The following is a 57,671-nucleotide window of genomic DNA, read 5'->3' on the forward strand; positions in this document are numbered from 1 at the left end:
AATTTGCTTTCTGGAATATATTTGTTCGCAAATAAATAATACGTAACTCCCATTATATAAGCAGTTAAATATAAATAATCTGAAATTATGAATTTTCTAATTTCTAATTTTCCAAATGTAAATTTTCTATTTGATTGATTCATTTTAATGCTTAGAGTTTTTTTAATTCTCTATTTCTTTAAGATATTCTTTCCAATTTTGTTTATCAATAATATAGGAATATTGATAACTTGATTCAAAGATTCTTACTTTATCTTTAAATTCTAAAGTATCAACATAAAAGAGATCAAGTGTGTCTTTTTGATTTAAAAAATGAATAGAATAAGTACTTATTGGGCAGCAGCAATAACCTGTTTTTTCAGCCTTCATAAAAATATTTTCGAAATCTTCTAACTGTTGTCTTTTTTTGATTTTAAATTCTTTAGTTGGAATAAGAGATTCAAGACTTCCAGATCTATTATGTGTTATAGTCGAATCGTAAACTTTAATAACTATTTCAGAGCTATTAGATAATGTAGTATTAAATGAAAAATTGTCAAAAATATTCTCGACTACATATTGAGTTTTATTGCTACAACTGAATATAAAGATCGAAATAAGAATAAAAAGGAAGCTCTTTCTCATTGGTTACTTATTATAGAATTATGAATTCCTTGTTGACTGGACTAAAGTCCAGCTCTACAAAATTTTCCGAACCTTTGGTTCTTTATTATTGTTTTTGGAATTCCTTCGTTCTCTATTTTCAGTATCTAGATCCAAGGATTTTAAAAAATCTTTGAAGGATTTTTTTACTGGCAATTATTCAAATAAAGCTCTTTTCCATTAACCTGGCCCAAATCCGAAATTTGTTTCCATACTTTGCAAGCATTTTCTTTATCTCCTAATCCAACATATGAGGCTGCCTTATTGTAAAGTGCATCGATATTTCTAGGGTCTGCTTCGAATGATTTTCCAAGGAAATCAGCAGCGCTTAAAAACTTCTTTTCTTGAAATAATTGAATTGCTTTCTTGAAATAATTTGAACCTTCTGCCATTTTAGGAAGTGTTATTCCGTACTTATTATCAAATCTATTTACATCATTTGTAAAGAAAAGTATATTAGTTGCTCTACCAATTTTTTTTACTTCAAAAGCAAACGGTAATTCAACAGATTCATATGCCATAAAATCTTTTAAATCCCAGTCTTCAAAAGAATTATTGAAATAGTTGCTTATTCTTTTTAGTTGTATTGAGTCCTTTCTTGTAGAATTAGTGATTTCTGTTTTTACTTTTTTCTCTTTTGGAAAAATGATAATCCTTCCACTTAAACGAAGATTGTAATAAGAACTATGCTCATTAAAATCCTCATTCAGCAGTTTCATAAAAGACTCTTTGATTTTAGGAGTAAAGTTTGATGAAGCTACTATATGAGTTTGATTTTTGTATTTTTCTTTATAGTAAGCAATCATGGTTTCTTCCCTTACAAGATATAATCTTTTTAATTTTTCATCAGGAGTATCATTAATTTTTTCGCATAAAGTTAGCGAGTCAGCAGTAAAACGTTCTACTATATATCCTGAATATTGAGATGTTTGAATTACATTGTCTATTAGTTTATAATCCAGAAGGCATTTTGATAAATTTTCTTTGTAATCAAGTTGACTGAATAAACTCATATTCATGCAAAACTTATTTGTACCAATAACAAATCTTGTATTAATTGAATCTATTGGAAATCCAGTGTAAAGCCTGCTTCCATCTTTCATTTCAGTTTTAAAATTTATCCAATTCCCTTCTATGTTAGATATGGTAGTTTGAGCTAGGTTTATATTAAAAAAAAGGAGAGATGTAAAAAGAAGTATGTATTTCATGAATAAGGAATAATGTATTTAAAAGAAAGATGCTATAAATTAATTAGATCTGCGATTAAGTTATTTCTTAGTCATAACAAACTTCTCAGAACTCACTTTTCCTTGCAAGTTCCCTGAAATCTCAGCTGTCAAAGTATTATCAGCGCCTTTTGTATAAGTAATTTTTTGAGGATAATCGTGTTTTGGATTTTCGAAAACCAACTGTTTATCAGATTCAGCAGTTGAAGGAAACGCAACAGGTTTATCATCATTTTGACCTTTTACAGTGGCAAAATAAGTTAGAGTTTCGCCTTTTTGAGCCAAAACAATGTTTTCTAAATGCAAAGTGTCTTTTCCTTTTATGAAGTATGATGCGGCGCTAAAAGTACTGTCGTTTAGTTTTATCCAGTTTTCAGTCAGAACGCCGTCCGGAGATTTGTTTTCCCAGTTTCCGATAAGCCAATCTGCAATTTTGATTTTATCTTTTTCAACAGATTCCTTTTTTTGACAAGAAACAACAGCTGCTAAAAGCACTAAAAGAGTAATTTTTTGAAACATATATTTTGATTTTTTGGTGTTAGATTGAAAGGCTAATTTATGAAAAATAGGATTATGAATTGTAAGATGTAAATTGTAAAATGTGAGATGGAAAAATAAACGTAATTCTTAAACTTTTTACATCTAACCTTTAACTTTTCACTTCGCAAAGAATCGAATAAACCAATTCTTTAGTTGGTTTTTGATCTTTTAGTTTGGCTCTTACATCATCAAAAGTTACTTTAAAATCGCAACCTAGTTTATAATCGCCACAACCATAAGCAGTATTCCCTTTCATGATTGTTCCTTTTTTACATTTCGGACAAGTTAATGCTTCAGAATCGGTTGTTGCAGCAGGTTTTGCTTTTGCCTTTGGAGCCGTTTTCTTGGTCTCTAATTTAAGTTTGTAATTTTCTTCAAAACGAATCAAACCTTCAACAGTTTCTCCATCAGTTTTAAAACCTTTTATATTTACTGTCGATCCTTTTTGAACCAATCTTAAATATTGGCTTTCGGTTATTTTTTTCTCTGCAAAAGTATAAGGCAATAAAAAATCACAACCAGCTTTGTAATTACCACATCCGTAAGCCGATTTTCCTTTTATCAAGGTTGCTTTTTGACATTTCGGACAAGTTTCTGCCAAAATTCCTGCCGCTTTCTTTTTGTCGACTTTTACAACTTCTTTTTGCGTTGCGGTTGCGTGCGAAATATTAGCGTGTCTGGTTTCGCTTCGTACTTCGGTAACCAAAGCTTCGACCATTCGCTTCATGTTTTTAATAAAAGCTCCGGCAGTATAAGTTCCTTTTTCGATATCTTTCAATTGTTTCTCCCAAGAACCCGTAAGTTCAGCCGATTTAATCAATTCATTCTGAATCGTATCTATAAGCTGAATTCCTGTAGGCGTTGGTAAAACTTGCTTTTTATTTCGAACAATATATTGACGCTTAAAAAGAGTTTCGATAATATTCGCTCGCGTTGACGGACGACCAATACCGTTTTCTTTCATCAATTCTCGTAAATCTTCGTCATCGACTTGTTTACCCGCGGTTTCCATCGCACGAAGTAAAGTTGCCTCCGTAAACTGATTGGGTGGTTTGGTTTCTTTTTCTAAAAATGAAGGTTCATGCGGACCTTTTTCTCCCACTACAAAATTGGGTAATAAATCGGCCTCTTTTTCTTTGGCATTCGGATCTTCAAACACAACACGAAAACCTTTTTTTAAGATCACTTTTCCAGTTGTTTTGAACATTACATCAGCTGCTTTTCCAATTACAGTTGTATTGGCAACCAAACAATCGTCATAAAAAACGGCAATAAAACGTCTTGTAATAATGTCATATACTTGTTGCTGATTGTATTGCAAATTACTTTCTATTCCGGTTGGAATAATCGCGTGGTGATCCGTAACTTTTTTATCGTTGAAAACCTTAGGCGATTTTTTTATTTTTTTTCCTAAAAGAGGTTGCGTTAATTCGGCATATTTGGAAAGCTTTTGCAGAATTCCAGGTACTTTTGGGTAAATGTCATTTGGTAAGAAAGTTGTATCAACTCTGGGATATGTCACTACTTTTTGTTCGTACAAAGTTTGTACAATTTTAAGTGTTTCATCTGCCGAAAATCCAAATTTGGTATTGCAATAAACCTGTAAACCTGTTAAATCAAATAGTTTAGGCGCATATTCGTTTCCGTTCTTTTTATCGACAGAAACAATTTCGAACTCGCTTTCTTTGACTTTATTGGCGAGAAGTTCTCCATCTTCTTTTTTCAGAAAACGACCTTCTTCATAGCTGAAAAGAGTTTCTCTGTATAAAGTTTGTAATTCCCAATAAGGCTGCGGTTTAAAGTTTTCGATTTCTTTCCAGCGATCAACAACCATTGCCAATGTTGGCGTTTGCACGCGCCCAATAGACAAAACTTGTTTGTAACCGCCATGTTTTACGGTATACAAACGTGTGGCATTCATACCTAATAACCAGTCGCCAATGGCTCTTGAAAATCCGGCGTAGAATAAATTATCGTAGTTTTCAGAAGGTTTTAAGTTTTCGAAACCTTCTTTTATCGCTTCAGTTGTTAAGGACGAAATCCATAAACGTTGTACTTCACCTTTGTAATGCGCTTCGTTCATAACCCAACGCTGAATCAATTCTCCTTCTTGCCCGGCATCCCCGCAGTTTATGACTACTTCGGCTTTGTCGAATAAGCTTTTTACAATTTTAAATTGCTTTTGGATTCCTGAGTTCTCAACTACTTTGGTTTCGAATTTCTCCGGAAGCATGGGTAAGTTGTTCAAATCCCAGCTTTTCCAGTGTGGTTTATAATCGTTAGGTTCTTTTAAAGTACATAAATGACCAAAAGTATAGGTCACAGCGTAACCATTGCCTTCGTAATATCCATCGTGTTTGGTATTGGCACCCAAAACGGATGCGATTTCACGTGCTACACTTGGTTTCTCAGCAATACATACCTTCATTTTTCTCCTTCTAATTTAAAGGCGAAATTAAGGATTTTTTATAAGAAAGGAGCAAAGGTTCTTAGGAACAAAGGAACAAAGGTTCTTTTTTATCTCGCAATCCCAAAGCTTCAGTAGCAAAGTTTTTTTGTTTCACACAGATTTTTAAAAGATTACAGCAGATATAAGTAAAAGTTAACATGAAATCTGCTCAATCTGCCAAATCTGCGAGAAAAAAAATTAGCGTCTTTGCTTGTAATTTTCGTTGCTAGGGTAAAAAAAACTTTGCGATATTAAACCTTTTTTCTTCTATTCGTCAAATACTTTCGAACTGGAGTATCATAAAAATTCATGGTTAAATAAGCGATTCCAACAAGAAGAATTGTTCCAATAATTACAATAAAAGTCAATTGAGTAGTATCTGGTTTATATTTAGTGTAATAATTGGCGAATATCCACATTACGGCATAATGCGTCATGTATAATGGATAAGAAATTTGTCCAAAAAAAACACATATTTTTTTGAATCCTGGTGCCAAAGTTGCTCCAGCTCCTAATACAATTAATAGCGGAAAATAGAGTAGAACAACGATAGGTTCTGTTAACCAATTCCAGTCAGAAAAAGGCATGACAAACGTTGCAAGAAGTAATATCGATAATCCAATAAAACCAAGTTTTGATTTGATAATCCAATTCGAACGATAAATTATCATTCCTGCCAAAAACGAATACGAAATACGTGCACAGCCATCCCAAAAAGTTTCTCCGCTCCATCCGCCCATTAAGGAACCTCCTGCGCGGTGACTGACAAAACAAATTCCGATAGCAGCAAAAACGGTTAATAAAAAGAGCGAACGACGACTTAGTTTATAAAGGAAAAGGGCATAAAAAATATTCGCAATATATTCCCAAAACAAAGACCAACCGGGCGCATTCAAACCAAATATATTGAAATATCGATCTGCCATTACCGGAAACGGAATCAGAAAAACCGAAGCCAAGAATATCAATATCACTTTACCAATTTGATAACTTTCAGGATTACCGCCAAAAGGGTCAAAAAGAAAAGCCAACAAACCTAATACAGAGCCAAAAACAACCAAAGGATGCAACCTGATCAATCTTAATTTGAAAAAATCAGTAATTTTCATTTTTCCAATTCGGTCATGATAAGCATAAGCAATCACAAATCCGGAAAGGCAAAAGAAAAAGTCAACCGCCAGAAAACCATGCGAGATGAAATTTTCTTTTGGAGGATGAACTATTTCCATAAAATGAAAAATTACAATAGCCACGGCGGCTATTCCTCTTAATCCGTCTAGGATTTCAAAATGTTGTTTTGGTTTTAGGGTTTCGGTTTGGGGTTTTGTCATGGTTTATTTAATAGTGTCGCATTTCAATAGTGCTACGGCTTATACTTGTCAATATTGTTAATTAATAAAATAATATTTCAAATTTACAAAAGACTTTGATTTAATACGTTTTTAAGATTGCTATTATCTCTATTTATCTAAATTGAATATTTCCGGAAAAAATTGATAATAAAGAAATGTCAAAATCCATAAAAGAAAAAATAAAACCGAAAGGAATTCGAAGATTTTAAATGTTTTTTCTCTTCTTGTTTTTTCTTTCTTTTGGAAACCAAAATTTGGTGATGAAAAATCAGAATTTAGCTGATGGTTTGTTGTTAAATTTGTCTTTGATTGAATAGTATTCAGACTATTCAAATACTGAGGTTGCGTATTTTGATTCACAAAATTTATAAATTCACGCTTATTTTCATTGTGAAACAACTTTACTTCTTCAATTTTTCTATCTGAATTGATATAATTTATAGCCTCTTTTATCTTTTTTGAAAACTCATAATATTTATTTTCAAGAATATGAATTTGCTTTTTAGAATCCTCGATTTTTTTGCTATTTTCATGATGTAATCTTGAATTTTGCTCAATACTTTCTTTAAGATTTTTAATCGTTGTTTTTTTGTTTTCTTCAAGCTCAGTTATTTCTTTTTCGAAATCATTCAATAATAATTGTAGTCGTTTCTTTTTTTCTTCTCTCAGTATTTGAATTTCATTGTCAAAACCTTCTTCATTGGTTGTTTTATACAAACCTTTGCTGTAAGTAAAATTGGCAACTTCTTCATTATTGGTAAAGAAAATCGTGTCAAAACTGTTTAATAATTCTAATGATTTTTTAAAATTATGCTGCAATTTACTTGTATCCAAAGCAGAGTAAACAACTAAATTAGAATTTGATAAATTGAAGTTCGAAGGTTCATCAAAACCTTTCAGATTAAAACTAAGTTTGTCGAAATCCTGTGGAATATCTGCAGAAAAATTATCCGAATGATTGACCATTATCGTTTTATCATCAACGTTTTTACTAACTAATATCTTGTGAAATTCGTTTAGTTTAGTAATCGTAAGATTTTCTTCGGCAATTTCAGTTGTAAAAAGAATACTGGCGCCAATAAAAGTACCGCCACGATCCGAATTTTGTTCTTTTGCAAAAGAATATTTTGAATAAGCAATTGAATTTAATCCACTTGCTACTTCTTTACGAACAGCATATATTGTACTGTTTTCGACTAGTTTAATTGCATTTGTGTTTAAGTCAAATGTTTTGATTGATTTTGCTACATTTTGATTTCCTACTTTAAAAAAAGATTGTCTAAAACCGTATGGATTTCCAAATGTCCCAAATGCTAACAAATATATATTTTGTGCCATATTGTTTAAAAGCTAAATTTTAATCGTTCCCAGAATGTTCCTTCATAATCTAAGGGATAACCTACCACGCTCTCGTAAAGCCAATTAGATAATACTTCAGCAGGATCTAAATTCAAAAGCGTTATTCTTTCTCCGTCTCCATTGTTTTCAATGTTGCCAATTGTGAAATACGTTTTATTTAATTCATACGAGTTTATTCTGTTGTTTGTTCGGGGTAAACGTTCGTTAATGAAATTTTCTAATTCTTCTTCATTAGAAACATCTGTTCTGCCGGATTTATCCCATTTAGAAACTACTAAAATCACATTTATAGATTTCAGATTCTTACCTTTTCTTTCCAGTTCATCCAGAAATTCGTTTATTAAAGTATCTTCTAAATGTGCCATATCAAAACTAGTCACAATTATAAAAGTCAACGGAATATTAGCATTCAAATAAGCTTCGATACTACTATGATACGTTCCGCCTCGGCTAATATCTTTATGATTTTCGCCCGAAGTTTCCAGAAAAGTCAGGTTAATAGGAGGGACTTTTTTAGATTTATTATTAGGTTCAAATATCAAATCTAATCTGGTTACCTGATCACGTGTTGTTCTGTTTGGTAAAATACCCTGTCTGATATTTTCAAAAAAATCAGTCAGTAAAACTTGTGCTTCTTTTGAATTTGGAGTTCCTAATTTTGGACGTAAAACCCCGGCTTGCGAACTTAAATAATAAAGAATCGAGGAAAGAATAACAGATTTACCGGATTCTCCAACACCAAAAAAGAAAACAAAATTACTGTCTTTGTTTTTTATGTCATTCGTACCGGCATTAGCCAAAGGAACAAAAGTAGATTTCGGCTCATTTTTTGTTTCAAAAGAAATAGGTTTTAATTTGTCATCATCAAAAGACAAAGGCTTTAAAGTGTTGTTTTCGTTAGTCATTTTAAGTAATTTTAGTTTTTTGCAATTAATACTTTGCCACTTCTTTTGTTTCCGTTAAATACACTTGAATGACTGTTACTTCCATTATTTGGTGTAACCAGTAATACAATAATGACGATAACAAAATCTAATAAAACGCATCCCATTAATACAACAAATTGATACATTCCGAAGTTTTTAATCGCGTGGTCAAAAGCAAATCCGATTTTTCCAACATCCTGTGTTTTTGAAATTTCGGGTGTGAATTTAAATTTATCATCGCCCAAAACGGTATGAGCACGATTCCCCAACTTATTATATTCCGTTAATGATTCGTCGATTAATCCCTGAGAGATATCATCTTTTTCTTTTTTAGAAAGCAGTAATAAATCCTGAATCTTCTTGTTCCATTTTAAAACAGCATTATTAATATCTGTTTTTAAAGCTTTTTCTTCAGGAGAAAGATCTGAAATCATGTTGTCAATTTGGCGTCCCATTCTTTCGGCCAAATCATCGTAATCGTTACGAACAGGAGTAAGAAAATCAACTTTTTGTCCCGTTAATTGTTCTATATCTCTTATCAACGATTGCGCTCTGGTTCCCATTCCTTTATTTCCGGGATCTTTTATCTGTTCCATCATTTGTTTTTTCTTAATTTCAATATTTTGGGCAGTTGCTCCATTATATTTATAACTTAACTTCGATTGAACATCAGATTCCAGATTATTAAAACGTTCGTTTATATCCCTTAATTCGGTTGTATAAATATCAGTTCGCATAAATCTTGTATACAAAGCATTAAAATTTGCCATAAAACAAAATGATGCGATAAAAATATAAATGCCCACGAGGCTTGACGTAGAACGACCTTCTATTTTTGCAACTCTTAGCATCCATACTAAAAACAATAATAAAAGGGATAAAACCAAAGCAATTATAAACGATGCAGGACCAAAAATTTGGTCTAGTCCAAGCCAGGTTTGGTAAAAACTTACGCTAATTAATAATATGGCAAGTACTGCCAAAAAGAGATCTGTTGCCTGAATTGATTTTTTACTCATTGTAGTTAATTTTAGAATTAATTATTTGGTCTTAATTAGATTTTTTTAAGGTTTAAAAAGTTTTTCTTCAACCTGATATTCTTTAGAGACAAACTATTTTGGTAAATATTTATCTCAAAAAAATACTTCAAAACCAAAATTGGTCTGAAATATTTATTCAAAACTAACTTCTTCTAATTCAGTTATTTTACGGAAATCCGTAATTTCAATTATTGAGAAAAATTTTACAATGCCAAAAAAAAGATGTTTTTTGCTTTGGATATAGTAGATAATCCGATTTGTGTAGTGCAGAAAAGTCTGTGAATTATTTCTAGTAATTTCTATTGTAGTATTTATATAAAGAACTAAAAAAAGTTGGAGAGTATTTAACAAAAAATGCGCAAAAATCATTTAGACTTTTGCGCATTTTCGGGTTTTATAAAATCGTTTTTAGGCTTATTTAGGCAGTAGATTTTTAAACCTTAAAAATATCAATTTTTTGCATCCAGGGAATTCCTGATTCCAGAAATGTAAGTCTCGTTTTAACGATTTGATCTGTTTTATCACGAGGATTTTTGGTTACAAATCGTGCCGAAGATTTATTAAAATCTAAAGTATATTTTTCGTCAAAATCATCTTTTTTATCCGTCGAAAAAGTGATCATATTGTATTTTCCAGCCCATTTTCCTTTTCCGTATTTGTTTACTTCAGGCGGAATTCCTCCTTGCGTTTTTGTATACGAATGAAATACAAATGTTCCATCTTGATTTAAAGTCAATTTATATTCGATAATATGTTTTCCTTCTTCACTAAGTGAACGCGTATAATCGCCAGCAAAATTGTTGGTTTGTGCAGATAATGCTAAGTTGAAAATAAAAAGTAAAGCAGCAAGTATTAGTTTCATGGGTTTGTTTTTTTGGTTTGTTCTTTATGGTAGTATGGAAAAACCCAAAGGTCGTATCCGTCAGGCACGTATGTTGGACATTTTTCTATTTTGCAAATTTGAAAGGAACGAATTACATCTTCATAAGGAGTTTTTTTATCAAATTTTAAATGAATGCCTTTATTGGGATCTTCTTCGGATATTATTTCTCTTATTTTTAATTGAAAAAGTTTAAAAATTTTATCATCGTATTTTTTATTTCCAATAAGTTTTAATGAAACAATAGATTTTCTTTTGACATATTCTTCTAAAGTAACACCTGTCTTTTTTTCAAAGTCTCTATCTCGATACATAATTTGAGTAGCGTCTTCTCCGAATGTATTGGTTTTTAACATCCATAAAAAACACGCTGAAATGAAAATGATAAGAAATGCACTGTAAAAATAAAACGGTTTTATCTTCATTATTTTGGTTTTTATTACTTCAAAAAAAATAGATTAAGAACTTTTATCAAAAGTAATTCGTTTGAATTCAAATACCTTACGTAAAACCGTAAACAATGTCTTGAAAATGATTATCTCTCGTTAATGTTTATATTAATCCGTTTTTTGTACCAAAAAAAGAGGAAAAATAATAAGATAATTACCTCATAAAAATGTATTTTGAAAGATTAAAATAAGTATATTCGTTCTGTTAAATTTAATTATAACTATCTATAAATGAATATAAAGCAAGCAAATACTATAGACGAAGTAATTCTATTATTGGATGAAATAATCGAAAAGTCAAAACTAGAACAAAGCGCTATAGGCTTATTTGCTACGCTATATCGTGAAGTTACGGTAAAAGTAAAAGAAGGAATCCGAGATGGTTCTTTTCAGAATGGGGAACGAATGGAAAAATTGGACGTTATTTTTGCCAATCGGTATCTAAAAGCCTATTACCAATATAAAGGCAAAGAAAAACCATCTGAATGTTGGGGATTTGCCTTTGAACAAACCGAAAAATACTGGCCAATAGTTGTCCAGCATTTATTGCTTGGAATTAATGCGCATGTAAATCTTGATTTAGGAATCGCTTCAGCCCAAGTTAGTACAGTTGAAGATATCGCGGGTTTAAAAGCTGATTTTGACAAAATAAATGCCATCTTGAGTAATCTCGTTGGAGGCGTTGAAAAATGTTTGATCAAAATTTGGCCAACGCTCACAATGATCCTAAAATGGACAGGCAAAATCGACAACTTCTTTATAGATTTTAGCATGGAAACTGCAAGAGATGGCGCCTGGAAATTTGCCAATGAATTTGTAGCGGTTCCGGAAAACGAAAGAGAATCCTGCACAAAACTAAGAGACGAAAGAATAACCGAAATCGCCCGATTAGTTTCGAATCCGGGATATTTTGTGAGTGCCTTTTTCAAATTTATTCGCTTATTTGAAAGAGGAACTGTCGCTCAAAAAATAATTGATATGCAGATAATCGAAGAAAAAAATATGGAATGTGCGGTTGCTTAATTTTCGAAAAATAACATTAGAAAACAGGAAAAGTTGAGCAGATAATTTGGCATCAAAGCTCTTAAGAAGGAAAGTCTTTTATTTATCTGCAAACACAAACTTTCTAATTAGAACGTTTGTGTTTGCAGACTTTAGTTTGAATTCGAGATTTTATACTTGAATTGTTTTTTAATAATATTCAACGGTATAGTTGGCTGTTGCAGGAGCAGAACCTCCATTTTCATAAGTATTTAGCCAACTTACAGGATATCCGGCACTATTATAGATATGGTCGTATGTTGCAGAACCATAAACAATCATATTATTAGGTGTTATTCCCGTAAATTTATAATTAGGTATTCCATATCTGCATTCTAGATAATAAACGCTTTTATATAATTTTTTAAAGGAATAATAAAACGGATTTTTTTTGTCATCATATTGAAAACGCACAACATAATCAGGATAGTTATAATTGTTTTCTTTATAAGTTATTTGAGTAATGTTATTGTTACTATCGTATAAATATTCTTCTGCCATAGAAGTATAAGTTGTTGTTGGCGTTAATTTTTTTACTCTGATAATTCGCCCTTTATCATCCAAATAGATATCAGAAATTTCAGAATATTTGTTTCCGCCATTATAATTATAGGTATTTGAAATAGTTATTTTATTAGAACCATATGACAACGTTATATTATCTTGAGATCCGGTTTTGGATTGTTTTATTAACCTATTCTTGCTGTCATATTGATATAGATATTCTCCATCACCCATTTGTCTTTTGATTAGTTTACCTGAATTATCGTATTCAAATGTTCCCGAAAACCAATTATAGCCAGTTCCTTTTATTAAATAACCATTACTATATTCGTAGAAAGCATCATAATCAGAAGGAGTAGGAGATGTAGTAGTTTTGTATGATTTAATGTATGCAACATTTTGATCTTCTGCATTATTATCATTATCCGAATCTGAGCTGCAACTAAACAAAAAGATAAGTGAAAGAGAGGAGAATAGAGTAAGTAATTTTGCTTTCATTTTTTTAGATGGAATTATTGTAATATTAATATATTTTCTGCTAAAAGGAAATACTTAAAAAGTGGATGATTTTATTATTTCAAACATACTTACTTTTAATTTACTAACCTTACGTGAAACCGCAAAGCTACTTTGGATCAAGAGTTAGCGCGAGCGTCTCACTCGCGATTACTTTTTTATTTTCTACTTAGAGAATGATTTAGATTTCGTTCACGAGCAGGACACTATTTATATTCGTAAATTCTTATTCTGCCACTGTTTCTATTTTCTTTTACAAATAGTAATTTTTCTTTTGGATAATTTTTTTCTATTTCTAATGTATCATTACAATCAATAATTTTATCATAAGATGGCGAAAATTTTATTAAAAAATTTTCGCTAATTGTTTTCTGGTCTATTTGAATTTTTTTCAATCCAAAGTCAGAATAATTAAAGCTATGGTATAAGTTCTGATTTAATACTTTTAGGTGTCCATTAGGATATAATCTAAAGTCTAGATCAATTTTATAAACTTTTCCGCCGATTTTAAATGGTTCTTTATCATTATTGTCACTTTTGTCAAATTCTTTAACATCATTTAGGTTATGAATTATCCTTCTACTTATATTTTCATTTAAGACAATATATTTTGCGGTTAACTTTGACTTAGGTGGTATTTCAAACTTTCTTTCACAACCAATAAGAAGGAAAAGAAATGCTAGCTTATATAATGTTGTTTTCATGATAAATTATGCTAAGAATTAAAAGAGGAACGGCATCTTATGCTATGCAGATTTACAAATCTTTAATTAAAACGCCTGGATTCATTTTTAAAGATTGAGCAATTTTAAAATATTTATTTATGACGAATATAAAGTTAAAAATTCGAACTCTAATTATTTTTTTGATGCGTTCAGTTTTCGGTTACATGCAACCGATTGTATACGATCCCTTTAAAGTGAATTATTACTTGTAATTTCGTCGTGATGAAAAAGAATGCGAAAAGTGAAAATCCAGTAATAAATTAAAGTAATGGAAATACAACATACAAAAGAAGTCACAGAATTTTTAGAATCAATGAATAGAATAAATAAATTCAAAAAACTAAAGCAAGAAAATATCGGTGATAATTCGTTTAGCGTGAAGCTAAAAGTATCTTGTTATAACGAACTTAATTTAATGGTTTCAAGTCTTCTAAAAGCGAGTATTATTTTACTTAGTGATGACGCCCGAAGTCAGGCAAGTTTTCCATTTAATGAAGCTGATAGTAATGTAATGAATTTGCTTGAAATTGCTTTGCAGCTTCTACCAGAAGAAGAAATGGAATTATTGGATGATTTGCATAAGGTTTATTTGAAGTCTGAGACAGGTTTTGTAAAATAGTGCAACAAGTTAATTTATAATGAATTAATTATTATTCATGTCTTTTTTTTATTTCTTCAATAGCATATTTTGCAGAATGCTTTACATCTCTTTTTCTACTTTTTAAATGTTTTTCTAAAAAAGGTATCGCTTTTAATGTTCCTATTTTATTTAGAGTAGCATTTGTATAAATTATGTTATATACATCATCAGAATTATCAAGAATATCAATTAATGTGTTTTCGGCAATGCTATCAAATGAGTTGTTTAAGGAATGTATAGCGCTGTGCCGAATTAACCATTTGTCACTTTTTGTTGCTTGAATTAAAGGTTGTAAATCTGTCCCGATTGGTTTTTTGATATTTGCAATTCTTTCTAATAGAGCTGAAATTATATATTTATCGGTTTCCTTATTAACGCGGGAAATTAAATGGTCTAAGGCTTTTAAATCATTTGTGTTCTTTGTAATATGACCAAGAAGAAAATACGCACGATCTCGTTTCTTTTTATCTTTTTCATTGTCAATAAATGCAATTAATTGCGGAATGTATTCTGCATTTTCAACATTTTCGGCTTCTCTATAAGCTTTCCAAGAAATTGTTTTGGAACCATCATAACCAGTTTCCATATTACGGTCGCTCCTGTCCAACATTCTGTCAATTATGTCTATTAAGTAATTATTCATTTATTTGAACTTTTTAACTTTAGGTTGTAATTTGTTTTTTATGATCAAATTTGTAGCTTTTTATAAGTAATTCTTTGTAGAATTGAGCTGCTTTTTACGATCATTTGTCAATGCGATTACTATTGCAATGCCACAGAAAAGCAACGCAACAAATGCACGAACAATTTCGTTTCCGCCGCCTGCAGATGGATTTGCAATGGCATCAGGAATATGAAAGAATAGAAAAAACAGTAAAAGCGTAAGTGCTAAAAGAAGCGCAATTGGTTTTATTAGTATTTTAAAAATAATTGAAATGCCGGCAATGACAAGAGCAACGCCAAAAAAATAAGTCCAAAACATTGGTGCAGGTAACCATTTTGGTACCATTGTAGCGATAAAGCTGGCAAAAGCAAAATGACTCAATCCAAATAATATCATTAGAATCGAATAAAAAACGCGCCCACACGGAATAAGTTTTTCTAATAATGATGTGAAATTCTTTTTGCCACCAGTAGAACTGTTCTCTGTAAATGATCCCGCCATTACAAACGCTCCGCCACTATAGGTTAATTCTTCGAGAGCATTTATCCAAACCTGAAAATCCGGAGTTTTATCTGCACTAAGCATTATAATATAAGGCAAATGAGAAGTGATAATTGCAACAAGAAAACCAAAACCTAAATAAAGACATATTTTTTTTGTGTCTATAGATTTAATTTTAAATAATCCCGAAATAATAATTCCCGCAAATATCAAAGCTATTCCGGTAAGAATGGGGAAGATAACATTTTCATGAGCCCAAGCCGGAAACGGAGATAAAATCTCTGAACGAAAATTTTTGATAATAATTTGATGAATCCCCAAAGCAACAACACCGATACCATAAAATGCACGGCCAATTTTAATAAGTTTTTCCATTAGTGGTTTAGTTAGAAAAAATGATTAAAGAATAGATTTTGGCAATTATCAAATATATAAATTAATTCAGAAAATACTTGTTTAAGGTTTTGGTTTTTTATCATAGTATTGAGTTAACTAAGAACACTTCATGGAATAGGGCGGGGTTGAGAGCTCTTTAAAAGTCAAACATTCCTTTTCTATCACTGTAAGAGTGTAAATTGAAAAATGCGAAGTGTTCCCACTCTGGATTAATTTCATCTGAATAAAATCTACATTTCAAGTCATTTGTCAAAAATTCAATACTTATTGAATTTATATCAATATCGTAACATTCAGAATATGTAGAATGAGCCGGACTAGGAAATGTTTCTTTAAATTTTTCATTATATTCGGGCTTGAAATACCTAATAAGAGCAGCTTCAGTGAAATTTATTTCCTGTTGTTCATTTATTTTTTTTTCTAAGACATTGTAAATTATATTGTCGGAATGCTTTTGGTCGTTAATTTTTTCTTGATCAGATAATTTCATTTTTCCGTCAAAACTCATAATTAACCATTGCTTAAATGTGAAAAGACCAAGTATAACATCTTTATCAGGGTTGTTTTTGTTTACTTCTTCAAAAATTGATTGCATTGTGGAATGCGTCTTAAGTCTGTCAGGAGCTGTTCTTGCTCCTTCTTCCCCATAAGACTGTCCTATATATAGAACTTTGAAATCTAAGTTTTTGTAAAATGTTCCAATTTTACCTGGTCCTATAGATTGAAGTAATCCAGGTCCATTAGTATGGATTATCTGTTTTTCTCCTTCAAATATTTTGAAAGAAAAATATGGATATTTACTTTCAAATCTTAAGTCTTTTGATTTATTATAGTTAGGAAAATTTAACTCAAGTTCTTCAAATTTATCCTGAATTTGTGCTTTAAATTTTATTGTGAAAGAATTTTCATCAAACTTAAAACCATTTTTATCTACTGTTATTTTAGGTCGAGTTCCTATAAAATAAATATGGCACGGATGGTCATTATTAAAATAATTTTGTTCCGTTAAATAGTCCAATTCACTTAGTCTACAAATGGCTTTTCTGTCCGCTTGCATATTAAGTGCAAATTCTGATAAATGTTTTCTTTTTGACATTGTATTACTAATTAGTTATGTAAGATATTATTTGTATTTTTGAAATGCCTGTGACTCATAAAAAAAATACTGATCCGAAGCCTCCTGACTTTGCACTGCTGCTGTATTATTTCTCTTTGTGGCTTATTAGAGTGGGAACAAAACAAAGAAACTTCGTACAGAGATAAAGATAATTAGGACACTTGGAGTGGCAAATTCTAAATTATAGCTATCTAAAAACTCAAATCTTTCCAATGTATATAGTTCTTATTTGCCTTTTGGACCAGATGGTGGTTTGCTTTCCATTCGTGGAGTTGTTGGTTTTGGTTTGTCAGAACTGAAAGTTTTTTTTTCTCCTTTTTGGCTTGGCTGTTTTCCTTGGTTTGGTTGCTTTTTTTCCATAGAAATAGTTTTAAAAATTTGCTTTTTCAATTATTATATCGTGTTTATTAAATGATAAATACACTTCTGGAATCGAATATATTTCTTCACAATTTATGTATGTATATACAACTACTTCAGCCAATCTAATTTCTGAAAAGGTTTCAGATTCTGAAAATGATTTTACCCATCCGTGATATGTTAAATTATTTTTTATATCTCTTACATATACATAATCAGTATTTGATGAGTTTAGAAATCTTGAAAATAAATTCTCATCACCATATTTATTTGAAATACCAAGTTTTTTAGCAATTTTAGAAATGATCTTTTTATTTTCAATTCGGCTTATTAAAAAGGCTAAAATTACGGCAACAACTGAAGAAAATCCTATTTCGTTATAAGGAATTTTCTGTGAGTCGGTTAATTGGTTCCAGATTGACAATTCTTCTATAAATGAATCAGAAAAAATATTTAAAATATTCAGGAATAATTGCAAAATAATGAAAGAAAAAGCACCAAATAAAATTGAATACAAAACAAATTTAAAACTATCCCATTGTTTGTGTAAAATTAGTTTTCCGAAAATCAATGTTGCAATTGCTCCAGGGAGCAAAAGAATGATTAATTTAACTGTTAATTCCGACATTTGTTAATATTAAATTAGATTGATATGTTATGAAATTTATATATGATGTTAATATAATTTATTATTTCACCTAATTGTGCAGATTTACAATCCGTCCCCGCAAAGATTAAATTTTAGTTTTTTGCTTTCAGATTTCATATTCTAATCTCACAGTTGTGGGCATGCAAATCTACAATATTGAAGTTTTTTATTGTCTTGCAGATGAACTTCCACCTCCAAATGCTCCAATTCCTATGATAAATCCAAGCCAATAAGTAAATCCAGTATTATGTTCGGCGTAAATTCCAATGTTGAAACCAAATAGTTTTCCGATTATAGAAAAAACAATAATAATTCCGTGCCAAATACCTGAAAAGAAACCAGATTCATTAGATTCATAATGGTTTGGGGCACAGGAAGAGAGGCTCATTACAAAAAACAATAGAATTAGTACATTTGTAATTTTTTTTACTTTCATTTTATTTTTGTTTATATATCATTATTTAACTTCTTTCAGCTTGTGTTCACGAGCGAGACGCTAGCGCTAGAGGCGCCATCTGAGTATTTAAAATTTGGATTGCATTTACGAGAGCGACGTTCGTGACAGCTATTAATAAATTAGAATCTTTTAAGCTTCTGCTCTTTTTCCATTTTTTTTCTGTCATCTTCCAACATTTGCATGTTTTCCATATTAAAATTAATTTTTTTATTTTCTCTAATATAAATGTCAAAATCAAATATTTCTATTTGATCATTAATTACAGTTTCGCAATATTTATTGATTTTAAAATCAAAAGTTAGCATTGCTCGAATTCTATTTTCCTCAGAAGCAAAAAAATATTGTAAAAATGTATTCAAATATTTTTTAAGTTTTACATTTTTACAAGCATTAGGGGTTTTCTTCTCTTCTGATTTATGTCCTTTTCCTTTGTATTTTTCAAGAATAATATTTCTGTAATCTTTATTTAGGCTTGCCCTTATAAAATATAACTTATCATTGTAGAATTTAAGCAGAACGTTTTTAATAACAATATTGTCAGTTTTATAACTAGGAATAAATATTACTTCTGTAGAGTCATTTACCGAAGCTACTTCGAGATTATACCAACTTTTCACATTTTTATAATCTGGTTTTAGCTCATAAGCAAATATATCTCCTGCATATTCTTCATTAAGATCTTCATATTTAACTATATGATTTTGATATTCATTTTCATCCTCTATAATCGACGTAATTGAAGCATATGAAGGCAATATCCATTTTAAATCAGAAGTACTTGTCGAATTTATCTCGAAGTCGCCAATTCTTGTTGGACAATCTTGTGCATTTGAATAGATTCCAATAAAAATTATAAATAGAAAATATTTCATAAGTATGCTTTTTAAAATTTATTTAACTTCCTTCAGCATCGTAAGTAATTCTGGAATTTTGCTTACTTGAGATTCCGTCCAGAAATAATGTTCATTATCTGTCGAGCCATTATCTTTTAAATAGATAGATATTCTTCTTGAACTTTTTCCAATATAGAAACTGAATGTAATTTCTCTGGAATTAAATATATAAGTTACCGATTGGTTTGTTTCAGTTTTGTCTTTTAAATTTGGAATGACATATTGTTCTATGAAAACTATAAATTCTTCAACTTCATTTAAATCAATCCATGAGGATTTGAAATAATTACCACTTCTTCCTGCAGATTGATATGCCGCTGTCATGTCCATTTGCAATGATTTTACCTTTTTGTTTGATTTCAAATCAATTGCTTCGACCGGAAAGAAAGAAACTACTTCGCCAAGTCCAGACCTAAATTCTGCCTTCACGTTCCAATCTTTATTTATCTGCGTTATTTCAGCGTTTTCTATAAATTGTCTAGCTTCAGAATTTGGTTTTTCTTTTTGGGCATTGCTTATTGTTATAATTGAAAGCATTAAGAGCGAAATTATTATTTTGATAGATTTCATTTTTATATTGGTTTAGTTATTATTGATTCATCTTCTTTAGCAAAACTAATTCCTCTTCACTTGTATATTTTACGGAAATCCATAAGTGTAAATTGATTATGTGAATTTTTATAAAAACAAACATCGTTTTTAATTTAAACTATTCAGCAAGTAAAAACACCTGATTTTTGCTGAAAGTAGATTAGTTTAATTTAATATATAACATTTTTGTTATATAACATAAATGTTATATCTTTGTCCGATCTGATTAAGAAGAAATCTAAAAACATTTAAATACCACAAATAGGGAAAACGACCGACGTATTTGTTAATTTAAATTAAATCAGATGGCTTCAGTAAATGAGTTGTTGAAACTTCTCAAGAAAGATGGTTGGTTTCTTTATAAAAATGGTGCAAACCATGATTTGTATCGGCATGCAACAAAACAGAATCAACTTACAATCCCGAGACATGGGAGTAAAGAAATGGCAAATGGCACTTTAAACAGTATTTTGAAAGCAGCAGGACTTAAATAATTCTACAGCTTTTTACAATTTAATTCAGACGAATATGAATACAGAAAAAAGGGTAATTTCAGTTATTATTGAAAAAACTTCTACAGGTTTTTCGGCTTATGCAAGAGAAATTGATGGATTAGCTACCATAGGAAGTACTATATCTGAAATAAAAGAAAATTTTAACGAAGTCCTTCAATATCATGTAGAATATCTACAGGAAAAAGGTGAAAAGGTTACAATCGCTGATTTCGATATTAGTTATCAAGTAGATTTAGAACAAGTGTTTGATTATTTTAGTGTAATCAACAAATCAGCTTTTGCAGAGCATTATGCAGGAATAAATCAAAGTTTATTTAGACAATACACTAAAGGTTTAGCAACTTTGTCTAGTGACAAAATGTTGCAGATTTCTAAAGGATTACACAAATTAGCAGATGAGTTAAGTGATCTGACTTTGGTTTAAGGCATTATTATTATTATTATTATTATTATTATTTAAATTGTTTTTGGAGTTTGATTGGAAATAAAAGCTAATTAAAAACCGAAAAGCCCTAGCCCTGATAGAAGCGTTATCCTTTTACTGGCTTCTTTAGCCAGGAAAAGATACAAGCGTCCCGAAGCTTCGGGAGCAGGAAACAGCTCCAAAAAAGATATAACAAATAGGCAGTTCCGATAATTATCGAGATCCAAAAAACGATCATAATTCCACTAAAAATTAGCCTTAAAAAACTCAAAAGGTTATTGATAGAATTTTAAACAAAAATTTCGTAATTTTGCACTCCAATAAAAGGAATTAGAAAATGTTAGATAGACTTCAAATAGTAAAACAACGTTTTGACGAGATTTCGGATTTGATTATCCAGCCGGATGTTATTTCTGATCAGAAACGTTATGTGCAATTGAATCAAGAGTACAAAAACTTGAAAGCATTGGCTGAAAAGCGTGATGAATATGTGCTTTTGATGGCTAATATAGATGAGGCAAACGAAATTATTGCTGACGGAAGTGATGCAGATATGGTCGAAATGGCCAAAATGCAACTAGATGAAGCAAAAGAAAGATTGCCGGAACTTGAGGAAGAAATCAAGTTTATGTTGATCCCTAAAGATCTTGAAGATGCTAAAAACGTGATGGTCGAAATTCGTGCCGGAACGGGTGGAGATGAAGCGAGTATTTTTGCAGGAGATTTATTTAGAATGTATACTAAATATTGTGAGAATCAGGGTTGGAGAACTTCTGTGGTAGATATGAACGAAGGAACTTCCGGAGGTTTCAAAGAGGTTATTTTTGAAGTTTCGGGAGAGGATGTTTACGGAACTTTGAAGTTTGAAGCTGGTGTTCACCGTGTACAACGTGTTCCTCAGACTGAAACACAAGGTCGTGTGCATACATCTGCAGCTACTGTAATGGTTTTGCCGGAAGCAGAAGAGTTTGATGTGCAAATTGATATGAACGATGTTCGTGTTGATTTCTTCTGTTCGTCTGGACCTGGAGGACAATCTGTAAATACGACGAAATCTGCTGTACGTTTAACGCACATTCCAACTGGATTGGTGGCGCAATGTCAGGATCAGAAATCGCAACATAAAAATAAAGACAAAGCGTTGAACGTTTTACGTTCTCGTTTGTACGAACAAGAATTGGCTAAAAAAGAGGCTGAAGATGCTACAAAACGTACTTCTCAGGTGAGTTCTGGAGACAGATCGGCTAAGATTCGTACTTACAACTACGCACAAGGTCGTGTGACAGATCACAGAGTTGGTTTGACACTTTACGATTTAGGAAATATCATGAATGGTGACATTCAGAAAATTGTTGCCGAACTTCAATTGGTTAACAATATGGAGAAATTGAAAGAAGCTTCGGAGGTTTTTTAATTTTAAGGTTCTGAGGTACTGAGTTGCTGAGGTTCTAAGTTTTAGGAACAAAGGCTCAAAGGGACAAAGGCTTTTGCCATCTATGTAAATATAAAATATCCTGTTTCACTAATTGTGAAACAGGATATTTTTTTGATGACAATAATAAAAACATAGCCAGTGGTTTCAACCACTGGAACGCAATAATAGTCAAAGTTGCAAAGGTTCAGAGGAGCAAAGGGACAAAGGTTTTTCGTAGAGATGCACAGCAGTGCATCTTATCAAGGAATTTTATTATATGAAAATCCCCTGTTTCACCAATGTGAAACAGGGGATTTTTTGGTTCAGACAAAGTCTGGTTGTGAGCTTGCAAAGAAACCTTTGTTCCTTTGCACCTTAAAAAAAAACATAGCCAATGGTTTTAATCATTGGAACGCAATATATTCATTCTCAAAATACATTATAAATATTCATCACTATAATGTATTCTCATAATCCGTTTCCCAAGGTTGAAACCTTGGGCTATGGTTGAAATTAGAATGAACCCAAATTGATTTTTAATATTTCATTCATATCATTTTTCCTTAGAGCCTTAGCTACTCAGTGCCTCAGAGCCCTAAATGAAAAGCCCCTGTTTCACCAATGTGAAACAGGGGCTTTTTTTGGTTCAGATAAAGTCTGGTTTTAAGTTTACAAAGAAACCTTAGAACCTTACTGACTCAGTACCTCAGAACCTCAATAAAATATATAGTGAAGGATATTAACTGTTTAACCGTTTGTCTACAAGAAACGTATAAAGCAAGTTAGATACCTAGAAATACTCGCGTAAATTCAAAACATTTATATAGATTAGAGTACATGTACACACCGTTCTTTAATACTATATCGGTTAGTTTCTTTTCCATAATACATAAAATTTAGGTTAGACAATTACTCTTTGATGATTCTTGTTATTATGCTTCCTCTTTTGATGATTCATGTGGTTTTGAAACTAAATTGGTCACGACAAGCTGTAACAACGATCCGAAGATATTCTTGAATGTCGAAGTACTTTTGCCTACCACAAATCTTTTTGCGAGATAACCAATTCCGATGCTAATAGCAGATTGTGCCAAATTGCTTTTAAAGCCCACAGTTTCGTTAATTTCCTCGACTGTGTTTCTGATGAGGTTTAGAGGTTTTAGATTATCTTTAATCTCATCGATTTCGTCTTTAATAGCGCACCATTCTGCATCCTGTCGGATTTCCAGTTGTTCGATCATCTGATTTAATGAATCAATAGTATAAACAGTTTCCATAACAGTCTTTTTTAGTTTTATCAATTAGTTTCAATCAGTTTTTGGTTTCTCTTTTTTAGTTTCTTTTAGAATACTGGTAATAATCATATTACCAATAGGAGTTTTAATCAGTTTGTGCTGCGTTTTGAGCATCACAATGGCAACAATTAAGTAAAAAAGCGCCATGATAAAAAAACCGTAATAATACTCTCCAAGTTCTTTTCCAATCCATAAACTAATCCCAATATTCAGGAACAAGGTAAAAAATGCAACAACAGCGCCTACTGCGATCTTTGATGTCAATGTCGATAAAACATCGGCTGATGTTGATACCGTTTTGAGTTTAATTAATTCTAAACTCGTTTTGGTATAATTTTCTGCTTTCTCATAAAGATTTAAGTTCTCGTTTGTTGTTGCATTTGATTCCATGATAGAGGGTATTTATGGTTTAAAAAGTTCACTTTTAATAGTTCGTTTTTACAGTTTTTGCTTCGTCTTTAATAGTGTTGAAGTCTTCTTTTGCCTGATTAAATTTTGCTTTTCCTTCCTCAAGGATATCTTTACCATTTGAAGTAATTGTGCTTACAATTCCGTCAAATTTGGCTTTTGCTTTATCTCCGTAATCTTTTGATTTATCTGAGATTTTTTTTCTTGTATTCACTCCTTTGTCCGGTGCAAATAAAACTCCTAAAAATGCTCCTGCAGCTGCAGCTCCTAAAATTCCTAAAATGGTGTTACTCGTTTTCATAATATTTGATTTTAATAGATTAATATAAATTATTTAATAGTTTGTGATTTTTAGATTTCGCGACCTTTGATTAGTCTGAATAGTATTGCGATTATGGCAATTACAAGCAGAATATGAATAATGCTTCCCAGGCTGTAAACAAAGAATCCTAAAGCCCACAGAATAACAAGTATTACTGCGATTGTATATAATAAATTAGACATGGTTTCTATCTTTATGGTTAATAATTAATTCTTGTTTTTAATTTAATTTATACGAAAGGTATAATGTCAAATTGCTGTTTTTTGCATCCGGAAAAGTATAAGTTGTTCCTGCAACAGTTCTTTCTTTTCCAACGGTAGTTAAACCGTAATTGTAACGTAAACCAATGCTTATTGGGTTAAAATCTACTCCAACACCTGCTGCTAAACCAGCATCAAATTTGTTTAAATCATCAGTGTCAACTTCCTGATCGAAGTTAAAATCTCCGTCACCTGTAACTTTAGAACTTACTAAGTAAGAAGCATAACCACCGGCATGAACGTTGAAGTTTTTAGTGATATTAACTCTTACCAATAAAGGAACTTCGATGTAATTTAATTTGAATTTCGCATTTCCGCTTGCTAAAGCATTGTTGTAATCCAGTTTAGCACCTTTTGTAGTAAACAAAATCTCTGGCTGAATTGCTATAAAATCCGAAATAGGCAATGTGGCATAAACTCCGGCGTTAAAACCGTATAATACATTATTGTCATCAGCTTCACTTTGATAAAGGTTAGACATGTTAAATCCCCCTTTTACACCAAATTCGGTGTTGACATTATTGTCCTGAGCGTGCAGCATTCCAAATGAAGCTGTTAAAAAAAGGGTTAAGGCGCATAAAAAATTTGAGTGCAATTTCATAGTTAAAAAATTTAGTTAATTAATAGTATCGGCGTTTAGATATATTCTTTGTTAATTCGCTCCGTTTCCCTCAAGAGCTCATATTGTCCAGGTAAATACTGTAATACCAATTTTAGAATTGTTTTATCGTTTGTTTCTTTTGATATCGATTCAAACAAATCTATTTGTTCGTTCAAAGATTGAGACATTGAGTTTAGATATGCTTTCTTAAAAGCGTCATCTGTTACATCAATAAGATCATAAAGATCTCTTTTGTGAGTCGCATTTATTTCGGTTATAATGATTAGCTTTTTATTGGCTATTTTATTTACTTCCTCTAATAAATTGCTTTGAGTTAACTCAATCTTTTTACTTAATTCCTGTATTTTAATTTCTGAACTTTTTTGTTGTGCAATTTGACTTTTCGAAATAATAGTTTTACTCACATTTGCCGTTGCAATAAAAAAAAAGGCTTCAATTTCTTCTTTTTCATTTTTTGTAAAAGCTTCATTTTTCAAAGTTGTTTCTATTGGATTAGTTTTTCTGCAAGATGCCATACAAACTATTATAATCAATAAAAAAACGGCTTTAATAAATGCTGCTTTTAAGGGGGGAATTGCTTTCATTATTACTTCTTAAAGTATTACATTACAAAGATGCTAACGAATGAAAGATTTTGCTTTACAGCATAAAAAAGAAACGTTATATAATTCCCATAATGGATTTATATAACGCTTATTATGTAGTTGTTGAAGAGGTTTAATCTGGTAGAAAAACAGTAAAAACAGAACCTTGATTTAGAGTACTATCCGCAATAATATGACCTTTGTGGTTGTCTACGATTTTCTTACAAATCGCAAGCCCAATTCCGGTTCCGGGATAATCAGTTTTAGAATGCAAACGTTGGAATAATACAAAGATGGTTTCTTTGAACTGAGGATCAAAACCCATTCCGTTATCTGTAAAAGTTATCTTATGGAATTTCTTTACATCTTGTTCTAATAAATCCGGATAATCTGCCGAAAGTACTTTTTCACTTTCAATTGTAATTTGTGGTGCAATATCAGGCTGACTGTATTTTAAAGAATTTCCAATCAAGTTGATGAAAAGCTGTTCGATCTGATATGGAATTACAGCCAGTTTAGGCAATTTTGATGCTGTAATAATGGCTTTCTTTTCGTCAATTATTTCAGTCAGTTCAGTTTCTGCATTTTCGAGCAATTCATTTAAGTTTGATTTTATGAACTCTTTTTTAGTTGTATTAGTTCTCGAAAATAAAAGTAAATCATCAATTAAGACACGCATTCTTTTGGCCGAAACTTCGATTTTTGCAATATAATCTCTCGCACTTTGAGACATAACCGCTTTGTCAGCATCTGAAACTCTCGAAATAAAAGTTTGAATTTTTCTAAGTGGTTCCTGCAAATCGTGACTTGCAACGTGATTGAAAGAAGCTAATTCTTTATTGCTTTTTTCAAGTTCTTTATTTCGTTCCTGAAGTTCGATATTAAGCAAGTGTTCGTCAGTAATATCGAAATTAATTCCAAGTAGAATTTTACTTCCTTGTTGATCCGTTAATAATTTCCCTGTCGTTTTAAAATATCGAACTTCATGACTCGGCAATATTATTTTATAATAAACGAAAGGCAATTGTTTATTTTGAAGAATTCCTTCCATAGATTTAGAAACATTTTCTTTATCATCAGGATGAACAAAATCCAGGAAAGTTTCTTTTACAGGAACAAAAGCATTTGGTTCGTAACCTAACAAACGAAATTGATTGTCTGAATAATCTATTTTTTGAGAGTCTAAATCCCATTGCCAGGTACTGAATTTACCAATTGCTTCAGATTCAGCAATAAGTCCGCTTGAGATTAAAAGCTTTTTATTGAAGACTTTCAAGCGTTCAATATCGCGGCTAATTTGTCTGTAAGCCAATAAAATAAAACATAATGCAACGAGAAATAAAGAAATAGAGAAAAGTGGACTTAATGAAATTTCGGCATCGTAAATTTTTAATCTTTTGGATAGATAACTTTTCTCGATATCGTTCATTTCATCAACCTTAAAACGAATGTTTTCCATCAGGATTCGACCGCCAAACATATGATTGTCGAGTTTTCGCTTATCATATGTTTTGGGATCGCTATATTTTAGGCAATTTTCAAAAGACACAAAACGCTGAATAATCAGCTTGAATAGATTTTGAAGATTTTGCTTCTGTATGGGATTATCAGCAGTTAATTTTTTTAACCTGATAAATGAAGTGTTTACCTTGTCTCGCGAATAAATATAAGGCGTTAAAAAACGGGCATTACGTGTAATTATATACCCACGCTGACCCGTTTCGGCATCCTTAATCGCCGACATTAATCGTTCCAGTTGTATGTTTATTTCATACGTATGCATTACCAACTTACTGGATTCGTTCAAATCCTGGTTGTGTTTGTAAGCAATAGAAGATAGAAATAACAAAATGAAAACTGCGATTACAAAAATAACTCTCAATGAGTTTGAAGAATTAAAATTTGGTATCCATTTCATTGGTATTCTATTATTTTAGTCGGAGCAGGAAATTATCACGATTTAACCCAGAGGTATGATAGTGCCAGTTTACGGTCACGACTTCATTAATTATTTTTTTAAGCGTGTTAAAATCGCTTGGCTTTTTGATATAAATGTTGGCTCCCTGAATAAACGTGTCTTCAATATCTTCCTCAGATGATGAAGTCGAATAGATTGCAATGATAATATTTTTAAGGCGCTCTGTTTTTTTAATTTCGATTAAACATTCTTTACCCGTTTTTTTAGGCATATTTAAATCCAGAAATAAAATATCCGGCAATTTATTGTCAGGATTATGTAAATGATCCATTAATTGCATTCCGTCGTGAACAAAGTCTACGTTAGTTTGTATTTTGATTTCTTCAAAAGCATCCTTAAAAAAAAGACGATCATCTTCATCATCATCAGCCAATAAAATGTATAATGCGTTTTTTTGCATTTTAGTATGGTATTTGGGTTTTATTTTAAATTTTCTCTGCGCTTCTTAATTATTCTCTGAAAAGCCGATGGCGTTATTCCGGTTGTATTTTTAAACTGTGTACTCAAATGCGCAACACTTGAATAGTTTAGTAAAAATGCAATTTCGGTCAAACTCATTTCATTAATAATAATTAATTGTTTCGCTCTCTCAATTTTCTGTAAAATGATAAAATTCTCAATAGAAGAATAGGTTACTTCCGAAAAAACATTCGATAAATAACCATAACTATGATTTAGTTTCTCAGCAAGAAACACAGAACTTTTATAATTATTGCTGTCGTCCATAAAAACCAGCTCAATAATAGCATCTTTTATTTTTTGAACCAGTACGCTTTTCTGATTTTCTACAATCTCAAAACCACACGGACTTAAATTATTTTTTAAAGTTTCAAGCGCATCCGCATCAAGATTGTCGGCAATCTCAATCTCTCCAAACCCCAAAGTCGTAAAATTAATATTTTGTTGTTCCAGGTTTTGTTTTAAATAAAGAGAGCAAATGGTATTTATGTCGAACTTTATAAATAGTTTCATTTTAAAGAAATTTGGTTAAAGATAATTAATTTATTTGTGGTTATGGCTTTTAATGCCTGCCAGAGTTATATAAACATTAAAAATATGAAATAAAATTCTCAAAAAAATACCGTCTAATATGTTTTACTAGACGGTATTTCTGATTGAGTTACAAGGATTTACAAATCTGAAAGGATTTGATGAAATTCTTCTTTTGTTTTTCCCAACTTTTGCTGAAGTCTTCCGTACATTTCGTCTTCTTTTCCTTCGGCAAACATCAAATCATCATCTGTCAGAGTTGCGTATTTTTGTTTCAATTTCCCTTTTAACTCATTCCAATTTCCTTTTATTTCTGTAGTATTCATGATCTTTTTCTTTTGTAATTAATAGTATTGTAAAATTGCAAATTCTTGGTTCAAGTTGTGTTACATCAATTTTGTCAAGCGTTGCATAATTCACATTTCACTATTATCTAGACCTGATAACGACGCAAAACCCAGGCCATTTTTTCATGTTCCTGCAACAATCCGGTTATAAAATCGGCTGAACCAATATCATTATTTTCATTTTCAAAAACAGGAATATAGTTTCTAAACTCGGTTACTAATTGCTCGTGATTTTCTAAAAGTTCCTCAAGCATATGTTTTTGTGAAGCATATTCTTTAGGAGATTCTTTTAAAGTCGAATTTTCTATAAACTCCTTCATCGTTCCAATCGTTTTTTCGCCAAGCTGACTAATGCGTTCTGCAACTTCATCGATATTCGCTTCTAAAACTCGGTATTGATCTTCAAACAATTTATGTAATTCCATGAAACTGTTTCCGGAAATATTCCAGTGAAATTTTCTGGTTTTTACATATAAAGTCATTTCATTCGATAAAATCGTGGCTAATATTGCAGTACTCTTTTTTAAGTTTTTTGGCGTTATTCCGATATGCAGACTCATAATTTCCTGATTTAAGGTTCGTTATCAAAAATAAAAAAACAGCCTTTTCTTTTTCTTACATAATTTGTTAAAGATGTTACATGAATTCAATGTTTTGGTAACATCATTATAGATCAATTATTGTAGTTTTGCCGCCAAACCAAACTAAAAATCCAAATTTTAATGAAAAAACTATTACTTAGTTTATTACTTATGTAGATGAGGTTAAAGATGGTTTAGATAAATCTACAAACTTTAATTTTAATGCAGGAAGTCCAAATGGAGCTTCAAATTCATGGGGAGAATTAGGGATTTCGTATGCAGCTGTTTTATACCAAAATAACCAACACTTTCTAAAAGGTGGTTTGACAGCAAAATATTTACAAGGTGGAGCAAATGGATATGTTCAGGGAAAAAATGTCAACGTAGCTTTTGTTCAGAATAACGCAAATCCAAAAGATGGAGCCTTAATTTCTAATGGAGAAGTTACTATTGGCGGAAGTCAGGATTGGGAAGCAAATGAAGATTATGATTTTGATATCAATTCAAGCGGTTTCGGATTTGATTTTGGACTTGTGTACGAGTGGAGACCAAATTATGAAGATTATGATTTAAGCAGAGCGACAAAAGTAGATAATAACTTTCGTGATCTTAATAAATACAAATTACGTTTTGGATTGTCTGTAACGGATATAGGTTCTATCAATTATAAAAATTCTAAAATAGATACTTATAATGTAACAGGAGTTGTAACGCAGCAAATGATTGATGATGCTCATAATATATACGATTTCTTAAATGATCATTATACAAAAATTTCGAGTTCAAAAGGAGTAAAGACAAATTTGCCAACTGCAATTCACGCTGACGCAGATTGGAATATGTACAGAAAATTCTATTTGAATCTTAACGGAGACATTAATATGGTAAGTAAAACCAAGCTAAATGCAACTAGTATTGCTGATCGCGTGAGTTTGACGCCGCGTTACGAAAGCAGATGGTTTAGTTTTTATGTGCCAATGACCTGGATGGAATATAGCGGAATGCAAGTTGGTTCCGGAATTCGATTGGGTGTTTTCTTTGTGGGTTCAGGTTCTGTTCTTAGTAATTTAGTTTCGAAAGAATCAAAAGGAGCAGATTTTCATCTTGGAATGAAAATTCCGGTTTATGAGAAACAATTCAAAGATACCGATGGAGACGGAGTTATAGACAAAGAAGACGCTTGTAGAAAAGTAGCTGGTCCGGCAAAAAATAATGGTTGTCCTTGGCCGGATTCTGATGGAGATAAAGTTTTTGATAAAGACGATGCTTGTCCTGATGTTAAAGGTCCTGCAGAAAATAAAGGTTGCCCTTGGAAAGATACTGATGGAGATACTTTATTAGACAACGTAGATGCTTGTCCTACAATCGCTGGTCCGGTAGAAAATAAAGGTTGCCCTTGGCCGGATACTGACAATGATGGCGTTTTAGACAAAGACGATGCTTGCCCAACGGCTGCAGGTTTAGTCGAAAATAAAGGCTGTCCGGTTCTGGATGCAGACAAAGACGGCGTGCCTGATAATATTGATGATTGTCCATTAATTGTTGGTCCTGCAGATAATAAAGGATGTCCAAAAGTGACTAAAGCAACTTTAGATAAATTAAAAGTAGAAGCTAAATCGATCTTTTTCGTAACAGGAAAAGCAACTTTAAGCGATGCCAAAAAAGGAGAAACTTCAGGAAGATTAGACGCAATTAAAGAAATCCTGAAAAATTATCCGAATGCTAAATTTGCTATCAACGGACATACCGATAATGTAGGAAACCCAAAAGCAAATCAGAAATTATCTGAAGACAGAGCAAAAGTAGTAATGGACGCTTTGATTGCAAAAGGAGTAAATCCTGAGAATCTAAGTTCACAAGGATTTGGAGCTTCAAAACCAGTTGCATCAAACAAAACTGCTTCAGGAAGAGCACAAAACAGAAGAACTGAAATTGTTTATTTAGGTAATTTATAAGCTAAATTGAATATAAAACCAAAAAGCCATTCTTAATTGAATGGCTTTTTTTATTTTTGCATACCTTCTAAAAAGAATTATCTGATGTATTAGAAGCGCTAAAAAATCAAGAATGACAACACAACAACTACACGAACAAATCCTTTTAAAGAAATCATTTTTATGCGTTGGATTGGATCCCGATCTAACTAAAATTCCACCTCATTTATTAGAAACCGAAGATCCTATTTTCGAATTTAATAAAGCTATAATCGATGCAACACACGATTTGGCAGTTGGATATAAACCAAATACCGCTTTTTTTGAAGCGTATGGAATAAAAGGATGGATTTCACTTCAAAAGACGATTAATTACATCAATGAGAATTTTCCTGAAATGTTTACAATTGCAGATGCAAAACGTGGCGATATTGGAAATACTTCAAGTATGTATGCAAAAGCTTTTTTTGAAGATCTAAATTTTGATAGTGTTACCGTTGCACCTTATATGGGGAAAGATTCGGTTGAGCCGTTTTTGGCTTTCGAAAACAAACATACAATCATGTTAGCATTGACTTCTAATGAAGGTGCTTTCGATTTTCAGACCTTAAATACAAACGGAAAAGAATTATACAAACAAGTTTTAGAAACTTCTAAAACATGGAAAAATAGCCACAATCTAATGTATGTTGTTGGCGCTACAAAAGCCGAATACTTTGCAGACATTAGAAAAATTGTTCCGGATAGTTTCTTATTAGTTCCCGGAATTGGCGCTCAAGGTGGAAGTTTATCGGAAGTATGCAAATACGGAATGAATGATAAAGTGGGATTATTAGTAAACTCTGCAAGAGCGATTATCTACGCCTCAAATGGAACTGATTTTGTCGAAAAAGCAAGAGAAGAAGCTTTGAAAGTGCAACAAGAAATGGAAGAAATTCTTAGTTTAAAGTTCTAGAAGTTTTAATTGTTTTAAGTTTCAAGTTTCAAGTTGCTTGACTTTGAACATAATTTTACCGCAAAGTGCGCAAAGTTTTTTCGCAAAGTTCACAAAGCTAAATCAACATAAAGCTTTGCGAACTTTGCGTTTACTAAGCGCAATCTATAACAAAAAAAAACTTTGCGCACTTTGCGGTTAAATACTCGCCCCAACAACTTGAAACCTGAAACAAAATAAACCTGAAACAAAAAAATGAAACAATTAAAAGATCAGCTTGGTACTTTACATTCTTTTGAGAACGCTCCAAAACGAATTATCTCATTAGTACCTTCGCAAACTGAATTGTTGTATGACTTAGGTTTAGAAGAAAGAATCATCGGAATCACGAAGTTTTGTGTGCATCCGTATCATTTCAAATCAACGAAGAAAGTTGTTGGCGGAACGAAGAAAATTCATTTCGAAAAAATAAAATTACTACAACCTGATATTATCATTTGTAATAAAGAAGAAAACACGGCAGAAATTGTCGAGCAACTAAGTTCTATTTGTCCGGTTTGGGTAACGAATATTATTACTATTGAAGATAATTTTCAGATGATATCAGATTTCGGACAACTCTTTAATTGCCGAACTGAATCTCAAAAGTGGAATGACAAATTGAATTTCGCTTTAAGCGATTTCAAAAAATATGTTCAGGATATTCCAGTCAAAAAAGCCGCTTACTTTATTTGGAAAAATCCTTTTATGGTTGCGGGCGATGATACTTATATTAATGAGTTACTGAAATTGAATCACTTTCAGAATATTTATGCTGATAAAGGTAGATATCCTGAAGTTGAACTAAAAAAAATGCGATTAGAAGGCGACCCGGATTTGGTTTTCCTTTCTTCAGAACCTTATCCTTTTAAGGAAGAAGACGCTTTTGAAATAGGACGTTTTACACATCACGCGAAAACTATCTTTGTAGACGGCGAAATGTTCTCCTGGCACGGAAGCCGATTACTAAAGGCTTTTCCATACTTTAAAATACTACACGAAAGACTGAAGAATTAAATTCCAATTTTTTCTTGACATTGAGCGTAATTTTACCGCAAAGCGCGCAAAGTTTTTTTTCCTAATTAAGCTTCTATAAAAAGGCAAAGTTCGCAAAGCTTTGTGTTTATATAGCTTTGCTGAACTTTGATTATTTATTTTATAAATTGAAAACTTAGCGAACCTTTGCGAAAAAACTTTGCGCGCTTTGCGGTTAAATCACGCTTTTAACTTAAAATTAATTAAAAGAACTCCTGAATTCTAAAGGGGAGAAATTGGTTTTGCTTTTGAATAGTTTATTAAAAGATTGAGGATATTCGAAACCTAATTTGTAAGCCGTTTCACCGACACTTAGTGAAGTCGTGGTAAGAAGTTCTTTGGCTTTTTCAATAATTTTATTATGAATATGATGCTGTGTGCTTTGTCCCGTAAGTGATCGTAACATATCACTAAGATAATTTGGCGTAACATTTAATTGTTCTGAAATATAAGCGACAGTTGGTAATCCTAATTTCTGAACTTTATCACTTTCAAAATATTCAGACAAAAGAGTTTCCAATTTTGCTAAAAGCGTATTATTTGCATTTTTTCGGGTAATAAATTGTCGGTTGTAAAAGCGATTACAATAATTAAGAAGCAGTTCAATATGAGAAATCATTACGTCCTGACTGAATGCATCTATAGAAGAAAGATATTCCTGTTCGATATTCTGCATAATTCCTGTAATCATAGTTTGTTCTTTTTCAGAAAGATGCAATGCTTCGTTAACAGCGTAAGAGAAATAACCGTACTCTTTAATTTTTTTTGCCAAAGGATAACTCTGAATGAAATCGGGATGAATTGCTAACATTGAACCAGATACAGCAGTATCCATTGGAACTTCTGTAGAAATAATTTGACCTGGCCCCATAAATGTCATGACACCTTCATCAAAATCATAATAGTTTTGACCGTATCGCATTTTCCCCTTAAACCCTTTTTTAATCGAAATAGTATAGAAATTATAAACAACACTCTTTAGATTATCATCAAAATGACAATGTATATCCTTCAAATTGACAAAACTTACCAAAGGATGATCTGGTTTTGCAATTTGTAATAAACGATGTAATTCTGAAAGAGAACTTATAGTATATGGAGTATGATCTTCTTTCTTCATGGTTTGAGATTTAAGACAGGAAAAGCTCTTGTAAAGATAACTTTTCCTGTAGATTTTTTTCTGAGTTCTTATAGATTAACAGATTTCATTCCAGATTCATCATAACGATTTCCGGTAATGGTTCCAACGGGAATAATACTTTCCAATCTGTCCAATTCATTAGCAGTCAGAGTAAGTTGTGCAGCCTCAATATTTTGTTCAACATATTTTACTCGTTTTGTACCCGGAATAGCTAAAAATCCTTTAGAAGCAATCCATGCCAAAGCTAATTGTGATGCAGTAATTTTTCTTTCGTCAGCAATAACTTTTATTTCGTTTAAGAGTTCAATGTTTTTATAAAATTGTTCTCCCTGAAAACGAGGAATTGATCTTCTAAAATCATTTTCGGCTAAGTCTTGCGGGTGCTGTATTTCTCCCGAAATGAAACCTCTTCCCAGAGGAGAATAAGCAACTATACCAATTTGAAGTTCTTCTAAAGTTTTTATAATTCCATCTTCTTCAATGCTTCTTTCAAAAAGAGAATATTCACTTTGCACAGCTGTTAGAGGATGAATGTTATGTGCTTTTTTTATTGTTTCAGAAGAAACTTCAGAAAGACCGATGTAACCAACTTTTCCTTCTTTTACCAAATCAGACATTGCCTGAACTGTTTCTTCTATTGGAGTATTAGGATCAACTCGGTGTAAATAATATAAATCGATGTAATCCGTTCCAAGATTTTTAAGAGAACGTTCTACGGCCTTTTTTACATATTCTTTTTTACCATTAAACTGCCAGGTAAGTTCTTCATTGTCATTAATCTCAAAGCCAAATTTTGTAGCAATTTTATAAGCATTACGGTTTCCTTTTATAGCTTTTGAAATTAATCTTTCATTTGACAACGGGCCATATAAATCTGCTGTATCTAAAAAATTACCTCCTAATTCAAGTGAGCGGTGGATTGTTTTTATAGATTCGGTTTCATCTGCTTTGCCATAAATATCGTTTCCTGCAATTTGGCTCATTCCCATACAACCTAAACCGATGTTAGGAACAATTAATCCCTGATTTCCCAAATTCATTTTTTTTATTGCACTCATATATTTTTGTTTTAAATTAAAATTGATAATGCAAAGTTCAGGAGTTATTGTTTTTTTGAAGTAGCCAAATCTCTAGTTATTGTATCCAAATTGATGGTTTGTTTTAAGTTTCAGGTTTTAAGTTGTTGGGGTGTGTATTTAACCGCAAAGTTCGCAAAGCTTTTTGTTGTGGATTGCGGTCAGTAAACACGAAGTTCGCAAAGCTATATATTGATTTAGCTTTGCGAACTTTTTTCGATAGAAAATAACTTCCCACAAAGGGCCTAAATCTTAGCGAAACTTTGCGAAAAAACTTAGCGAACTTTGCGGTAAAATTATGCTCAAAGCCACGAAACATGAAACGTTAAACCTGAAACAAAAGAAACTTTTAGGCATAAAAAAATGCCGGCATCTCGAAGAAGCCGGCATTATTTAACTAACCAAAACCAAAATAATAAATAACCAGTTTATTACATTACAAAGATCCGACATATATCAACCTTATGCTGTTAAGATCTTGTTATTACTTTGTTGGATATAAGTTAATGTTGAAGCTTTGCGAACTTTGCGTTTAGTGAGCGTAATCCATGACAAAAAGCTTTGCGAACTTTGCGGTTAAATATATGTTCAAAGTCAAACAACATGAAACAAAAGAAACTTTTTAAGGCATAAAAAAATGCCGGCATCTCGAAGAAGCCGGCATCATTTAACTAACCAAAACCAAAATAATAAATAACCAGTTTATTACATTACAAAGGTCCGACATATATGTATGTTTAGCTGTTAAGGTTTTGTTATTACTTTGTTGGACATAAGTTAAGATTATAGAAAAGGCTTTTCTGAGCTTTCTGTAACGTTAAATAACTTTTGGTTATTAAAATATAATAACAATCAATTTTGTTTATCAATATCGTAAAGATAAGTTTGTATATTTGATAAAACATTAAATATCAGCAATATGGAATCAAATAAAAAATTAACAACTGCAACAGGAACTCCCGTTCCAGACAATCAAAACATTCAAACAGCTGGCCCTCGTGGACCTGTTTTATTACAAGATTTTTGGTTTTTAGAAAAAATGGCGCATTTTGATCGTGAAGTTATTCCGGAACGACGAATGCACGCAAAAGGATCTGGTGCTTACGGAACTTTTACGGTAACTCATGATATTACAAAATATACAAGAGCCGATATATTTTCTGAGATTGGCAAAAAAACGGAGATGTTTGCACGTTTTTCAACTGTTGCGGGTGAAAGAGGTGCTGCTGATGCTGAGAGAGATATTCGTGGTTTTGCTTTGAAATTTTATACTAATGAAGGAAATTGGGATTTGGTAGGAAATAATACGCCTGTTTTCTTCTTTCGTGATCCAATGAAATTTCCTGATTTAAATCATGCTGTAAAACGTGATCCAAAAACCAATTTGAGAAGTGCTGATAACAATTGGGATTTTTGGACTTTGTTACCAGAAGCTTTACACCAAATTACAATCGTAATGAGTGATCGCGGAATCCCAAGATCATACAGACAAATGCATGGATTTGGTAGTCATACTTTTAGTTTCATTAATCATCAAAATGAGAGACATTATGTGAAATTTCATTTTGTAACGCAACAAGGAATTGATAATCTTTCTGATGAAGAAGCGGCTAAATTAGTAGGAGGAGACAGAGAAAGTCACCAACGTGATTTATTTGATGCAATTGAAGAAGGAAACTTCCCAAAATGGAAAATGTTCATTCAGGTTATGACCGAAGAACAAGCAGACAATTATCGTTTCCATCCTTTTGATTTAACTAAAGTTTGGTTAAAAGGTGATTATCCATTGATTCCTGTTGGAGAATTTGAATTAAATAAAAATCCTGAAAATTATTTTGCCGAAGTAGAGCAAGCAGCTTTTAATCCTGCGCATGTACCTCCTGGAATTAGTTTCTCACCGGATAAAATGCTTCAGGCACGTTTGTTCTCTTACGGAGATGCGCACAGATATCGTTTAGGAGTTAATAATTACCAAATTCCGGTAAACTCTTCAAGATGTCCTTACAATACTTTTCATAGAGACGGAGCAATGCGTGTAGATGGAAATAATGGTTCGAAGAAACATTATGAGCCAAATAGTTTTGGAGAATTGCAGGAACAACCTGAATTTAAAGAACCACCGTTGAAACTTCATGGAGATGCGTGGGCGCATAATTTCAGAGATGATGATAATGATTATTTCACACAGCCAGGTTTGCTTTTCCGTTTATTAACAGATGAGAAAAAACAATTGTTATTCAAAAATACTGCAGGACAAGTAGGAGGAGCACAAAAGTTCATTCAGATTCGTCATATCCGCAACTGTTATAAAGCCGATCCTGCATACGGAGAAGGTGTAGCAAATGCTTTAGGACTAACAATGGATGAAGTAAATAACTTTTCTGATCCACGATTATTAATCGAAATTCGATAAGGTTTTTTTTGATGGTTCAAAGGTTCTGAGTTACAAAGGCTCAAAGTTTGCCTTCGATTTTAAATAATAAACCCGACAGGTTTTAAAATCTGTCGGGTTTTGTTGTTTTATATAATAAATATAAATATTTCTTTATGTAAACCGGATTGAAATCCGGCCTTACAATATAATTCGTTCCTTCGGAACTTTAAAAGAGCTTTAGCTCTATTAATATTGTAGAGCTGGACTTTAGTCCAGTTTTCGGTTTAATATGTAGATTCAAAAAAATAAACCGGCGAAAATCCGTTTAAATCAGTATAATCAGTGGCCAAAAATTATAGACAAAGCTTTGTGATCTTCAAACAAAGCTAAATAATCTCAAATCCAAAAACTTAGCGAAACTTAGCGAAAAACCTTCGCGCACTTTGCGGTTAAAAAATAAGCATTAAGAAAAAACAACCGTCTTATTACTATAAACCATAGTCTTACGTTCGGCATGCAATTTAATAGCGCGAGCGAGAACAATACGTTCTAAATCTCGTCCTTTCATGATAAAATCATCAATTGAATGTATGTGTGAAACGCGAGTAATATCTTGTTCGATAATTGGACCTTCGTCTAATTCTGCTGTAACATAGTGACTTGTGGCACCAATAATTTTCACACCACGTTTGAATGCCGAGTGATAAGGTTTTGCACCAGGAAAAGCAGGTAAAAACGAATGGTGAATATTGATAATCTTATTCTCGTAAAGCGAAATCAAATTCGGAGTAATGATTTGCATATAACGCGCCAAAACAATAAAATTGATTTGATATCTTTTTAATAATTCAATTTGTTTGATTTCACCTTCTTCTTTATTGTCTTTTGTAAAAGGCACACAGTGAAACGGAATATCAAAACGTTCGGCAATAGATCTTAAATCATTATGATTACTGATAATTACCGGAATTTCTACATTTAATTCTCCTGCGCTGTAACGTCCTAAAATATCAAAAAGGCAATGATCGTATTTCGATACAAACAACGCCATTTTTGGTTTTTGTTCCTGATTGTATAAATCCCAGGACATATTAAATTCCGTTGCGATCGTTTGGTTAAAATCGGCTTTTAGATTTTCGATCGTTATGTTGTGATTGGTCAATTCACATTCCAATCGCATAAAAAACACATTTTGTTCTACATCAACATGTTGGTCAATGTAGGTAATGTTTCCTTCTACCTTTGCAATAAAAGTAGTTACTGAGGCAATAATCCCTTTTTTGTCTTTGCAGTGAATCAGAATGGTAATTTTTTGCATATTGGTGTTTTTTTTGATTAGTAACAAAGTTACAAAGGTTCAAAGTTGCAAAGGTTGCTTTGTACCTTTGTTACTCTGAGCCTTTGAACCTTAGATATAAAATTATTTTCCGTCCTGCATTGCAAATACGCTTTTAAGTAAAGGCGTTGTTCTTGCGCTAATATTAGTACGGATATCTTTTTCTTCAACGGCAATCATTTTAAAAACTCCTGCCAAAGCTTGGTTAGTTGTATAATCCGTCAAATCAGGATTTACTTTTTTAACTAATGGAATTGTGTTGTATTTGTTTATAATGTTTGTCCAAACTACATCAGCACCAACTTTTGCGAAAGAACTTTTAATTACCGGATTAAATTTTCCGTATAAAGCAGTAGTTGTGCTATTTTGCAAATAACTGGTTGCAGCGCTGTCATTTCCTAATAAGATATTTTTTGCATCTGTAAACGACATATTTTTAACAGCCGAAACAAATATTGGCGTTGCTTCTTTTACCGCATCTTCAGCAGCACGATTTAAGACTTTAATACCTTCATCAGCAAGAGATGATAATCCTATTTTACGTAAAGTAGCATCTACTTTTTGTAATTCAGCCGGCATTAAAATTTTTACAGCTTCATTTTTATAGAAACCATCAACTGCGGTCAATTTACTCACTTGTTGCGTAATTCCCTTATTTAAGGCTTCTTTTAATCCAGATGCGATGTCTACGCCGCCAATTCCTGGAAGTTGCGATGACAATTGCGGTAATTGATTTAGGGTTTGTTGTACCTGAGCACAAGAGCTAAGAGAAAATACAAGGGCTAAAATTAAAATCTTTTTCATTAAGTAGGTTTTTATATAAGTTTCAAAAATACTACTTATTCAAAAACAAAGCCACAATTTTATGTTAGGAGAATAAACAATTTGTTTTATACTTAACAATAGCTTTTTTTTAGGTACTGAGATCCTGAGGTTTTGAGTTGCTAAGGTGTTTTTTGCTTTTAATTTCTCATATTTGAACTCGATCTTTAATGAGAAAGAAAACTAATATCCCAACAAAAAATAGTTGAAGAATATAACCAGCCCAAAGATTTCGTTTATCAAATTCAGTATTATATTGATCGACTAATTTTCCTGTAAATCCTTTCAAAATCCAGAAGAAAAATCCACCAATCCAAATCGAAGTTAATTGTTCAGCGAAAGGTTCTTTTGCCATGTTTTTTCGGACTAATTACATTATTAAAATATTACGCTAAAAATCTTAGCAACTTAGAATCTCAGAACCTAGGAATCTTCCTCTCACGGCCAATACATTCTCACATTATAATTCCAATAAGTTTTACTGGAAATATAGTTTGATTGCATTGCTTTGATTGGCAGATTATTTTGGTCGTACAATTGTATGCGAATGATTTTTTCTGTTGTATCGTCTTTTAGATCAATATTTCCTTCGGCGTCGTCTATTAATTTCTTTTTCTTTAAATACAATTCAGTTTTTTCGATAATGAAAACAATTGCAGCTTCATTATTCGATTCGTGTTCAGCTGCTAAATTTCCATTAATATCAAAAGTTTCGATTCTTTGCAGATAGTCGTTATTATAATAAAAAAGCTGAAAAGTAATTCCGCCATGCAATACTTCCGGTTTCTGATTTTTTAAGCGAAATCGCAGTATTTGTTTTTTAGCATTTGTAAATTCGATAGAACCGTTTCCATCTGCATTTATATGACTGTACAAAACCTTGGCAGGTTTCGAGAATTGTTTTATTCTATTGGTATAAATATCATATTTGGCATTGGATTGAGCCATTCCATAAACGCTTTGAAGAAAGCATAAGTAGAGCAATAAAATTGATTTCATTAGTATTGTTTTACTTCTTCAATAAATCAATTTCTTCTTTTGAAGATTCAATATAAACGGACTTTACACTGTATTTCCAAGTTCCTCTTTTTTCGGCAACAATAAATATAGTTCCATTTCCTTTAGAACCTTTTATCGGGATTTGTAAATCGCAATTTCCGGTGTCGTTACTTAAACTAATATTCCCGGATGTCATTCCGTTTGCTTCGATATGACTTCCTAGTTTTTCAATTATTACTTTATTATGCTGTACTTCAGTAAGGGTTTCTTTATAAACATCAGAATCTTTCATCATCGAAGTAACTCCAAAGAAAATTGCGGCTATAAACAAGCCAAAAAGTACAATAAGACTTAAACATCCTGTTGGTACAAACCATTTCCAGTTTCTGTCCCACCAACTTTTTCTAACAATTAATTCATTCGAATCTTCCATAATCAAAAAATAATTTAAGATCAGAAAGATACTATTATTCTAGTTAAAAATTAAAAAAAAATAGATGAAGAAATTTACTTTAATACTGTTTTCGATTATTCTACTTCGGCATAATTGTTTTCAAAAAGACGTCCTTGTCCTATTGAGATCAAAGTGTTATATGGATCGTCATAATCATCGTGCATGATAGATGCCATTTGCAAATTTTTGATTCCTTTAATTTGATTGTTCAGAATGTCCAACTCTCCGGATAAAATAATCAGGTTTTGATATTTCGCAGTATAACTTGCTTTGTTTAGCTCGCCATTACTATGCAGAAATATAGAAAATTTATTGCCTTCTCCAGATATAAAAGAGCCTTTTCCTTCCCAGATTTCATTATTAGAATCAAAAGAATAAATAGTTAAGTTTTTGAAATCAACACTAAGATTAGCTGTATTTTGATTGGATAATGTTAGTGTTGATGTACCAAGTGTGACACCTAAATATCCATCATTAAAATTTGACATTGTACAGCGAAAAGGATCAATTGTATAAATACCTTCTACGTTTGGCGGAGTATCACCTTTATGGATTTTTATACCAAGCTGATCGATTGATTTTTGCATGTTTGCATCAACATAATAATCGTAAAGTTTTTTTACAGAAGAGTCTGTTTCTTTTTCATTAGAATCATCAGAAGAACAAGCGGTTGCACCAAGAACGATGCATAAAATAAATAATCTGAATGTAGTGGTTCTCATCTTATAGTTGGTTTAGAAGTTAAATAAAGAAAGAGTTCAGTGGTAAGAAAGAGCTAAACTCAATTTGTAAATTTATCTTTTGTCAACTTGTAGGTTTGCCAGTATAAGTTTTTAAAGTAACAACTTAAGGTAATTTTTATAAGATAATTATTTGAAGAATAAACTTTTGAGGCAAAAAGGTGTTTTCCGTTTTCGAATTATAAATAAATAGGGTTTTAAACATATTGCAAGTAGTATAAATTAGGATTATAAGGATTGATTTACTTTAAATCAGCTAAAATCGTATATGTGTAATCGCTGCTTCCAATTACTAAATAAAATGAAGCTACTTATTATCGAAGGCTATTTCTTGCAAAGCTTCCGGGTTGCTAATTGCCTCATTAACTTCTTGTTTTCGCATAGAATCATAATAACCATTCCCTCTAATTAGCAGAAGTTTTTTAGGAATCATTGGTTTTTTGCCAAAGATAGTTGCGTAAAGTAAATTAGCTTGCAGGAATCCGCCATCGTTTATAAGATGAAGCGTATGTTTTCCATAACGCAGATTATCTTTATTTTCAACCAAATATTTATAGCCGTTTTTTCCATCATAGGCATCTTTTACAGCATCGCCTATTTTTAGTAAACCTGCATTTTTAATAAAGCTCATAATCGAAATGGCATTTTTACGCAGTTTAGTATGAGTTGTTATAAAGTTAGAATCAGTGTATGAAAGTGGAGATATTCCCTGATAAATATAGATTGCGACACCTGGACTGTTTTTATGTATTTTTTCGACAAGCATTTTCACATTTGCTTTGTATTTATCGACTTCGGATAAAGCTATCGCAGTTGATTCCTGAATAATTACATAATCGAAATAATTACCATCTTTATCCTGATTAGAAAAAATTTGATTAGCCTCTGTTTTGTTTGTTTCATAAACCTTTTGAAGTGAAACCCCAACGGTTATTAATTGATCAACATTGACAGGTTGATTGTTTGCATTACAAAATTCTTTAAACAATATTGGAGCACTTACAAAGTATTAAGTTTGGCTATTTCCAATAAATAGGATACGAGGAGGACCTTCGGTTTTTGGAGGTTTAGGATGTGCAATATTTTTCTCAAGTCCCGAATAATCTTCGGTTAATGCCTGTTTATTGCAGGAGCAAAATAAAATAACTGCAAGACTAAAAATTAAAACCTGTTTTTTCATTTCAAACTTATGAGAAAATTTTTGTAAATATCTTTTAATCGATTTAAGCAATAGTTCTTAAAAGATTTAAAGTCTGTTGTTTTAAGACATTTTTACTTCATAAATGAAAAGAAAATAATATGCTTTTTAATGAGTTGAGGATTTTATAAATAAAAAAAAGCGAAAATATATTAGGATATTTTCGCTTTCGAATTAATATAAAAAGTAGGATTTGAACGTATTGTGAGCAATATAAATTAGGATTTATAAACCAGATTAAGTTGCTGTATTTTAGCTTATTGCTAATAAAATAATTGTTTTGGGCAAAAAAGGTGTTTTTCGTTTTGAATTATATAAAGTAGGATTTTAAACGTATTGTAAACAATATAAATTCGGATTATAAACAGGATTGATTTGCTTTAAATCGGCTAAAATTCGATGTGTATAATCGCTGCCTCCAATTGCTAAATAAAATAAAGATTTTGACAGATACATTGGTCTTAAAGGAAACGTACGCCAGCTTTGTAATATGTTTTTTAGAAAATGTTTTATTATATACTTTGTTTTACTTTCTTCAGGGCGAATAAAATAAATAGTTGAACTTTTAAATTTGGTCATTAAATTTGGAAACATTACAAATCTAGCGCCTTGTTGGATCAATAAATTTATTTCAAAAAGTGTTAATCCTTCGATATTTTCTGTTTTCATGATAAATTGATTTTGTATTATAATAGTGGTATTAATTATAGTACAAAGGTCAGTCGGTTTCTAATTTATTTTAGCCTTTAAAGGGTTTAAAATTAATATGTTAAGGTGTTTTTTTTGACTGATGAAATAAAATAAAAAACTGTATAAAAAATTAATTTTATACAGTTTTCCGTTTATTAATTTACCAATTAAATATCTTAATTTGAAGCTATTTCTGCAGGACTAGAAATTAGGTTGTTAGAATCACTATCTCTCTCATAAACGTCTTGATAGAAACTAACTTCTCCGGCTTCGTTTACCCATGAAGTAAAATAACAAATATAGATAGGCACTTTGTTTGGCAATTTAAAAGTAGTTTCTTCAGTACCATCCATTGCTTTGTTAATTCTGTCTTCTGTCCATTCAGGATAATCTTGTAACATTGCAATTGCAAGTTCTTTGGCTTTATTTACATTCACACAACCGTGGCTAAAAGTTCTTTTTTCAAAATCAAATAATGTTTTGGCTGGCGTATCGTGCATGTAGATATCATCTGGATTTGGGAAAATAAATTTTACTAATCCTAAAGAGTTATCTGCACCCGGTTTTTGTCTTACTTGACCATTTACGATTTCCATGTTGTGATCTGCAAGATAATTTTTGTCAGCTGCAATTTTTGATTTCAATTCATTGTCAACAATACTTTGAGGAACAGTCCAATAAGGGCTAAAAACAACTTTGTCAATATTACCGTTAAAAATTGTTGTTTTGGTCAATTGAGAACCTACAAAAACTTTTGAAGTCAATTCTATTTTACCATTTTTTACATAAACCAATTCAAATGATGGCACATTTACCATTATATATTCTTTGTCTTTAGATAGTTGAGGTAAAATAGTTTTGGCACGTTCGATGTTAATCATTAAAGTTTTGATTTTATCAGCAATTGGTGTGTTCAAGTCTTTAATATGATCTTCATTAATGATGTAATTTGGTTTTAAACCATTTCTCAATTTATATTTCATCACACCATCCATTAATTCCTGATCATAAACATCACTTTTAGAATCATTTTTCAAATCGCCCATTACAAACAATCTGTTTCTAATTTGAGCAACTGTAATTGATTTTGCATCAGGTCTGATATCTTTATAAGGAGTTTCTGTTGTGATAGGTGTCCAGGTATTTTCTTTTTCTATTTTTTTGTATTTTTTTAAAGCAATCTGAAGTTTATCATATTGATTAGAAACTCCGGCATTGTTTTTCTCTAATAAAGTAGGTTTAGTCATTAAAGAATCTAATAAAGTTTCGTATGAAATTGCTTTTTTACCTTCGATTGCACGATTAGCATACATAATATATGCAGCACTTAATAACATATCAGCATCTGTTTTTGAAAGTTTCTCTTTTGAAGTTTCATTAAACATCTGATTGATTTCTTCGTTATATGGAAATTCAATTTTTGAAGTTTCTTTATCTGTACCGTTTAATTTTTTGTACAATACATTTCCAAATTCAGTTATTTTTCCATTTTTATACCATATAGTTCCGTAAGATCTGTTTTTGTATAAAGAGATCACATCGTTTTGGTATTTTTTTAAATCAGAATATCTTCTAAAGAAATCATTTAGAATTTCTGTGTCTACTACATCATCATTTTTATCAGAAGCATTCTTGTAAATGTCTGCCAAAGTTTTTTTGGTGATTACATCATTTTTCTCAAGGTTATTAAAAGATGATGTAAAGAAACTTACGACTAAAATTATGGCGAAAGGATATAATGTTTTCATTTTATTTTAAATTTTTACGTTATTGTTCGTTAGGAAGTTTTTGGTAAAAATTTGGGGCTTTTCTACACTGCTAAATTACTTTAGGTTACTGCTAAACAAGTTGTTAGATTCAATTTAAATGTTGCGAAATTGCCATGTTGTTAACATTTCTATAAGACTTATATAAGGTATATACTATAACGTTTGAGATTGTTACCCTTGCAGATGAAAAAAACATTTCTTTTTTTTGTTAACATAAAGCAATAGCAGTAATCAAATATTAAAATATTTTGTAAATTGCTCCCTTAAAATTATCATATTCATAAAATGGAACAACAAAAACCATATAATCCTAAAAATAAAGTAAGAATTGTAACCGCTGCTTCACTTTTTGACGGACATGACGCTGCAATCAACATTATGCGCCGTATTATTCAGTCAACAGGAGTTGAGGTAATACATTTAGGTCACGATCGTAGTGTCGAAGAAGTGGTAAATACCGCTATTCAGGAAGATGCAAATGCAATCGCAATGACTTCGTATCAAGGTGGACATAACGAATATTTTAAATATATGTATGACTTACTTCATGAAAAAGGAGCAGGACATATTAAGATTTTTGGTGGTGGAGGCGGAGTAATTCTGCCAAGCGAAATTTCAGAATTACATGAATATGGAATAACAAGAATTTATTCTCCGGATGATGGTCGTTCTTTGGGATTACAAGGAATGATTAATGATTTGGTAGAACGCGCAGATTATCCTATTGGAGATAAACTAAACGGAGAAATCGATCACATCGAAAATAAAATTCCAACCGCAATTGCACGATTAATTTCGGCAGCGGAGAATTTTCCTGAGATTGCAAAACCGGTTTTCGATCAGATTCATACGAATAATGCCAATTCTAAAATTCCAGTTCTGGGAATTACAGGAACTGGTGGAGCAGGAAAATCTTCTTTGGTTGACGAATTAGTTCGTAGATTTTTAATTGATTTCCCTGAAAAAACAATCGGATTAATTTCTGTCGATCCTTCGAAAAGAAAAACCGGAGGAGCACTTTTAGGAGACAGAATCCGAATGAATGCCATTAATAACCCTCGTGTTTATATGCGTTCTTTGGCGACACGTCAATCAAACTTGGCATTATCTAAATATGTTGCCGAAGCGATTCAGGTTTTAAAAGCCGCAAAATACGATTTGATTATTCTGGAAACTTCAGGAATCGGACAATCAGATACGGAAATTATGGACCATTCTGATGTATCCTTATATGTAATGACTCCGGAATTTGGTGCAGCGACTCAATTAGAGAAAATCGACATGCTTGATTTTGCTGATCTTGTAGCGTTGAATAAATTTGACAAAAGAGGAGCACTTGACGCCATTCGTGACGTTAAAAAACAATACCAGCGCAATCATAATCTTTGGGATATAAACCCTGATGAAATGCCGGTTTTCGGAACAATTGCATCTCAGTTCAACGATCCAGGAATGAACACGCTTTATAAAGCTATTATGGATAAAATTGTGGAGAAAACAGAATCCGAATTAAAATCGACTTTCCAGATTACTAAGGAAATGAGCGAGAAAATCTTCGTGATTCCGCCACACAGAACGCGTTATTTGTCTGAAATTGCAGAGAATAACAGATCTTATGATGAAATCGCACTTTCGCAGCAAAAAGTAGCTCAAAAATTATACGGAATCTTTAAAACGATAGAATCAGTTTCAGGAAAAATTCCACAGATAAATAAAGCAGGAATTGACGACAATAGTGTCATCCTGAGCGAAGTCGAAGGACTTAACGAAAACAGAATCTTTTTGAACCTTTTACTAAATCAGTTTGATAAAGTAAAAATGGATTTAGATCCGTACAATTGGGAAATTATCCTGAATTGGGATGAAAAAGTAGCCAAATACAAAAATCCGATTTACTCGTTTAAGGTTCGTGATAAGGAAATTAAGATTGCAACACATTCTGAAAGTTTATCACATTTACAAATCCCAAAAATTGCTTTGCCTAAATATGAAGCTTGGGGCGATATCTTGCGTTGGAATTTACAGGAAAATGTTCCCGGAGAATTTCCGTTTGCTTCAGGATTATATCCGTTTAAGCGTGAAGGCGAAGATCCGTCAAGAATGTTTGCCGGAGAAGGCGGACCGGAAAGAACCAACAAACGTTTTCATTATGTGAGCGCAGGATTGCCGGCAAAACGACTTTCGACTGCTTTTGATAGTGTGACTTTGTACGGAAACGACCCGGATATTCGTCCTGATATTTACGGAAAAATCGGTAATGCGGGAGTTTCGATTTGTTGTTTGGATGATGCTAAAAAATTATATTCAGGTTTTGATTTGGTGCACGCTTTAACATCTGTAAGTATGACCATAAACGGACCAGCGCCAATGTTGTTGGGCTTTTTTATGAATGCGGCGATCGATCAGCAATGTGAATATTACATCAAAGCAAACGATCTTGAAAAAGAAGTTGAGGCTAAAATCAACAAAATATACAAAGAAAAAGGGACAGAAAGACCAAGATATCAAGGCGATTTACCAGAAGGAAACAACGGTTTAGGATTAATGCTTTTGGGAGTTACCGGAGATCAGGTTTTGCCTTTGGAAGTTTATAATGAAATAAAAGTTAAAACATTATCACAAGTTCGTGGAACGGTTCAAGCCGATATTTTAAAAGAAGATCAGGCGCAAAACACTTGTATTTTCTCTACCGAATTTGCTCTAAGATTAATGGGCGACGTGCAGGAATATTTTATTACCAAGAACGTTCGTAATTTCTATTCGGTTTCGATTTCAGGATATCATATTGCAGAGGCAGGGGCGAACCCAATTACGCAATTGGCATTTACGCTTTCGAATGGTTTCACTTACGTGGAATATTACTTAAGCCGCGGAATGAATATCAACGATTTTGGACCAAATTTATCGTTCTTTTTCTCCAACGGAGTAGATCCGGAATATTCAGTAATTGGTCGTGTGGCACGTAAAATTTGGGCAAAAGCCATGAAAAACAAATACGGAGCCAACGAAAGAGCGCAAATGCTAAAATATCATATTCAGACTTCCGGACGTTCATTACACGCACAGGAAATTGATTTTAATGATATCAGAACGACTTTGCAGGCTTTGTATGCGATTTATGACAACTGTAATTCGCTACATACAAATGCTTACGATGAAGCGATTACAACACCAACCGAAGAATCTGTGCGTAGAGCAATGGCGATTCAGTTGATTATTAATAAAGAATTAGGTCTGGCGAAAAACGAAAACCCAATTCAAGGTTCGTTTATCATCGAAGAATTAACAGATTTAGTTGAAGCAGCCGTTCTACAAGAATTCGACCGAATCACAGAGCGTGGCGGAGTTCTTGGAGCAATGGAAACAATGTACCAACGTTCTAAAATTCAGGAAGAAAGTTTGTATTACGAAACTCTAAAACACAACGGAGATTTCCCAATTGTGGGAGTAAACACTTTCTTGAGTTCAAAAGGTTCTCCAACGGTAATTCCGGCAGAAGTAATTCGCGCCACTGAAGAAGAAAAGCAATATCAAATTACAATGCTAGATAATTTACACCAGTTTCACGAAGCAAAAGTAAACGAGCATTTAAACAAACTACAAGAAGCCGCAATTAAAAACGAAAACTTATTCGACCATTTAATGGAAGCTACAAAGGTTTGTTCGCTTGGTCAGATTACTTCGGCATTGTTTGAAGTTGGCGGGCAATATAGAAGAAATATGTAGAATTTACTGTTTTATAGATTTATGGAAAAACCTCTCAGATAATGGGAGGTTTTTTTGTTGGCTTTTTGATTTTGATTAAATTATTTGATTTACGGTTTTCCTCATTTTTATAAGAAAATGTTTCTTTATATTAGCTGATCAGAAATATAAAAATTAACTATTTAAAGAAAAACTTAATAATACATATATGGAGCAAGAATTACAATTGTTTAGATATGTGAAAAAATATCTAGAGGATCTAGGTTATCCTTCTGAAAGTATTTTTTTTGAATATCCGACAGATAACAGAAACAGGATTGACGTTGTTGTTAAGAAAGAAGATGGTATTTACATTGTTATTGAAGTTAAAAACCGAAATAGCTTAAATTTACAGGCGATTGATGATATTGAGTATCATCCATTAACAAGGAGGGTTCAAAAAGAAGCACAAGAAGTAAATGCGGAATATTTTGTACTAACAAATGGATATGAATATTTATGGATGAAAACTGGCGTTGGAGGACGTCCTGAAAAAGTTGAAGAAGTTATTTATTCAGCTTTTAATGTCATTAAAAATACAGAAAAGCAGTTTTTTAATATTGTTTTAAATCATGTTTTTGAATACTTAAAAAGTTTTCCAATAACAGGTAATAGATTGTATGATATTTCTATAATAATATATGGTAAATTAAAAAAAGAGATTAACTATCGTTTTGATTTAAATGATATTGAATATAATTATTTTATTAATAATGAGATAAACTACTTATATAATAGAAAATATTCTGATCGTGAAATTATCTCGGATGCTATTGAAAGACTGGAAAGTATTAATCTACTTGAAAATAATTTGACTGTAATTGAGTTTATTGATGATTTATTTTTAAAGAATTCTAAAGATTTAATAATTCCAAGATGGCTTACTGATTTAATGGTTAAGATTTTGAATCCTAATAAAGAAGATAAAATTGTAGATATGTTTGCAAGAAATGGTTCTTTTTCTTCTTCAATTTATTTCAATGAAAATGAGAATGTTTTATCATATTATACAAATACGGAATACTATTATTGGATTAAAATACAGCAATTACTTTTTCTAAAGAGGGAGACTGAGATTATTTTAGAACCTACTCCAATTAATGGAAAGTTTAAATTTTCTGGAGATATCCCTAAATCATTTTTAATCGCGCCGCCTTTTAATGTTAAAGTAGCTAATATAATAAATGAAGATTATGATTATAGAGGAATTAAAGATAGCACTTCACTATTTATTGAAAATGCATTAAATTCTGTTGGAGAAAATGGAAAAGTTGTTGTAATTGTTCCCGATAGTTTTTTATCTTCAAATCAATTTTTAAAGTTTAGAAAATATATTATTAATAACAATAGTATAGACTCTATAATTAGTCTTCCACAAGATAGTTTTAAACCTTATTCTTCAGTAAAAACAACACTCCTAACTATTATAAAAGGCAAAAAAAATGTAGGAACTTTTTTTGCAACATTAGAGGATAGTCCAAAGGAATATTTGATTGATTGTTCAAAATTTGAAAATATTCACTGTATACTGACAAATCTTGCAAAATTTAGATCTTCTAAAGAAGTAGATCCATCAAAATTAGGTTTTATTGTAGATGACGTAAATTTTGAAAATTTGCATTTTTCAAAGTATCTTTTTACACAAAATTTGGATGAAGAAGATTTTAATAAAAATTATATTTTTATTCCATTAAAAGAATTATCATATAATATTTTTCGTGGAGATCAGTTAGTATCTGATAAAATTGGAGATATTCCATATATAGGACCAGCTTCTGTTAGAAGGATGAGAATAGTAGAAGATGGGTTTTCATATACATCTAAAAAACTTATTCCTAAGAAAAGCATTAAGACTGAGTTTGGTCAAATATTAATAAATGCAATTGGACCAAATAGAGGAAAAGCCGCTTTGGTTACTTCTGAATATAGTAATATGTTTATAAACAGACATATTATAGGACTTAAAGTAAAAGAAAATTTAGTATTGCCTGAATATTTAGCAATTGCTATAAATAGTAAAATTGTACAAGAGCAATTTTTGGATAAAAGTAGTGGTTCAGTGATACCTTCATTGAATTTTAAAAGTTTAGAAGAAATAATTATTCCTTTGCCAAGTATAGAAATTCAGGAAAAAACTATTTTAGAATTTAACGCCCTTTCTGAAGAATATGGTACTGCCCTTGTTAAAATTTCCAATCTTGAGAGTGAATTAAATGAAAAATTAAATACTTTAGGAAGGGAGGAGAAAAAAATATGAATTCATTTCCTATAATAAGTATTGAAGAATTGCAAAATTGTTTCGATCGAGTGTGTAATATATATGTAAGTGATAAAAGAAAAATTTTAGAAGCTACAGAACGCGCAATGTTCGGGCAAATTTCTCCTTACAGAATTAATGCTGATACATTTGAAAATCAAATAACAGTTATTAGAAATAAAATTAGGAGAACTGCTGACAGGTCAGGACAAAATTTATTGATTAAAATTATCGAAGAATTATATGATTACCTATTAGCAAATGGTGTAATAGGAGTTTCACAAGATAATTTTCTTGATAACGCTTTCTTTAATTTGTCTACAGACAATAAAATTCGATATAGATCTAATGCTGAATGGGAATGGGAATGGAGAATATCAGTTCAAGAGTATGATTTAGAAATAAAAATTGGATTGAGAAATAAAAATTATCATATCAATGAAATTGTACCTGACCATGTATTACAATATATACAGCAAAGTATAATAGCTTTTAATAATAATAGAAATGCAGCTTCTTTAGCATTGATTTCAGTAGCACTGGAAGGAACATTAAGAGATGCATTACATCATTTGGGTTATACTTATACCTATGGCGCACCAACTCAAGATGTGTATGATATTTCTGATATAAATATTTTTCCCGACCCAAATGGATTTAGAGTCAGTTTTCCCAATGCTATGCCTAATAATTACAGTACATATTTAACTAATCCTACAGATCCAACACATCATACATGCAGGATAAAAAGGTTTCAAAAAGGGGCCGATTTTTTTCTGGAGATTAGAAGTGTAAGCAATATTATAGATTTTTGGTCTTCAGATAATGTTGTAACGCCTGCTATTATGAATATTAGTGGCTTAGGTGCTGCCATTAATATTGCAAGAAATCATGCCAATTTTTTAACAGATTTAGATTTACCAAGTGATTCTGATAATGTTATTCAAATAGTGAGAAATAATTTAATTCATCTATCAAATAATGCACTTTTGGAAAATGTATCGACTAGTTCAGGAACAATTACTCTAGGTGATTTTATTAAAGATAAAAATAAAGTTTCGGATACTATTTTATCCATTACAGAAGCTATAAACAGCATATATATTCGGCTATCAACTAATACTTTATAAATGAATTAATGGTTTTAAAAAAGCAGATTTTAAATTATCTGCTTTTTTTAATCCTATAAAACATTAACCAACCATTTCCCCAACATAACTCAAAAACTCAAATTCATCCAAAGGAAACATTTGCACAACAGTTTCCAGAATCAAACTCACATTTATAGATTCGTTTTTCTTTTCTTCGATTTTATGCATATCGTGATCTAGTGCCAAAATACATAATTTTAGCATATCTGTAATGACGCAACCTAATTCTAAATAATTGACAACCCTAAATTGAACTACAGAACTATTTTTGCTATTTGTTGGTTTTAGAGTTGTAAAATATTGAGCGGTTAATCTTTTAAGTTTTGCTAATTTTTCAATTTCATTTGTTTCCATAAGGCGTATATTTTTAATTTGTTTATTGTTAATCGTTTTTATAATTTATTATAATAAAAATCTTACTTTTGTTTAACTTGGCGAAGGAAGCGATAGATTGTATGTTACCAAACCTGTTTGGCGGGTATCTGAACAGTTGAAATAAGTTTTTTACCAGTTGAAGTTTTTCACACTTAATTATTATCTTTGAATTATGAGCACACTTACAAAACCAAATCATATAGGGCGAAAAATAAGCCGTATTCGTGAACTTCGTGATATGAAACAGGAAGCTTTGGCGCTTGCTTTAGGAATAAGTCAGCAAACGATTTCTGCTATTGAAAACAGCGAAACAATAGAAGAAGAAAGACTTATTGAAGTTGCGAAAGCACTTGGTGTAACAGTTGAAGCGATTAAAAGTTTTTCAGAAGAAGGTATGATTAATTATTTTAATACTTTTAACGATACAAATAATACTGGTGCATTTAATTTTGGCACAAATCATTGCACTTTCAATCCTTTAGATAAATTAATGGAAACCGTAGAAGAAAACAAAAATCTTTACGAACGTTTGCTTCAGGCGGAAAAAGATAAAGTCGAATATTTAGAAAAATTACTAAAGCAGAAATAAAGATATTCATTCAAAAACCTTTCAGAAATGAAAGGTTTTTTTATTTTAGTGTTATGAAAAACACGATCTATTATATTCTATTTCTTTTGGTTACGGTTTTTGGTTTTGCTCAGGATAAGCAATTGTTGCAAACCGGAGTTATTATCGATTCGGTTAAAGTTGCAAGCACTCCAACGGAATCGTATGCAATATATTTGCCTAAAAAATACGATGCTAAAACTCCATTGTCTTTGGTTTTTATTTTCGAACCAGCCGCAAGAGGTAAAATAGGGATTGAGCCCTTTATTTTGGCTGCCGAAACTTATAATTATATTTTGGTATGCTCCAATACTTTAAAAAATGGCTCAACCCAAAATAATATTTCTATTGCCAATAGATTATTTGATGATGTATTGCAAAACTACGCCGTTGATACTTCACAACTTTATATATCGGGTTTTTCGGGCGGTGCAAGATTAGCTAGTTATTTTGGGATATCTACAGGTGTTTTTCAAGGAGTTATTGCTTGTGGCGCGTCTTTTAATGGAGCAGATAAATTTATGCCTCCGTCTAATAATTTCTCGTATGTAGGCATGGTTGGAGATAAGGATATGAATTATCAGGAAATGATAAAAAATAAAGAATGGCTGGATAAATCAAGGATTGTAAACACGCTTTTTGTTTCTCATGAAGAACATGTTTGGCCTAAACAATCTGAAATGCTTCGCGCATTTGACTGGTTGGAAATTCAGGCGTATCGGAAAAACATAAGACCAAAGAACGATACAATTATCAAACGAATTTATGATAAAAATTTGCGAATTGCCGATAGTTTAAAGGGGAATAAAGAAATGGTTCTTTTGGTGAATGCCTGCGAAAAAGGAATTACTTTTTTTAATACAAATGAAGATAATTTTCTAAGAACTAAGATTGCCGAAATCAAAAAGTCCAGAGAATATAAAGATGAAATTGAAAAAATTGAAAAGATTAAGGTTTTAGAAAATGAAATTTTAGATAGACTTTGGCTTCGTTTTGACCAGGAATTAAAATCGGCTAAAAGCACTACTAATTTTAAGTTTTGGAAATCTGAAATTAAGGATTTGAATGCGATGAAGTTAGATAACAAGAATGTTTTAGCTCAAAATATGGCGATTAGAATATTGTTTTCATTTCAGATTTCGGTTTATGAAGCCGGGCAGGAAAACAAAAGAAACCAACAAAATGACAAGTTTACTTATTGTCAGGAATTGTATAAAATTATTACCGAAACGAATTAAAAAAAAAAAGCATCAGCGACGGCTGATGCTTTTAATCTTTAAGGCAAAAAAGACAAATTAACGGCGAAAAGCTGGGCTTTGATTTACCGTGTCGTCAAGCTTAGCTGCTTTTACTTTTTTAGTTGAAACTTTAATTTCGTGTTTAACAACTTTGCTGTTTTCTTTTACTTCTAATACATAAGTTCCAGCAGGAAAACCTTCTAAACTTATAGTTTTTGAAATCTCTAATTTGTCTGCAGCAGAATCTCCTGTGTAAACTAAATTATTATTTTCATCAAAAATAGAGAAAATTGATTTTTCAACGGTGTTGATAGCAAAACTAACCACTTTTCCGTTTCCGGTTCTTATATTCAAAATATAATCACCTTTTCCATCAATTGCATAAGTAAAAATCGTTGTTAAAAATAAGGCAACAACTAAGCCCATTTTGGTAAATTTTGTCATGTCTTTTTTAATTGTTTATTACTATTTTGTGGAACGCCCAAAACTACAAATAGAAATTTAATTTTATGCAAAAAAATCACTTTTTTATAAGTGTAAATTGCTGAATTAAAGATGTTTCTGCGTTTTATCTGAACTATGTACGTAATTACTGGGCTCGTGGATGTTTTTTAATGCATTTTTTTAATAGCGTAAAAATCAGTTATTTGAAATTATTAAGAATAATTTTCCAAAAAAAGATGGTTTGCAAAAAGTCAGTAAAAAATGGATATAAAAAAACGTCATATGAACGTCTAAGAAGCAGTTTTTTGAACACGATTATTTGAATTTTTCAGATCATGTAATCTCAGATTTATGTTTAATATTTAACCACAAAGTTTTTTTTGTATTGTGTATAATTAACCGCAAAGCGCGCAAAGGTTTTTATTTAGGATTTTGTGCATTAACCGCAAAGCGCGCAAAGTTTTTTTTTATTAAGCATTATACATATTAAACGCAGAGTTCGCAAAGCTTTATCAACATACAGCTTTGCGAACTTTGTGTTTGCTAAACGCGATACAGGATAAAAATCTTCGCGCACTTTGCGGTAAAAATTTTTTTGCGGTAAAAAAGACATTTCATGGTAAAACCATTAAGTATAAAGCAAAAAAAAACAGCTCATGAACGTCAAAGGAGCTGTTTTTTGAACACTATTATTTAAATTTTTCATATCATCTAATCTCACTTTTAGACTTTATGAACTTACACTTTTTTAGCGTGTGGCAACGCTTGTATTATTTGCAGAAAAACCTGCTTTGTAAACTGATGAAACTGCTTTTTTAGACAAAACTGTAGCATCGTCAGTTATTACAATTTCATGTCTCACTTTTTTTACATTATCTTCAACTTCTAAGAAGTAAATTCCTTGAGGAAATTCTTCTAAGCTAAAAGTTCTCAAAATTCCATCTTTACCTGAAGCTTCTTCAGAATAAATTAGAGTACCATCTTTGTCGTAAATTGCTAAACTGGCTTTTTTTAACTGATTAAGAGCAAACGTAATCACTTTCCCATTCGTTTTAATTACGTGAAGATTAAAATCTTCATTCCCGTCGATTGCATAAGTACTCATTCCTGTGAAAAGTACAGCACATACTAAACTTAATTTTAAAATCTTTTTCATGGTATTTAGTTTTTAAATTAATAGTTCTAATTCTCTGATGCTAAATTACTTATGAAATAGAATTATTCTCACAACTCTATTAGCCAATTTCGATGCTATATTCTCATTTACGAAACCGTTATAGGTTAAAGTTTGAATTATAATTAGTGTATTTGTTAATTAGTTTATTATTTTTCAATGTTTTGTTTGAATTAAGAGAAAGTAAATTTATCTGTGTTTCTTACAAAATAAAGTCTGGAATTTAACCGCAAAGTTGTTTGTTTAGGATTGTGTGTTATTAACCGCAAAGCGCGCAAAGTTTTTTTTTATTTTGGATTGAAGATATTAAACGCAAAGTTCGCAAAGCTTTGTGTTGATAAAGTTTTGCTCCGGATTGTGTTTATTAACCGCAAAGCGCGCAAAGGTTTTTTATTAAGGATTATGCATATTAAACGCAAAGTTCGCAAAGCTTTGTGTTGACATAAAGCTTTGCGAACTTTGTGTTTGCTAAACGCAATACAG

At 31.5% G+C, this 57,671-nt stretch carries 61 protein-coding genes (1 of these 61 only partly in view); 14 read left to right on the forward strand and 47 right to left on the reverse strand.

Features of this window, described 5'->3' with window-relative positions:
* The 11 genes from CLU81_RS19875 to CLU81_RS19930 all read right to left on the reverse strand — a co-directional run.
* Positions 1–143, reverse strand: partial view of a hypothetical protein gene (locus tag CLU81_RS19875; RefSeq protein ID WP_099711383.1) — the 5' portion only. The gene continues 379 nt to the left of window position 1, outside the view; only the first 143 of its 522 coding nucleotides appear in the window; its start codon is at positions 141–143; its stop codon lies beyond the left edge, outside the window.
* A 19-nt stretch (positions 144–162) separates the two neighbouring features.
* On the reverse strand, positions 163–624 hold the full coding sequence (locus CLU81_RS19880) for a hypothetical protein (protein ID WP_099711384.1): 462 nt from the start codon (positions 622–624) through the stop codon (positions 163–165).
* 164 nt (positions 625–788) lie between these two features.
* Entirely contained in the window at positions 789–1,745 is a 957-nt protein-coding gene (locus CLU81_RS19885; RefSeq protein ID WP_099711385.1) for a hypothetical protein, read from the reverse strand.
* A 165-nt stretch (positions 1,746–1,910) separates the two neighbouring features.
* Positions 1,911–2,387, reverse strand: a complete 477-nt coding sequence (locus CLU81_RS19890) for a DUF6265 family protein (RefSeq protein WP_099711386.1) — start codon at positions 2,385–2,387, stop codon at positions 1,911–1,913.
* Positions 2,388–2,517: 130 nt separating this feature from the next.
* The gene (locus CLU81_RS19895; RefSeq protein ID WP_099711387.1) at positions 2,518–4,836 is read right to left on the reverse strand and encodes a type IA DNA topoisomerase; all 2,319 of its coding nucleotides are present in this window, start codon (positions 4,834–4,836) and stop codon (positions 2,518–2,520) included.
* 272 nt (positions 4,837–5,108) lie between these two features.
* Positions 5,109–6,188 (reverse strand): acyltransferase, encoded by a 1,080-nt coding sequence (locus CLU81_RS19900; RefSeq protein ID WP_099711388.1) that lies wholly within the window; start codon positions 6,186–6,188, stop codon positions 5,109–5,111.
* 129 nt (positions 6,189–6,317) lie between these two features.
* Positions 6,318–7,547: a hypothetical protein gene (locus tag CLU81_RS19905; RefSeq protein WP_099711389.1), complete on the reverse strand. Its 1,230-nt coding sequence runs from the start codon at positions 7,545–7,547 to the stop codon at positions 6,318–6,320.
* A gap of 5 nt (positions 7,548–7,552) precedes the next feature.
* The gene (locus tag CLU81_RS19910; protein ID WP_099711390.1) at positions 7,553–8,473 is read right to left on the reverse strand and encodes a hypothetical protein; all 921 of its coding nucleotides are present in this window, start codon (positions 8,471–8,473) and stop codon (positions 7,553–7,555) included.
* Between the two features lie 11 nt (positions 8,474–8,484).
* Complete coding sequence (locus CLU81_RS19915; protein ID WP_099711391.1) at positions 8,485–9,513, reverse strand: hypothetical protein; 1,029 nt, start codon at positions 9,511–9,513, stop codon at positions 8,485–8,487.
* Positions 9,514–9,967: 454 nt separating this feature from the next.
* Entirely contained in the window at positions 9,968–10,396 is a 429-nt protein-coding gene (locus tag CLU81_RS19925; RefSeq protein ID WP_099711393.1) for a hypothetical protein, read from the reverse strand.
* On the reverse strand, positions 10,393–10,770 hold the full coding sequence (locus CLU81_RS19930) for a hypothetical protein (protein ID WP_099711394.1): 378 nt from the start codon (positions 10,768–10,770) through the stop codon (positions 10,393–10,395). Before CLU81_RS19930 ends, CLU81_RS19925 begins: the two co-directional genes overlap by 4 nt.
* A 324-nt stretch (positions 10,771–11,094) precedes the next feature.
* Here CLU81_RS19930 and CLU81_RS19935 point away from each other — a divergent pair, with 324 nt between their 5' ends.
* Positions 11,095–11,886, forward strand: a complete 792-nt coding sequence (locus CLU81_RS19935) for a DUF5995 family protein (RefSeq protein ID WP_099711395.1) — start codon at positions 11,095–11,097, stop codon at positions 11,884–11,886.
* 168 nt (positions 11,887–12,054) lie between these two features.
* Here the strand turns inward: CLU81_RS19935 and CLU81_RS19940 are convergent, their stop codons facing one another.
* Positions 12,055–12,906 (reverse strand): hypothetical protein, encoded by an 852-nt coding sequence (locus CLU81_RS19940; protein WP_099711396.1) that lies wholly within the window; start codon positions 12,904–12,906, stop codon positions 12,055–12,057.
* Positions 12,907–13,130: 224 nt separating this feature from the next.
* Positions 13,131–13,628, reverse strand: coding sequence for a hypothetical protein (locus tag CLU81_RS19945; protein WP_099711397.1), 498 nt, complete (start codon positions 13,626–13,628; stop codon positions 13,131–13,133).
* A 334-nt stretch (positions 13,629–13,962) separates the two neighbouring features.
* Here CLU81_RS19945 and CLU81_RS19950 point away from each other — a divergent pair, with 334 nt between their 5' ends.
* Complete coding sequence (locus CLU81_RS19950) at positions 13,963–14,268, forward strand: hypothetical protein (protein WP_144444530.1); 306 nt, start codon at positions 13,963–13,965, stop codon at positions 14,266–14,268.
* A gap of 31 nt (positions 14,269–14,299) precedes the next feature.
* Here CLU81_RS19950 and CLU81_RS19955 read toward each other — a convergent pair whose 3' ends face one another.
* From CLU81_RS19955 to CLU81_RS19985, 8 genes are all read right to left on the reverse strand, one after another.
* Positions 14,300–14,932: a HEAT repeat domain-containing protein gene (locus tag CLU81_RS19955; protein ID WP_144444531.1), complete on the reverse strand. Its 633-nt coding sequence runs from the start codon at positions 14,930–14,932 to the stop codon at positions 14,300–14,302.
* A 60-nt stretch (positions 14,933–14,992) separates the two neighbouring features.
* Positions 14,993–15,829 carry a DoxX family membrane protein gene (locus CLU81_RS19960; RefSeq protein WP_099711400.1) on the reverse strand — a complete coding sequence of 279 codons (837 nt, stop codon included), beginning with the start codon at positions 15,827–15,829 and terminating at the stop codon, positions 14,993–14,995.
* A 157-nt stretch (positions 15,830–15,986) separates the two neighbouring features.
* Positions 15,987–16,946, reverse strand: coding sequence for a hypothetical protein (locus CLU81_RS19965; protein ID WP_099711401.1), 960 nt, complete (start codon positions 16,944–16,946; stop codon positions 15,987–15,989).
* A gap of 246 nt (positions 16,947–17,192) precedes the next feature.
* A complete protein-coding gene (locus CLU81_RS27255) occupies positions 17,193–17,327 on the reverse strand; it encodes a hypothetical protein (RefSeq protein WP_255410525.1) in 135 nt (44 codons plus the stop codon).
* Positions 17,328–17,337: 10 nt separating this feature from the next.
* Entirely contained in the window at positions 17,338–17,955 is a 618-nt protein-coding gene (locus tag CLU81_RS19970) for a hypothetical protein (RefSeq protein WP_099711402.1), read from the reverse strand.
* A 187-nt stretch (positions 17,956–18,142) separates the two neighbouring features.
* Positions 18,143–18,412: a hypothetical protein gene (locus tag CLU81_RS19975; protein WP_144444532.1), complete on the reverse strand. Its 270-nt coding sequence runs from the start codon at positions 18,410–18,412 to the stop codon at positions 18,143–18,145.
* Between the two features lie 140 nt (positions 18,413–18,552).
* Positions 18,553–19,305, reverse strand: coding sequence for a hypothetical protein (locus tag CLU81_RS19980; RefSeq protein WP_099711404.1), 753 nt, complete (start codon positions 19,303–19,305; stop codon positions 18,553–18,555).
* An 18-nt stretch (positions 19,306–19,323) separates the two neighbouring features.
* A complete protein-coding gene (locus tag CLU81_RS19985) occupies positions 19,324–19,896 on the reverse strand; it encodes a hypothetical protein (protein WP_144444533.1) in 573 nt (190 codons plus the stop codon).
* Positions 19,897–20,222: 326 nt separating this feature from the next.
* On the opposite strand from CLU81_RS19985, the gene CLU81_RS19990 reads away from it, so the two are divergent.
* The 3 genes from CLU81_RS19990 (at position 20,223) to prfA (ending at position 22,270) form a co-directional block, all read left to right on the forward strand.
* Positions 20,223–20,411 (forward strand): type II toxin-antitoxin system HicA family toxin, encoded by a 189-nt coding sequence (locus tag CLU81_RS19990; protein WP_055098392.1) that lies wholly within the window; start codon positions 20,223–20,225, stop codon positions 20,409–20,411.
* Positions 20,412–20,445: 34 nt separating this feature from the next.
* Positions 20,446–20,856, forward strand: coding sequence for a type II toxin-antitoxin system HicB family antitoxin (locus CLU81_RS19995; protein ID WP_099711406.1), 411 nt, complete (start codon positions 20,446–20,448; stop codon positions 20,854–20,856).
* A gap of 337 nt (positions 20,857–21,193) precedes the next feature.
* Positions 21,194–22,270 carry a peptide chain release factor 1 gene (prfA, locus tag CLU81_RS20000; protein ID WP_099711407.1) on the forward strand — a complete coding sequence of 359 codons (1,077 nt, stop codon included), beginning with the start codon at positions 21,194–21,196 and terminating at the stop codon, positions 22,268–22,270.
* 932 nt (positions 22,271–23,202) lie between these two features.
* Here the strand turns inward: prfA and CLU81_RS20005 are convergent.
* The 11 genes from CLU81_RS20005 to CLU81_RS20050 form a co-directional block, all read right to left on the reverse strand.
* Positions 23,203–23,547: a hypothetical protein gene (locus CLU81_RS20005; protein WP_099711408.1), complete on the reverse strand. Its 345-nt coding sequence runs from the start codon at positions 23,545–23,547 to the stop codon at positions 23,203–23,205.
* Between the two features lie 30 nt (positions 23,548–23,577).
* Positions 23,578–23,955: a hypothetical protein gene (locus CLU81_RS20010; RefSeq protein WP_099711409.1), complete on the reverse strand. Its 378-nt coding sequence runs from the start codon at positions 23,953–23,955 to the stop codon at positions 23,578–23,580.
* A 34-nt stretch (positions 23,956–23,989) separates the two neighbouring features.
* Positions 23,990–24,274 (reverse strand): YtxH domain-containing protein, encoded by a 285-nt coding sequence (locus CLU81_RS20015; protein WP_099711410.1) that lies wholly within the window; start codon positions 24,272–24,274, stop codon positions 23,990–23,992.
* A 50-nt stretch (positions 24,275–24,324) separates the two neighbouring features.
* Positions 24,325–24,477 (reverse strand): lmo0937 family membrane protein, encoded by a 153-nt coding sequence (locus tag CLU81_RS26670; protein ID WP_116753248.1) that lies wholly within the window; start codon positions 24,475–24,477, stop codon positions 24,325–24,327.
* Between the two features lie 37 nt (positions 24,478–24,514).
* Positions 24,515–25,156 (reverse strand): porin family protein, encoded by a 642-nt coding sequence (locus CLU81_RS20020; RefSeq protein WP_099711411.1) that lies wholly within the window; start codon positions 25,154–25,156, stop codon positions 24,515–24,517.
* Between the two features lie 35 nt (positions 25,157–25,191).
* Positions 25,192–25,761, reverse strand: a complete 570-nt coding sequence (locus CLU81_RS20025) for a DUF4142 domain-containing protein (RefSeq protein WP_099711412.1) — start codon at positions 25,759–25,761, stop codon at positions 25,192–25,194.
* Between the two features lie 133 nt (positions 25,762–25,894).
* Positions 25,895–27,679 (reverse strand): CHASE3 domain-containing protein, encoded by a 1,785-nt coding sequence (locus CLU81_RS20030; RefSeq protein WP_099711413.1) that lies wholly within the window; start codon positions 27,677–27,679, stop codon positions 25,895–25,897.
* A gap of 10 nt (positions 27,680–27,689) precedes the next feature.
* The gene (locus CLU81_RS20035; protein ID WP_099711414.1) at positions 27,690–28,139 is read right to left on the reverse strand and encodes a response regulator; all 450 of its coding nucleotides are present in this window, start codon (positions 28,137–28,139) and stop codon (positions 27,690–27,692) included.
* 20 nt (positions 28,140–28,159) lie between these two features.
* Positions 28,160–28,711 (reverse strand): AraC family transcriptional regulator, encoded by a 552-nt coding sequence (locus tag CLU81_RS20040; RefSeq protein WP_099711415.1) that lies wholly within the window; start codon positions 28,709–28,711, stop codon positions 28,160–28,162.
* A gap of 158 nt (positions 28,712–28,869) precedes the next feature.
* Positions 28,870–29,055, reverse strand: coding sequence for a CsbD family protein (locus tag CLU81_RS20045; protein WP_068843283.1), 186 nt, complete (start codon positions 29,053–29,055; stop codon positions 28,870–28,872).
* 107 nt (positions 29,056–29,162) lie between these two features.
* Positions 29,163–29,636, reverse strand: a complete 474-nt coding sequence (locus CLU81_RS20050) for a Dps family protein (protein ID WP_199174580.1) — start codon at positions 29,634–29,636, stop codon at positions 29,163–29,165.
* Between the two features lie 185 nt (positions 29,637–29,821).
* Between CLU81_RS20050 and CLU81_RS20055 the strand changes: the two genes are divergently transcribed.
* The 3 genes from CLU81_RS20055 (at position 29,822) to CLU81_RS20065 (ending at position 33,581) form a co-directional block, all read left to right on the forward strand.
* On the forward strand, positions 29,822–31,612 hold the full coding sequence (locus tag CLU81_RS20055; protein WP_233209781.1) for a DUF5723 family protein: 1,791 nt from the start codon (positions 29,822–29,824) through the stop codon (positions 31,610–31,612).
* A gap of 112 nt (positions 31,613–31,724) precedes the next feature.
* Positions 31,725–32,546, forward strand: coding sequence for an orotidine-5'-phosphate decarboxylase (gene pyrF, locus CLU81_RS20060; protein WP_099711416.1), 822 nt, complete (start codon positions 31,725–31,727; stop codon positions 32,544–32,546).
* Between the two features lie 234 nt (positions 32,547–32,780).
* Positions 32,781–33,581, forward strand: a complete 801-nt coding sequence (locus CLU81_RS20065) for an ABC transporter substrate-binding protein (RefSeq protein ID WP_099711417.1) — start codon at positions 32,781–32,783, stop codon at positions 33,579–33,581.
* Positions 33,582–33,798: 217 nt separating this feature from the next.
* Here CLU81_RS20065 and CLU81_RS20070 read toward each other — a convergent pair whose 3' ends face one another.
* Both CLU81_RS20070 and CLU81_RS20075 read right to left on the reverse strand, forming a co-directional pair.
* Positions 33,799–34,719, reverse strand: coding sequence for an AraC family transcriptional regulator (locus tag CLU81_RS20070; protein WP_099711418.1), 921 nt, complete (start codon positions 34,717–34,719; stop codon positions 33,799–33,801).
* Positions 34,720–34,787: 68 nt separating this feature from the next.
* Positions 34,788–35,798: an aldo/keto reductase gene (locus CLU81_RS20075; protein WP_099711419.1), complete on the reverse strand. Its 1,011-nt coding sequence runs from the start codon at positions 35,796–35,798 to the stop codon at positions 34,788–34,790.
* 937 nt (positions 35,799–36,735) lie between these two features.
* On the opposite strand from CLU81_RS20075, the gene CLU81_RS20080 reads away from it, so the two are divergent.
* Positions 36,736–38,229 carry a catalase gene (locus CLU81_RS20080; RefSeq protein ID WP_099711420.1) on the forward strand — a complete coding sequence of 498 codons (1,494 nt, stop codon included), beginning with the start codon at positions 36,736–36,738 and terminating at the stop codon, positions 38,227–38,229.
* A gap of 424 nt (positions 38,230–38,653) precedes the next feature.
* Here the strand turns inward: CLU81_RS20080 and purU are convergent, their stop codons facing one another.
* The 10 genes from purU to CLU81_RS20125 form a co-directional block, all read right to left on the reverse strand.
* The gene (gene purU / locus CLU81_RS20085) at positions 38,654–39,508 is read right to left on the reverse strand and encodes a formyltetrahydrofolate deformylase (protein WP_099711421.1); all 855 of its coding nucleotides are present in this window, start codon (positions 39,506–39,508) and stop codon (positions 38,654–38,656) included.
* 102 nt (positions 39,509–39,610) lie between these two features.
* Positions 39,611–40,330 carry a DUF4197 domain-containing protein gene (locus CLU81_RS20090; protein ID WP_099711422.1) on the reverse strand — a complete coding sequence of 240 codons (720 nt, stop codon included), beginning with the start codon at positions 40,328–40,330 and terminating at the stop codon, positions 39,611–39,613.
* A gap of 166 nt (positions 40,331–40,496) precedes the next feature.
* Complete coding sequence (locus CLU81_RS20095) at positions 40,497–40,703, reverse strand: hypothetical protein (RefSeq protein ID WP_099711423.1); 207 nt, start codon at positions 40,701–40,703, stop codon at positions 40,497–40,499.
* A gap of 83 nt (positions 40,704–40,786) precedes the next feature.
* Positions 40,787–41,347 (reverse strand): hypothetical protein, encoded by a 561-nt coding sequence (locus tag CLU81_RS20100; RefSeq protein ID WP_099711424.1) that lies wholly within the window; start codon positions 41,345–41,347, stop codon positions 40,787–40,789.
* 10 nt (positions 41,348–41,357) lie between these two features.
* Entirely contained in the window at positions 41,358–41,780 is a 423-nt protein-coding gene (locus CLU81_RS20105; RefSeq protein ID WP_099711425.1) for a cytochrome c oxidase assembly factor Coa1 family protein, read from the reverse strand.
* Between the two features lie 95 nt (positions 41,781–41,875).
* Positions 41,876–42,523 (reverse strand): hypothetical protein, encoded by a 648-nt coding sequence (locus CLU81_RS20110; RefSeq protein ID WP_099711426.1) that lies wholly within the window; start codon positions 42,521–42,523, stop codon positions 41,876–41,878.
* A gap of 325 nt (positions 42,524–42,848) precedes the next feature.
* A complete protein-coding gene (locus CLU81_RS20115; RefSeq protein ID WP_099711427.1) occupies positions 42,849–43,529 on the reverse strand; it encodes a hypothetical protein in 681 nt (226 codons plus the stop codon).
* Positions 43,530–43,550: 21 nt separating this feature from the next.
* Positions 43,551–43,721 carry a hypothetical protein gene (locus CLU81_RS26870; protein ID WP_158235354.1) on the reverse strand — a complete coding sequence of 57 codons (171 nt, stop codon included), beginning with the start codon at positions 43,719–43,721 and terminating at the stop codon, positions 43,551–43,553.
* A 345-nt stretch (positions 43,722–44,066) separates the two neighbouring features.
* Positions 44,067–44,408 carry a hypothetical protein gene (locus CLU81_RS20120; RefSeq protein ID WP_099711428.1) on the reverse strand — a complete coding sequence of 114 codons (342 nt, stop codon included), beginning with the start codon at positions 44,406–44,408 and terminating at the stop codon, positions 44,067–44,069.
* A 197-nt stretch (positions 44,409–44,605) separates the two neighbouring features.
* Positions 44,606–46,177 carry a murein L,D-transpeptidase gene (locus tag CLU81_RS20125; protein ID WP_099711429.1) on the reverse strand — a complete coding sequence of 524 codons (1,572 nt, stop codon included), beginning with the start codon at positions 46,175–46,177 and terminating at the stop codon, positions 44,606–44,608.
* Positions 46,178–46,483: 306 nt separating this feature from the next.
* Between CLU81_RS20125 and CLU81_RS20130 the strand changes: the two genes are divergently transcribed.
* The 3 genes from CLU81_RS20130 (at position 46,484) to CLU81_RS20140 (ending at position 53,329) form a co-directional block, all read left to right on the forward strand.
* Positions 46,484–49,924, forward strand: a complete 3,441-nt coding sequence (locus CLU81_RS20130; protein WP_099711430.1) for a methylmalonyl-CoA mutase family protein — start codon at positions 46,484–46,486, stop codon at positions 49,922–49,924.
* Between the two features lie 187 nt (positions 49,925–50,111).
* Positions 50,112–52,199 carry an N-6 DNA methylase gene (locus tag CLU81_RS20135; protein ID WP_099711431.1) on the forward strand — a complete coding sequence of 696 codons (2,088 nt, stop codon included), beginning with the start codon at positions 50,112–50,114 and terminating at the stop codon, positions 52,197–52,199.
* Positions 52,196–53,329, forward strand: coding sequence for a hypothetical protein (locus tag CLU81_RS20140; protein WP_099711432.1), 1,134 nt, complete (start codon positions 52,196–52,198; stop codon positions 53,327–53,329). Before CLU81_RS20135 ends, CLU81_RS20140 begins: the two co-directional genes overlap by 4 nt.
* Before the next feature lie 63 nt (positions 53,330–53,392).
* Here the strand turns inward: CLU81_RS20140 and CLU81_RS20145 are convergent, their stop codons facing one another.
* Positions 53,393–53,704, reverse strand: a complete 312-nt coding sequence (locus CLU81_RS20145; protein ID WP_099711433.1) for a hypothetical protein — start codon at positions 53,702–53,704, stop codon at positions 53,393–53,395.
* A gap of 193 nt (positions 53,705–53,897) precedes the next feature.
* Here CLU81_RS20145 and CLU81_RS20150 point away from each other — a divergent pair, with 193 nt between their 5' ends.
* Together CLU81_RS20150 and CLU81_RS20155 are read left to right on the forward strand one after the other, a co-directional pair.
* Positions 53,898–54,314, forward strand: coding sequence for a helix-turn-helix domain-containing protein (locus CLU81_RS20150; RefSeq protein ID WP_099711434.1), 417 nt, complete (start codon positions 53,898–53,900; stop codon positions 54,312–54,314).
* Positions 54,315–54,367: 53 nt separating this feature from the next.
* Positions 54,368–55,570, forward strand: a complete 1,203-nt coding sequence (locus tag CLU81_RS20155; RefSeq protein ID WP_099711435.1) for a hypothetical protein — start codon at positions 54,368–54,370, stop codon at positions 55,568–55,570.
* A 57-nt stretch (positions 55,571–55,627) separates the two neighbouring features.
* Here the strand turns inward: CLU81_RS20155 and CLU81_RS20160 are convergent, their stop codons facing one another.
* A complete protein-coding gene (locus tag CLU81_RS20160; protein ID WP_099711436.1) occupies positions 55,628–56,014 on the reverse strand; it encodes a secretion protein in 387 nt (128 codons plus the stop codon).
* A 748-nt stretch (positions 56,015–56,762) separates the two neighbouring features.
* On the reverse strand, positions 56,763–57,170 hold the full coding sequence (locus tag CLU81_RS20165) for a T9SS type A sorting domain-containing protein (protein WP_099711437.1): 408 nt from the start codon (positions 57,168–57,170) through the stop codon (positions 56,763–56,765).
* Positions 57,171–57,671 lie beyond the last annotated feature (501 nt).

Origin of the sequence: Flavobacterium sp. 9, assembly GCF_002754195.1 — a bacterium.
Lineage (GTDB): Bacteria > Bacteroidota > Bacteroidia > Flavobacteriales > Flavobacteriaceae > Flavobacterium.

Coding starts and splice junctions, on each gene's coding strand:
- CLU81_RS19990 (WP_055098392.1), top strand. CDS start 20,223: ATGGCTTCAGTAAATGAGTTGTTGAAACTTCTCAAGAAAGATGGTTGG.
- CLU81_RS20090 (WP_099711422.1), bottom strand. CDS start 40,330: ATGAAAAAGATTTTAATTTTAGCCCTTGTATTTTCTCTTAGCTCTTGT.
- CLU81_RS19980 (WP_099711404.1), bottom strand. CDS start 19,305: ATGAAATATTTTCTATTTATAATTTTTATTGGAATCTATTCAAATGCA.
- CLU81_RS20025 (WP_099711412.1), bottom strand. CDS start 25,761: ATGAAAGCAATTCCCCCCTTAAAAGCAGCATTTATTAAAGCCGTTTTT.
- CLU81_RS19985 (WP_144444533.1), bottom strand. CDS start 19,896: ATGAAATCTATCAAAATAATAATTTCGCTCTTAATGCTTTCAATTATA.
- CLU81_RS19915 (WP_099711391.1), bottom strand. CDS start 9,513: ATGAGTAAAAAATCAATTCAGGCAACAGATCTCTTTTTGGCAGTACTT.
- CLU81_RS20135 (WP_099711431.1), top strand. CDS start 50,112: ATGGAGCAAGAATTACAATTGTTTAGATATGTGAAAAAATATCTAGAG.
- CLU81_RS19910 (WP_099711390.1), bottom strand. CDS start 8,473: ATGACTAACGAAAACAACACTTTAAAGCCTTTGTCTTTTGATGATGAC.
- CLU81_RS19930 (WP_099711394.1), bottom strand. CDS start 10,770: ATGTTAAAAACCAATACATTCGGAGAAGACGCTACTCAAATTATGTAT.
- CLU81_RS20050 (WP_199174580.1), bottom strand. CDS start 29,636: ATGAGTCTGCATATCGGAATAACGCCAAAAAACTTAAAAAAGAGTACT.
- CLU81_RS19975 (WP_144444532.1), bottom strand. CDS start 18,412: ATGAAAGTAAAAAAAATTACAAATGTACTAATTCTATTGTTTTTTGTA.
- purU (WP_099711421.1), bottom strand. CDS start 39,508: ATGCAAAAAATTACCATTCTGATTCACTGCAAAGACAAAAAAGGGATT.
- CLU81_RS20110 (WP_099711426.1), bottom strand. CDS start 42,523: ATGAGAACCACTACATTCAGATTATTTATTTTATGCATCGTTCTTGGT.
- CLU81_RS20065 (WP_099711417.1), top strand. CDS start 32,781: ATGAAACAATTAAAAGATCAGCTTGGTACTTTACATTCTTTTGAGAAC.
- prfA (WP_099711407.1), top strand. CDS start 21,194: ATGTTAGATAGACTTCAAATAGTAAAACAACGTTTTGACGAGATTTCG.
- CLU81_RS20035 (WP_099711414.1), bottom strand. CDS start 28,139: ATGCAAAAAAACGCATTATACATTTTATTGGCTGATGATGATGAAGAT.
- CLU81_RS20095 (WP_099711423.1), bottom strand. CDS start 40,703: ATGGCAAAAGAACCTTTCGCTGAACAATTAACTTCGATTTGGATTGGT.
- CLU81_RS20105 (WP_099711425.1), bottom strand. CDS start 41,780: ATGGAAGATTCGAATGAATTAATTGTTAGAAAAAGTTGGTGGGACAGA.
- CLU81_RS19945 (WP_099711397.1), bottom strand. CDS start 13,628: ATGAAAACAACATTATATAAGCTAGCATTTCTTTTCCTTCTTATTGGT.
- CLU81_RS20145 (WP_099711433.1), bottom strand. CDS start 53,704: ATGGAAACAAATGAAATTGAAAAATTAGCAAAACTTAAAAGATTAACC.
- CLU81_RS19955 (WP_144444531.1), bottom strand. CDS start 14,932: ATGAATAATTACTTAATAGACATAATTGACAGAATGTTGGACAGGAGC.
- CLU81_RS19960 (WP_099711400.1), bottom strand. CDS start 15,829: ATGGAAAAACTTATTAAAATTGGCCGTGCATTTTATGGTATCGGTGTT.
- CLU81_RS27255 (WP_255410525.1), bottom strand. CDS start 17,327: ATGGAAAAAAAGCAACCAAACCAAGGAAAACAGCCAAGCCAAAAAGGA.
- CLU81_RS19935 (WP_099711395.1), top strand. CDS start 11,095: ATGAATATAAAGCAAGCAAATACTATAGACGAAGTAATTCTATTATTG.
- CLU81_RS19995 (WP_099711406.1), top strand. CDS start 20,446: ATGAATACAGAAAAAAGGGTAATTTCAGTTATTATTGAAAAAACTTCT.
- CLU81_RS20080 (WP_099711420.1), top strand. CDS start 36,736: ATGGAATCAAATAAAAAATTAACAACTGCAACAGGAACTCCCGTTCCA.
- CLU81_RS20015 (WP_099711410.1), bottom strand. CDS start 24,274: ATGAAAACGAGTAACACCATTTTAGGAATTTTAGGAGCTGCAGCTGCA.
- CLU81_RS20155 (WP_099711435.1), top strand. CDS start 54,368: ATGAAAAACACGATCTATTATATTCTATTTCTTTTGGTTACGGTTTTT.
- CLU81_RS19885 (WP_099711385.1), bottom strand. CDS start 1,745: ATGAAAGATGGAAGCAGGCTTTACACTGGATTTCCAATAGATTCAATT.
- CLU81_RS20040 (WP_099711415.1), bottom strand. CDS start 28,711: ATGAAACTATTTATAAAGTTCGACATAAATACCATTTGCTCTCTTTAT.
- CLU81_RS20125 (WP_099711429.1), bottom strand. CDS start 46,177: ATGAAAACATTATATCCTTTCGCCATAATTTTAGTCGTAAGTTTCTTT.
- CLU81_RS26870 (WP_158235354.1), bottom strand. CDS start 43,721: ATGAAAAAACAGGTTTTAATTTTTAGTCTTGCAGTTATTTTATTTTGC.
- CLU81_RS20120 (WP_099711428.1), bottom strand. CDS start 44,408: ATGAAAACAGAAAATATCGAAGGATTAACACTTTTTGAAATAAATTTA.
- CLU81_RS20160 (WP_099711436.1), bottom strand. CDS start 56,014: ATGACAAAATTTACCAAAATGGGCTTAGTTGTTGCCTTATTTTTAACA.
- CLU81_RS20150 (WP_099711434.1), top strand. CDS start 53,898: ATGAGCACACTTACAAAACCAAATCATATAGGGCGAAAAATAAGCCGT.
- CLU81_RS19880 (WP_099711384.1), bottom strand. CDS start 624: ATGAGAAAGAGCTTCCTTTTTATTCTTATTTCGATCTTTATATTCAGT.
- CLU81_RS19940 (WP_099711396.1), bottom strand. CDS start 12,906: ATGAAAGCAAAATTACTTACTCTATTCTCCTCTCTTTCACTTATCTTT.
- CLU81_RS20045 (WP_068843283.1), bottom strand. CDS start 29,055: ATGAATACTACAGAAATAAAAGGAAATTGGAATGAGTTAAAAGGGAAA.
- CLU81_RS20030 (WP_099711413.1), bottom strand. CDS start 27,679: ATGAAATGGATACCAAATTTTAATTCTTCAAACTCATTGAGAGTTATT.
- CLU81_RS20140 (WP_099711432.1), top strand. CDS start 52,196: ATGAATTCATTTCCTATAATAAGTATTGAAGAATTGCAAAATTGTTTC.
- CLU81_RS20005 (WP_099711408.1), bottom strand. CDS start 23,547: ATGGAAACTGTTTATACTATTGATTCATTAAATCAGATGATCGAACAA.
- pyrF (WP_099711416.1), top strand. CDS start 31,725: ATGACAACACAACAACTACACGAACAAATCCTTTTAAAGAAATCATTT.
- CLU81_RS20130 (WP_099711430.1), top strand. CDS start 46,484: ATGGAACAACAAAAACCATATAATCCTAAAAATAAAGTAAGAATTGTA.
- CLU81_RS20075 (WP_099711419.1), bottom strand. CDS start 35,798: ATGAGTGCAATAAAAAAAATGAATTTGGGAAATCAGGGATTAATTGTT.
- CLU81_RS20100 (WP_099711424.1), bottom strand. CDS start 41,347: ATGAAATCAATTTTATTGCTCTACTTATGCTTTCTTCAAAGCGTTTAT.
- CLU81_RS19905 (WP_099711389.1), bottom strand. CDS start 7,547: ATGGCACAAAATATATATTTGTTAGCATTTGGGACATTTGGAAATCCA.
- CLU81_RS26670 (WP_116753248.1), bottom strand. CDS start 24,477: ATGTCTAATTTATTATATACAATCGCAGTAATACTTGTTATTCTGTGG.
- CLU81_RS20070 (WP_099711418.1), bottom strand. CDS start 34,719: ATGAAGAAAGAAGATCATACTCCATATACTATAAGTTCTCTTTCAGAA.
- CLU81_RS20165 (WP_099711437.1), bottom strand. CDS start 57,170: ATGAAAAAGATTTTAAAATTAAGTTTAGTATGTGCTGTACTTTTCACA.
- CLU81_RS19925 (WP_099711393.1), bottom strand. CDS start 10,396: ATGAAACTAATACTTGCTGCTTTACTTTTTATTTTCAACTTAGCATTA.
- CLU81_RS19890 (WP_099711386.1), bottom strand. CDS start 2,387: ATGTTTCAAAAAATTACTCTTTTAGTGCTTTTAGCAGCTGTTGTTTCT.
- CLU81_RS19970 (WP_099711402.1), bottom strand. CDS start 17,955: ATGTCGGAATTAACAGTTAAATTAATCATTCTTTTGCTCCCTGGAGCA.
- CLU81_RS20020 (WP_099711411.1), bottom strand. CDS start 25,156: ATGAAATTGCACTCAAATTTTTTATGCGCCTTAACCCTTTTTTTAACA.
- CLU81_RS19895 (WP_099711387.1), bottom strand. CDS start 4,836: ATGAAGGTATGTATTGCTGAGAAACCAAGTGTAGCACGTGAAATCGCA.
- CLU81_RS19950 (WP_144444530.1), top strand. CDS start 13,963: ATGAATAGAATAAATAAATTCAAAAAACTAAAGCAAGAAAATATCGGT.
- CLU81_RS19900 (WP_099711388.1), bottom strand. CDS start 6,188: ATGACAAAACCCCAAACCGAAACCCTAAAACCAAAACAACATTTTGAA.
- CLU81_RS20010 (WP_099711409.1), bottom strand. CDS start 23,955: ATGGAATCAAATGCAACAACAAACGAGAACTTAAATCTTTATGAGAAA.
- CLU81_RS19965 (WP_099711401.1), bottom strand. CDS start 16,946: ATGTCAAAAAGAAAACATTTATCAGAATTTGCACTTAATATGCAAGCG.